The following is a 51631-nucleotide window of genomic DNA, read 5'->3' on the forward strand; positions in this document are numbered from 1 at the left end:
CGCTTGAGGCCATGCACCTCATAGCCTTTCTCAAGCAGGAACTCGGCCAAATAGGACCCGTCCTGTCCGGTGATCCCCGTGATGAGGGCTCGTTTTGTCACGCTTCGGACTCCTGGCGATAGGTCAACTGATCACGGCAGGCCGGGCGTCCGCCCGTCCATCGGCCGAATGGTTCGAAAGGGCGCGCCTGGACCGGCGCGCCGCATGGGGATGTCCGACCAGCGTCGTGCGGCCGCACCAAAGGGCCTGACATCGTCGAGACGATCGGACGGATCAATCTGCGTAGGATGGCGCCTCATCGCAGGAAGAAAACGATCTGTCCACCGATGAGTTGAGCAGATTAGGCGGTTACTCGCCAAAAGCGTGTGAAAGAGGACGCAGTACGGCGTCCTCTGGGGAGGTCAGATGCCTTTGCGGCCCAGGATCACCTGAAGCGTACGTCCGGCGATCCAGAGATCGAACAGGATCGAGGCGTGACGGACATAGTATAGGTCGGCCGCGACCTTGGCGTGCACCCCCTCGAGGCCATCCACATAGCCGACCTCGGTCTGCGCGAAGCCGCTGATTCCGGGGCGCACGGCGTGGCGCTCCCGGTAGCCGGGCACCTCGTTCACATACACCCGCGCATGGTCGATGAAGTCCGGACGCGGGCCGATGAGGCTCATGTCGCCCTTGAGGACATTGAGGACCTGCGGCAACTCGTCGAGCCGCGCCTTGCGGAGGATCGCGCCGAGCGGGGTGATCCGGTCGCTGTCCAGCGCGTCCCAGGCGCCCCGCTTGATGACGGGGGCGTCGGTCATCGACCGGAACTTGTAAGCGCGGAAGGGACGGCCGTTCTGCCCCATCCGTTCCTGGACGAAGAACAGGCTGCCATTGTTGAGGAAGGGGTTGAGGACCAGCAACCCCAGCGCGACCAGCAGCAGCGGCCACATCAGCACGAGTGACACGGCCACGTCGAAAGCGCGCTTGGCGGCCTGGTAGGCCAGCGACGCGGTCTTGGTCCGGGGCGCCCAAGCCGGGGCAAAAACCGGTCCGGTGGCGACAACTTCGCCAGCAGTCGTTACATTGGCAATAGAGCCGAGCATAACATTCCCTCGTTCGCTCCCTTATTGCGGGAGTTAATCGCTCCTTAACAAAGCGTCCGTGGGACGAAAAGATGGCGGGACAGGGACGAGTTCGCAAAGATGACCGGTGGCTTTCCGCGACAGGCAACATGGAAGCCGACATGCCTGTTTCTGCAGCAGAAGGAGAACCGCGGGAGGTGACCTCATCTGCCCTGCCTGCCCTCTAAATCTCTAGAAATGCTGGAAGAAACGACTGTTGGCCGCGACTCGCAGCTCGTTCGGGCCTGGTTCCGTCATCACGTACTTGTGATCGAAGGGGTGGGGTGAAGGGGGCTTTGGAGGGCTGGTCTCATGCCCAATTTCCTCATTTTGGACACAATTGAATGCAATATGGTGAAAATGGAAACAGTGGAATCGGCCGTCGTGAAGTTCGAACGGCCGGCTTTCTTCGGCTTTTCTAGAACATTCGACCAGTCCCCAAGCGGGAGCGGAAATGCGCTAGGACGGGCCTTTCAGGAGTAGAATGGCTTTGATCAGCAGGCGACGTGAAGGATCGCGAGTCTCCGGTGGCTTCGTGAGATGGGGTGCCTGGTCGCCCGATGACAATGCCCCTGCTCCCCAGCCGCTTCGGCCTGCTGGCACCTCGATCCGCAGCCCATCCGCAGGGGGACCGGAAAGCCGGCCGTGGCCCTTCGGCGACGGAGCGGGCAACTGTGCAACTTGACGGAGAAAGTCCTTGCAAATTTTCTACGATCCCGGATGAAGACCGCGACAGGCTCGCGCAACTTATAGTAGCGCGGGGTTGACGAACTCTCCCATTAAGCGAATAGTCGCCTAACCCACATCCTGCGGCTGTGCTTCAACCCTTATGCACAACCATGTCCTCGGCTATGTGGCCGGGACCCTGTTGGCCAGAGATCCCCGTCATGCAAAAGTCTTTGCAAGCTGTTCAATTCCAGCCGGCCGTCGTCGATGCGGAGGCCAATGATCAGGTTGACCTGCTCGAGATCGTTCGGACGCTCTGGCGCGGCAAGCACTGGATCGTGCTCTGCTCCGCCCTGGCCATGTCCTATGGCTGGTACCACGCCGCGGTCCAGTCCAGGCCGCTCTACATGTCCACCACGCAGATGGCCCTTCAGGTCGCCGACTCGCAGGTCATGAGCCTCCAGTCCCTCGTGACCGGCTTCTCGGGCGACAAGGCCAGCATCAACACCGAGATGGCGGTCCTGCGCTCGGGCGAGCTTCTGGGCCGGCTCGTGGACCGGCTGCACCTCGAGCAGGATCCCGAGTTCAACGACAGGATCTCCGACCCCCTGAACCAGCCCGGCCTGCTGTCCCGCGCCAAGTCGGCGGTCCGCAGCGCTCTCGGCATCAGCCACCCGGAACCGGCGGCTTCGCCGGAGGAGGTCCGGCAGGGAGTCGTCGACTCGGTCCGCGAGGCGATCGACGTGAACAGCAGCTTCGACACCTATGTCTTCAGCATCTCGGTCACCAGCCGTGACGCGGCGAAGTCGGCTCTGATGGCCGATACTCTGGCCGAGCTTTACCGCGACGACCAGATCCGCGCGAAGGTCGAGGCGACGGAGCGGGCGGCGACCTGGTTCTCAAACCGGGTGGGCGAGCTTCGCGCCGATCTCGACTCGCGTCAGAACCAGATCTCGGACCTTCGGGCCCGCAGCGCCCTCGTGAGCGCGGAAAGCCTCGAGGCCCTGAACGCCCAGGCCATCGAGCTCCGTTCCAATCTCCAGGAGGTCCGCGGCCAGGCCGAGCGGGTGGCCGAGCGTCTCGCCGCCCTGGAGGCGGCGCAGGTTTCCGGCGACCTGCAGGCCAAGGTCGAGGCCGCTCAGGACGGCCAGCTCGACGCTGCCGCCGCCGACCTCGCATCCGGGATGGAAGGCGCCCAGGCGCGGTTCGATCGCCGCTTCGACCAGATCGTCCTCCAGGCCCGGGCCGAGCAGGAGCGCGGCCAGAAGGCGGCCGAGGATCTCCAGCGGTCGGTCGACGACCTCTCCAAGCAGTTCGAGAGCCAGTCTTCCGACTTCCAGGAACTCCAGCAGCTCGATCAGGATGCGCAGGCGACGCAGGTGCTCTATGACACCTTCCTCCAGCGCCTGAAGGAAACGACGGCGCAGGAAAGCCTGCACCAGCCCGACAGCCGGATCCTGACCAAGGCCGCGCTGGGCCTGCAGGTGGCGCCCCGGGTGGCGCTCTCGATGGCGGTCTGGCTGGTGCTGGGAACGATCCTCGGAGCCGCCGTCGTCCTCGGACGCGAGTTCGTGCAGAACACCTTCCGCACCGTCGATGATCTGGAGCAGCACACGGGCCGCACCGTCCTTGGCCAGATCCCCAGGATCCCCGCCCGGACGCGGCAGGACACCCTCAACTACCTCCGGCACAAGCCCACCTCGGCCGCCTCCGAGGCGGTGCGGAACCTGCGGACTTCGATCCTGCTCTCGAACGTCGACAACCCGCCTCAGGTGATCGTGACGACCTCCTCGGTCCCGAGCGAAGGCAAGACCACCCTCGCGATCGCGCTGGCGCACAGCATGGCCGGCCTGGGCAAGCGCGTCCTCGTGATCGACGGCGACATCCGGCGCCGCACCTTCGACGCCTACTTCACCCAGGACAAGTCCAAGGGCGGCCTGATGGCGGTGATCTCGGGCAAGGCCAGCCTCGGGGACGCGGTCATGCGGTCCGAAGGGTTCGGCGTGGACGTGCTGAGCAGCGGCCAAAGGCCGGCGGTGAACGCGGCGGACCTGTTCTCGTCGGAAAGCTTCCAGCGCGTGGTGAACCAGGCGCGCGACGCCTACGATTACGTGATCATCGACACGCCGCCGGTCCTGGTGGTGCCCGACGCCCGCGTCATCGCGCAACAGGCGGATGCCGTGGTCTATGTCGTCCGGTGGGACAAGACCGTCCGGGGCCAGGTCGAGGAAGGGCTGCGGCAACTCCGCTCGGTCAATATCGCGGTGTCGGGCCTGGTGTTGTCCCAGATCGATCCCAAGGGCATGCGCCGCTACGGTTACGGCGATCGCTACGGGGCCTACTCCCGTTACGGCCGAAGCTACTACAACACCTGAGGGCCGAGGGGTCCTGCTCCGCCCCGCCTTGCACGGGGCGTCGGAAACGGCAAAGGGCGGCCCGCTGGGGCCGCCCTTTCCTTAGTCGACCGCCGCTGCGGCGTTCTGGACCAGCGTCGGGAAGAACTGCTGGAAGGCCCGGTTCCAGCGCGTGATGGGCTGCTCCTCGATGAAGACGATGTCGTTGGGGCGCATCTCGAACTGCGTGGCCAGCGTCAGGTTGGCGGCGTTCCGGATGTCCAGGTGCCAGGCCGTCACGGGGTCGGTCTGCGCGGGATCCGACGACGCCCGCAGCACATAGATCTGGGACGGGTTGCCGGTCGTGGTGCTGAACCCGCCATCGTCGAAGAGGGCGTCCGCCAAGGTCGCCTGCTGGCCGAAGGGCAGGGGATAGCGCTGCTGCCGGATCACCTCGCCCGCGAGATACACGTAATCGCGCGGGACGGCGCCCAGGTCCGACCGGGCCTGAAAAACGTCGCGCTGTTCGTCCAGCTCGCCGCGGCGGACCGAGATCTCCGCCTCCAGCTCCTCGATCGCGGCGGTCCGTTCGGCGCGGCGGAGGCTCGCGGCGTTGATCTGCTGCTCGTAGTAGCCGAGGGCACGGTCGAGATCGTAGCTCGTGTCCACGAAGACGGAGTCGCCCGGCAGGAGCTGGATCGACCGCAGGTCGCCACGGTCCGTATAGTCCCGGAGCGGGATCTGATACAGCGTGCCCGCCCTGTAGATCCGAATGGAGGCATATTCCGGGGTGCTCACGTTGAGGCCGCCCGCTGCCGTCAGCGCCTCGTCCAGCGTCGGGACGTTCAGCGTGACGGGAACGATCGTCGGGGTCGTCACGGCGCCCCCTACCGTGATCCTCTGGGAGTTGAACCCCGTGATCTCGAGGCTGAAGTCCGGATCGGCCCCGGTGTCCAGGAACCGCTCGAAGAGCCGTTGTTCGGCATCCTCGATGGTCAGGCCGCCGATCTGGACGGCGCCCACCTGGGGCACGGCGATCGCGCCGTCGTCACGCACCGTGTACTCCTGCCGGATCTCGCCCGCTCCGGCCAGGCCGCCCGCCTGAGGGGAGACATCCGACGCAGGGGCCGAGCGGGTGGCGAGCTGGACCACGTCGCCCACCCCGATCCGGTACGGCTCGGGCGTTGCGGCGGGCGGCGTGCGCAGCTCGAGCTGGCCGGGCTGGAAATCCGGCACCACAGGTGGCGCGGGCAGGGCGCCCGCTCCGCGGGGCGTGCCACCGCCTGTGGTCTCGGCAAAGGCCGCGGGAAGGCTGCGCGGCACGTAGGGCGTGCTGTTGGCGGCGGCGATGCTGGCCCGCGTCATCTCCAGGACGGTCACGCCGTCATCGGCCTGGTCGCTGATCAGGGGGCTGACATAGGTAACCCCGCACCCGCCCAGGGCCGTGGCTGAAGCAAGGAGAAGCGAGCGGAGCGTTAAGAACTTCTTCATCGGTTTTTTCTATGCCTTGGATCGCCGACACCTCGATGGTCGACGTGAAGGCTGAATGTCCCCCGCGTCACCTGTCCGGTGCACTGATAATGCAACCCTACCTTGTTCGTCATTACCGGGCGGGATGTCGAGTTGCGCGTTCCGCTCACAAGAGCATGATCCTGCCGGTTGTGGCCAGTGATGCACGCCGCGACGGCACAACTGGCAGGGTGGCACTGTTGCAGCTTTGCGCCGTGTCGGGCCGAAGCTGCCGGCCCGCACGGGGGGTAGGGCGTCGGGTGTCGCCGCTGCCACACCGCGCCGGGTCACGCAGCACCGATTTTGGAGATGTCCCGCGGGGGTGCTTATGTGCTTAGCATGGTTCGCAGGTCTGTTCCGGCGGAACCGGACGGAGCGTCCCTGGCAGCCTGGCGACGATGGGCGAGTGAATCGAGTAGACATGGCCACGACACATCTTCCTTCCGCCTCCGCGGACCTCCCTGCCGGTCCGAGTTCCATGGCAGCGGGTCGTACGCGCCAGGAGCCGCGGACAGAACGACCGGACGCGACCCTCGACCGCCCGGCCCCGTGGGTTGGACGCCATGTCCCAGCCCCTCCGCCCGAAGACGACCGGGCCTTGGCGCGGATGCTGGCCCTGGCGTTCCTGGCCGGCCTGGGCATCTGGGTGGCCCTGGGGCTCTACGTCCTGCTCTGAGGCGATCGCGCGGGCGCGGACGCCGATGACACCGCGCCCGGATCGTCCTACCAACTTCGCGCACGCCGATCCGGCGGCACGGGGGAGGGATATGGGCGAGGACTTCAAGAACGTCGTGGTTCTGGTAACCGGGGCAGGGCGCGGCATCGGACGGGCCGTGGCCCTGGAGTTCGCACGGCAGGGGGCAGCCGTCGCGCTGGGGCTTCGCGACCCGGCCACCGGCGCGGGGCTGGCCGAGGAGATCGAGGCTCTGGGCGGCACGGCCCTGGCGCTGCGGATGGATGTCACGGACCTGTCGCAGGTCGATCGCGCCGTAGAGGAGGCCGAGGCCCGGCTGGGTCCGATCGGGGTGCTGGTGAACAACGTGGGCTTCAGCCGTCCCGCTCCGGCGCTCGAGGTCACGCCCGAGGATTTCGACGACATGGTGGCCGCCAACGTGAAGGGCGCGTTCTTCACGGCACAGGCCGTGGCGCGCCGCATGGCCATGCGCGGCGGCGGGCGGATCGTCAACATGGGCAGCCAGGCCGGCGCGGTCGCGCTCGAGAACGAGTCGGTCTACTGCATGACCAAGGCGGCCCTGGCGCACCTGACCAAGTGCTGGGCGGTCGAGTGGGGACGGCTCGGGATCAACGTGACCTGCGTGGCCCCGACCTTCACCGCGACCGAGGGCGCGGCGGTCTGGCTGGAGGACGAGGCCTTCCGGGACAGCGTGCTGGCCCGCATCCCCCTGGGACGGGTTGCGACCGTCGAGGATGTGGCCCGGACCGTCGCCTTCCTCGCCTCGCCGGGGGCAGGGATGATCACGGGGACGACGCTGATGGTGGACGGCGGCTGGACCGCGGTCTAGGCGCCTACCATCCGCCGGGTGGGGATCCGGGCGAGCGGCCGCCGCTGCCCGGGCGGGGGTCGCGCCGCGTGGCGGTGCGCCGCATGGTCCGCACCGCCAGCCGACGCAGGCGATCCGGCGCGCTCTCCTCCTCGTCCTCGCCGTCCTCGGGCATGTCGAGCGGGAGGACGAGGCAGTGGCTCTGCGCGGGCAGGACGCTCGACCAGTCCTGGATGAGCTGCTTGTAGCATTCGCCCACCGGCCGGATGTTGCGGTCGAGGTCATAGAGCCCCAGCGGGTTCACGTGCCCGTTGTCCTCGCGCAGCGCCGAGTCCCAGTCCACCTGATCGGTGATCGAGTACCAGGTGAAGCCCAGAACCGGGATGCCGACGTTCCGCACCCGCAGGACGTTGGCCCATTCCTTCCAAAGCCAGTCGACCGCCTCGCGCCCCGAGGGGCCCTGGTTCAGGTTGGTTTCCGTATGCATCACCGGCATCTGGTAGCGGTCGTGATACTGCCGCGTGATCTCGGCGTAGCCGAAGATCTCGCCCGAGGCGTCCATGTGGCCGTCGGCATAGACCCGATGCTCGTTCGTGACGTAGTAGTCGGTCCCCATGACGCAGAACCGCCGGAGGCGATTGGTCATGAAGAAATCGTACTCCTCGCGCGTCATCCCGTTGTCGAGCAGGAACTGGTACATCCCGCTGTCCACCCGGTACCCGTAGTTGAGGTCGAGCGACAGGAACCTCTGCTGGTTCAGCGACTCGGCCCGGCCGATCGCGGCGGGGGAGGAGGCATGGAAGTACTCCGACGACTCGCTTTGGATGAAGAGGGCGTCGGGCCGGACCTCCAGGATCGCATTCATCGCCAGCACATTCGCCTTCACGAGGTGCTTGAGCGCCGTGACGAAGCCCTGGTCGGTGGTCATCTGTTCGTTCCACCAGCCATAGCGGCCGGAGAACTGGGCGCAGATGAACATCTCGTTGACGGGGGTGTACAACTGCACCCAGGGGAAGCGGGCCGCGAAGTCGCGGGCGTAGCGGGTGAACAGGAGCGGGAAGTCGCCGTTCTGGAAGTTGCCGATCCAGTCCGGCACGCCGAAGTGGCACAGGTCCACGATCGGCATGATCCTGAGACGTTTCAGCTCGGCGAAGGTCTCGTCGGCGAACTCCCAGTCGTACTGGCCGTCGCCCAGCCAGGTGCGGTGGATCGGGGGGCCATAGCGGAGGAACCGGATGCCCAACTCGGTCACGCATTCGAAGTCGCGCTTCCAATGCGTGTAGTGCCCGCACTTCTCCATCTCGTCGACGCGATGGGTGCCGTTTCGGATCGTCGGGTAGCTGTTCTCGACCCCTGTGGCGAAGATGAAGCCTGCGGCCATGTCGTTCCCCTCTGTCCCCCGTCGCAACGTCGCGGGGGCCGGGGGGTTCCTGCGCGGCTGGCTAGCGGCCCCCCTCGATGCGGCGGTTCCGTTGCGCGATGCCCTTGGCCCCATAGGGGTAGTCCCCGGTGATCGGCGCGCTCACGGCGTCCAGCCGGGCCGCCTCCTCGGCCGAAAGCGTCAGGTCCGCCGCCTTCAGATTCTCGGCCAGCTGCTCCGGGGTGCGTGCGCCCAGAATCACCGAGGTCACGGCAGGCTTGCCCTTGAGCCAGGCGATGGCCACCTCGGCCATGCTGGCGCCCCGCGTCGTGGCGATGGCCTCGACGGCCCCCAGGATGTCCCAGGTGCGCTGGTCCGAGTTGCGCGGCCCGAAGGCCTCGACGCCCCGGTTCGGATCCTCGCCCAGCCGGGTCGTCCCGCTGGGCGTCACGTCCCGCCTGTACTTTCCCGTAAGCCAGCCGCCGCCCAGCGGCGACCAGGGCAGCAGGCCGATCCCGGCGTCGAGGCAGGCGGGGACGATCTCGTGCTCGATGTCGCGGGCCAGCAGGTTGTACTGCGGCTGGAGGGTCACCGGGGCGGCCCAATGCGCGGCGCGGGCCAGGTGCACCGCCTTGGTGACCTGCCAGCCCAGGTAGTTCGAGAAGCCATAATGGCCGATCTTGCCGGCGCGGACCGCGTCATCCAGGAAGCGGAGCGTTTCCTCCAGTGGCGTCAGGGCATCCCAGGCATGGACCTGATACAGGTCCACATGCTCCAGGCCCAGCCGCAGGAGGGAGGCCTCCAGCGCCCGCATCAGGTGGCGGCGCGACAGGCCGAGGTCGTTCGCACCCTCGCCCATGGGGAAACGGCCCTTGGTGGCGATCACCATCTGCGCGGCCTCGGTCGGGCGCGCCGCGAGCCAGCGGCCGATGATCGTCTCGGAGGCGCCGGCGGTGTACACGTCGGCCGTGTCGATGAAGTTGCCGCCGGCCGCGGCATAGTCATCCATCATCCGGAACGAAGCCGCTTCGTCGGACTCCGCGCCGAAGGTCATCGTCCCCAGGCACAGCGCCGTGACCGCCGTGCCGCTGTGCCCCATGCGTCTGAATTCCATCCCGTCCTCCCTGATGCGGCAGGTTGCCCCGGCCCGCCGGCCGGACAGTACCTAGCGCCCCGGCAGGCGAGACCAGCTTGCCAAGCCGGGCCGCGCGTCCAGCGGGCCACAGTCAAGCGCGTCCAAGCGGAGCCAGCAAACCTATGCTAAACTTAATGGAAATCCGCGCGGGATGACGCCGAAACTGGGAACCGGTCCCGGGCCGTGGGACGTTGAACCCGTGTCGTGTGGGGCTACAAACAGGACCACGAACACGACGGCCCCGGGTCGCCACAAGTAGCGGAGCATCATCACCCCGAGCCGAGTTCACCGGATCATCGATGAACCCGCGCGTCAGGCGACCCCCAGGACAAGAGGCCCATCCCCTTATCACCCAGTCAGCGATCCCGGAACGGAAATGAAACGAAACCTGTCCAGACACCGCGCGCCTGACGACTTGGGATTGGACTTCCCGGTCTCAACGCCCGACCTCCCCTTCGAGATCGGTCCCCGGCCGGCTTCGGCCGTTCCCCGCCTATCCTACATCACAGGATTTGAGGGAACGCAGATGTTCGGCCACGGGACCGACGTGCTCGACACCACCGAGCACACGGTCCGCTACAAGGAGGACTTGAAGCTCCTCGCGGCCGATGGGATCACCACCTTCCGCTGCTGCATCCCCTGGCACAAGATCGAGAGGGTGCGCGGAGTCTACGACTGGGCGTGGACTGACCGGTACCTGGGCTATGTGCGGCGGCTGGGGCTCCGGCCCATCGCGGACCCGCTTCACCACACGAGCTTTCCGCAATGGCTGGAGCATGGCTTTGCCAACCCGGAGTTCCCGGAGATCTACCGCGACTTCGTGCGCGCCTTTGCCCGGCGCTATCCCTGGATCTCGGACTACACGATCATCAACGAGCCGCTGGCCACCGCGGTCCTGAGCGGCTTCATGGGCGAATGGTACCCGCACTGGCGCGACCGCGCCGGGGTCGTGCCGATCATCCTGGGCAAGGCCAAGGCGATCAGCCTGATCACGCCCATGCTGGAACGCATGGTGCCGAACCTGCGCATCGTCCATGTCGACACCTGCGAGGAGCACCACGCGCTCGACCCGGAGTCGCAATACCATACCGACTTCGGCAACGACCTGCGCTTCGTGGTCCTCGACCTGATCCTGGGCCGGGTGGACGAGGCGCATCCGCTGTGGGCGACGCTGACCGAACATGGCCTCAGCCCCGAGGACGCCGCCTGGTTCCGCGACAATCCAAGCCGCATCGACGTCCTCGGGCTCGACTACTACGCGCACAGCGAGTTGGGCTGGACGGTCGAGGGGCAGAGCGACGACTTCCTGCCGCGCGGGTTCAAGGCCGTCGCGCTGTCCTACGTGGAACGTTATCCCTTTCCGATCATGCTGACGGAAACCAACGTCCGCGGCCGCATCGAGGACCGGATCAGCTGGCTCAAGTACATGGTGGGCGAGTGCGAGGCCCTGGTTCCCGAACTCGAGGCCAGGGGCGGGCGGTTCGAAGGCTTCTGCTGGTATCCCTACATCGATTCGACCGACTGGTGCTCGCTCGTGCGGCAGCCCAACCGGCTCATCGACCCGCAGGGCATCTATTACCTGTGCAGCCGCTTCAACCGGCAGCGGTCGGAACTGTCCCACCTGTACGCCGCCCTCGCGCGCGGGGAGATCGGCTCGGCCGAACTGCCGGCCTACCGTTTCGAGGAGCCGGTGCTCGTGGGGCGCAGGGTCGGCAAGTATCTGCCCCACATGGCGCATTGGAGCTGGAAGGACGGTGTTCCAAGCCTGACCTGACCCGGCGTCCGGGCAGGGTCGCGGCCCGGATGCGCTTGCACTTCGGGCGGCTCCGCTAGTTTGTTGCCCTGCGCAACACAGGAGCCGCCCATGACGCCGAACATGCCCATGCTGACCTTCAACGACGGTCGGACCATGCCGCAGATGGGCTTCGGCCTGTGGCAGGTGCCGTCCGGGGACACAGCCGAGATCGTGGGCGAGGCTGTCCGGGCGGGCTATCGCATGTTCGACGGGGCGGCGATCTACGGAAACGAGGAAGGGCTGGGCGAAGGGCTCCGCCGCTCCGGCCTGTCCCGGGACGAGTATTTCGTCACCACCAAGGTCTGGAACGATCGCCAGGGGTCCGACAGCGCGATCCGCGCGGCGGAGGAAAGCATGGACCGGCTCGGGCTCGACCGGCTGGACCTCCTCCTGATCCATTGGCCCGCCCCCCAGCGCGACCTGTACGTGGACACATGGAAGGCCTTGATCCGCCTGCGGGACGAAGGCCGCGTGACCTCGATCGGCGTGTCGAACTTCCTGCCCGATCATCTGGACCGCCTCGTGGGCGAGACGGGCGTGGTGCCCGTGCTCAATCAGATCGAGCTCCACCCCGAGCTGCCGCAGGCCGAACTGCGGCAGAAGCATGCGGAGCTGGGCATCGTCACCCAAAGCTGGACGCCCCTGGGTCAGTCGCGCACCTTCGACCACCCTGTCATCCGGCGCGTGGCAGAGCGGACCGGGGCCACCCCCGCGCAGGTCATCCTGGCCTGGCACGTCGCCCTGGGCTGCGCCGTGATCCCGCGCTCCACCAAGGCCGAGCGTCTGAGGGAAAACCTGGAGGCGCTGGCGATCCAGCTCGAGCCGCAGGAGGTCGCCGCGATCGAAGGACTGGAGAACGGCCATCGGACCGGTCCGAACCCGCTGACCTTCTCCTGAAAAGGGCAGGAACAATCGGGGGCTGCCTGCTGTTGACCGATCGTCATGACAGGAGGACGCCATGGCCAGTGACGAAACCCCCGAGGAAGTTCCGCCCGGCACCGTCGGCTCGGGCGAGAACACCTGCCGCAAGTGCGAAGGCACGGGCCAGGTGGACGGCAAGGATTGCCCGGACTGCGGCGGCACCGGGACGGTGACGACCCCCATCGGCGGGGCCTGAGCCCCGAAAAGGGGGCAGGGCGGGCGCTTGTGGCCCGCCGCGTCCGCCGTCATGAGATGGGCAGGCAAGACGGAGTGACCTGCATGGCCAAGGCGATCCATTCCATGATCCGCGTCCTTGAGGAGGCGCGGTCGGTCGAGTTCTACGAGCGGGCGTTCGGCCTGGCCGTGGACACGCGGCTCGACTTCGAGAGCTTCACGCTCCTGTACCTGCGCAACGCCGAGGCCGACTTCGAGCTGGAGCTCACCGTCAACAAGGGCCGGACCGCGCCCTATGATCTGGGCGACGGCTACGGGCACCTGGCCTTCGTGGTCGAGGACCTCGAGGCCGAGCACGCGCGCCTGACCGCGGCGGGCTACGCCCCTCGCAAGCTGGTGAGCTTCGCCCCCGACGGCGGCGAGCCCATCGCGCGCTTCTTCTTCATTGCCGACCCGGACGGCTACCAGATCGAGGTGCTGCAAAAGGCCGGACGATACCGCTGAGCCGGAATGTGGAAAGGGGGAGCGGTCGACCGCTCCCCCTTTGCCTGTGTCGTTCGTCGGCTTTGCGGGATCAGATCGCCTTGGCCCAGGCGTCGCGCGCCCGTTCGTTGGCCAGCCGCACGGCGTCGCCCGGATACTTGGGCAGGCCGTGGCCGTCGAGGATGCCGTTGATCTCGCCCATCGAGGTCTCGTCCTCCGGGTCGTTGCCCGCGTCGCGGGTCTGCGTCAGCACATAGCCACCGCGCAGGACCGGCATCTGGCCCATGATGTCGATCAGGTCCGACAGTTCGGCCGCCCATGTTTCCGGATCGCGGTGGATCTTGCCATACGCGAAGACCCCCTTCGACGGGCGGTTCAGCAGCGCGCGCCCCCCGACCTCGGACAGCACGAGCGGGGTCCGCCCGTCGTAGCTGTAGCCGTTCGGGTGGAAGACATGCCGGGGATTCTTTCCCCAGGCGCCAGGCTCGGGCCACTGCGGGATGCGGCCGTAGATCGCGCGGACCTTCTCGTTCTCGGCGTATTCATGGATGTTGAACATGAGCCGGTTCGGATCGAGGCGGTTCTGAAGATGGCCGTTCTTGCGCACGGTGACGCAGCGCCAGCCGTCATTGGCCGCGTAGGGCATCCCGGGAGGAGCGATCTCCTCGGTCAGTTCGCCCAGTTCGTACTGGAAGCCCTCGCGGTCCTCGTGAGTGGCGTCGACCTCGTGATGGTAATGCTCGAGCAGGCCCCAATCCTCGTTCCCGGGAACAAGGAAGAAGACGCACGGGTGATTCCAGGCGTAGGCCCGCACGATGCGGCGCCATTCGTCCAGCGCCTCGGCCCGGGCCCTGGGGTCGAGAAGGTTGCGGGCCGACGGCATCTCCACGGACAGCCAATAGCCCATCTTGTCGGCCAGCCACAGGTCGCGGTGGCGGGGGGTGGTCTGGTGCCGCCGCTCGCCGGTGAAGCCCTGCTCGAGCGTGCGCTCGTAGTCGGTCAGGGTGTGCCGGTCGGTGGGGGTGAAAAGCGTGTCCGGATAGATCGCCTGGTTCAGGAGGCCCTGCAGGTAGAACGCTTCGCCGTTCAGGCGGTAGTAGCCGTCCTGCATGACGAAGTCCCGGAACCCGGCATAGGTCTCGATCTGGTCGAGGACCCGGCCGCGCCGGTCGAGAAGGGTCAGCGAGCCGAAGTAAAGGTTCGGCGTCGCGGGCGACCAGGCCAGCACGTCCTCGACGCGGCCGGCCAGCATCGCGCGGCCATCCTCGACCGGGGCGCGCAGCTCAAGGCCGCCGCCATCCTCGTGGGAAAGCGTCAGGACGACCGAATGGGCGTAGCTGTCGCCCAGGACCTCGACCGTGGCGGCGAGATCGCCGGACGCCCTGGCCGTCAGGGACAGGTCGCCGAGCCGCGTCTCGCCGGCATGTTCGATCCAGACGGATTTCCAGATCCCGGACATGTTGGCGTAGAAGATGGCCCCTTCCTTGGGCTTCCGCTCCTGCTTGCCGGACAGGATCGACCGGTCCTGCGAGGAGTCCGTCACCACGACCTCCAGCCTGTGGAGCGTGGTGGCCTGAGCCTCGAGCCCGAGGCGCAGCACGGAGAGCGGCACGAAGACCGAGCAGGGATCCCAGGCGCCCGAGTGGCGGGTCAGGGCGACGCCGTTGACCGACACCTCGGCCTGGTGATCGATCCCCTCCAGGTGGAGGACGGCCCCCCGCCAGTCGAAGGGCAGCTCGAAGGTCGTTCCGTAGCGGAGGGTGACCTCGCCTTCCGGCACGGCGATGCCGTTGATCTTGGCCTGCGGCGGAAAGGGAACCACGACGGGCTGAGCGGGTTCACCATTCACCGACAGCGCCCAAACGCCGTCGAGCGGAAGGGTCTCGCGCCGCATGCGCGCGGGGTTCGGAGCCGTGTCCCGGGTCAGGATCGGCAGGGGATTGAGACCGAAGTCTAGGGCCTGGGTCTTCATTGCTCGCCTCGCTCATGTGAGGACCGCGTCCTCAACCGCTTCTGTCCCGGCGGTTCTGGGTCAGCTTAAGGTGGAATAGGGTTATTTCTTGGGCAGAGACCGGCCGCGTCCATTTTCCCGGACCGGTGTGGCCAGCCTGCATCGCGGCCGCTGGCCTGAGTGATTCTGCGTCCCCGCAATTTGTCCCGGGCCGGGATCTATCGCCGATTGGCTCTGCCCGGCGTGCGCTTAGCGCCTCGCATTGTTTCCGTCGAGAAGTTTCCGAGCGGACTGAGCCGAACCTTGCTCACGTGTTCGTGGCCCATTTTCGAACCCTCCGATACTCCTCTGGCGACCTCTGTGGCCCTCCTCGGACGCGCCCTCATCCAGGGGTGAAAGGCGGCCATCCGCTGCCCATCCAGATGGGGATTTCGCCCCGTGCCCGCAATCACGAGTCGCGGAGCGGAACCGCCGTGAGCGGCCCGTCAGAACCGCCCCCCGCTGTGCACGGCGGAGGCTTCTCCGGGCGGGAATCCCACACCCGACAGGGCTCTGCCCGGGACCGCTGGCGCCACCCCGACCAACCCGTCCCGAAGGGGGCAGGAACAAGGAAGGCGTGCCGCCGTTGGCTGGAGGCCCGCCCGGCGAAATGGCCGGGGCAGGGGGCAGGAACGACCGCGAGGTCCCGTTCTGGGTCAGGGTCATGTCCCCGGGACGGCCAAAGGGTGGAGCACAGGCATGCCGATCTGGGCACAGGCAGGGCTTTGGGGGTTGCTGGGCGGGTCGGCCCTCGTGGTCGGGGCCGCGCTGGCCTACCTGGTCACCCTGCCCAGGCGGGTCACGGCCAGCATCATGGCTTTCGGATGCGGGGTTCTGGTCTCGGCGGTGGCCTATGATCTGATCCTGGAGGGCTACGAACTGGCGAGCTTCCGCCCCATCGCGATCGGGGCGCTTGCAGGCTCTCTGGCCTATACGGCGGCGAACTGGCTGGTGTCCCAGGGGGCGCTCTCGCAGGCCGGACGGCACCGGAAGAGATCCGGCGGGCAGCAGGCCGATGCGAGCGAAGGGGGAGGGCTGGCCATCGCCGTGGGCTCCCTGCTCGACGGCATCCCCGAATCCGTGGTGCTGGGGGTCGGCCTCCTGAGCGGCGGAGGCATCAGCCTGGCCGTGCTGGCCGCGATCTTCCTGTCCAACCTTCCCGAAGGCCTGTCGAGCGCCGTGGGCATGCGGAAGGCCGGCCGCAGCAAAACCTATGTCTTCGGGCTGTGGAGCGGGATCGCGCTCGCCTCGGGCCTTGCCGCGGCTGGCGGGGCGGCCTTGATGGGAGACTCCTCTCCGGAGCTCCTGGCGCTGGTAAGCGCGGTGGCGGCGGGCGCGCTGCTCACGATGATTGCCGACACCATGATTCCGGAGGCGGTGGAGGGCGAGGGCGGGCTCGCCGGGCTGTTCGTGGTGCTGGGGCTGCTCGTGGCCTTCGGGCTGTCGCGGGGCCTGGGCGCGTAGGGGCGGGTTCAGTCCGTCCCTTCGTTGGGGATGTTGAGCAGGGTTCCGCAGGCCTTGCAGTGAACGGCATCCGGGTCGTGCCGCAGGAGGCCGCAGGTCGGGCAGGCGAAGCGGACCTTGTTCGGGCGGAACAGAACCTGGGCCAGGCGCAGGAACAGCGTCACCCCGAAGATCATGATGAGGACGGTGAGCATCCGGCCCAGGGTCCCCGGCAGGGTGATATCCCCGAAGCCCGTCGTCGTCAGCGCGGTGACCGTGAAGTAGAGGGCATCGGCGTAGTTGGAAATGTCCGGGTTGGTCCAGTGCTGCGTCTCGTAGACGATGGCCGTCATCACGAAGACGAACACCCCCAGGTTGGCGATGGCGAGGATGACCTCCTCGTTCCGGCTGATCGGGTGGCCGGGATCCTTGATGTCGTTCAGGACCGTGTAGGTGTGGAGGATGCGCAAGGTCCGCAGGACCCGCAGGAAGCCCGCCGCCTCTCCCGTCAGTGGCGCAAGGAAGGACACGATCGCGACCACGTCCGTCCATGTGCTGAGCCGGAGGAGCTCGCGCCCCCGATGCCGGCTTATGGCGAACCGGGCCAGGAGATCGAGCAGGATGAGGATCCCGAGAAGGACGTCAATCGCCTCGATGGCCGGGCCACGTTCCGTGAAGGACGTGCCCACGATGAAGACGAGCGTGAGAATGTCGAAGGCCAGGAGCCAGGCGCGGAACCGCTGCCCCCGTTCGGTCTGGCCTTCGTAGAGGTCCCGGAGCAGTTCGATCATGGTGGACGACATCCAGGGCGCCGGGCCGGAGGTTCAGGTCCCCGTCGCCGCGACCGCTTCGACCCTGGTGCGGAGCGCGCGTGCCAGCTCCCGCGCCCGGGCCCGCCCGGTGTGGCCGGACAGGACGCGGTTCCGGCCGGCCGCCCCGATCCCAAGGCGTCGCGGCTCGGGCAGGTCGAGGGCGCGAAGGACGTCGTCGGTCCCTTGGGCGATGATGATGGCGTCCCCGGCGGGCAGGAGGTCCGTCAGGCCGCGCCAGTCATCCGAGATGATCGGGGTCCCGCAGGCCGCGGCCTCGAACAGGCGGACCGAGGGCGACCAGCCCATCCGGCGCATCGCGGCCCGCGTCACGTTCAGCGTGAACCGCTGGGCGTTGTAGAAGGCCGCGTGGTCGGCGGGGGGCAGGTGCTCGATCCGCTCCACGTTCGCGGGCCAGTCGATATGGTCCGGGTACTGCGGGCCGGCGACGACGAAGCGCAGGTCGGGCCGACGCCGCGCCGGTTCGAGGAGCAGTTCCTCCAGCGTGGGCTGCCGGTCGTCGCTGTAGGTGCCCAGGTAGCCCAGGTCCCACTGCTTGGCGGCCTGGGGATCCGGGGGATAGGCTGTTGGGTCCACCGAGCAGTAGAGCGCCTCGGCCCGCCGCGCGCCCCGCACAAGCTCCAGATGGTCCAGGACCTCGCCGCCCGAGAAGGAGAAATACGTGTCGAACAGGAGCACCTGCCGGGTCGCGACATAATCCTCCCGCCCTTCGTCCAGGGCGGCCAGCGTGACCGGCGTGTCGATGTCGTAGAAGCAGAGCTGCTTGAGCCCTATGGCGGCCAGCTGGTCGATCAGCCGGACCCCTTCGGGAACGTAGGAGCCGACGATGACGGCATCCGCGGCCCGAAGCCGGTTCCCGTAACGGGCCAGCATGGCGTCCAGGTCGTCATAGAGCGCGAACTCGCAGAAGTCAGGCTGGGGCAGGTCGCGCTGCGAGGCATACCAGGGCATGTCGCGTTCCAGGAACAGGACGCGATGGCCTTCGGCGTCCAACCCCCGGATCAGCGCCCGGAACGTGGTGGCATGACCGTTCCCCCAGGACGAGGAAAGCGTCAGCCCCAGGATGACGATGTCGAGCGGGCGGGTCACTGGGCGGCCTCCATCCGTCCGGCGTGAAGCCGGAACAGCTCGTCCGCCTGCGCCGCCCGCTGGTCGTAGGTGTGGTGGGCGAGCACTCGGCGAAGGGCCGCCTGACCGACCCGCCGGGCCTGCTCGGGCGTGACCGTGCGGACAGCCTCGGCCACGTCGGCCCCGTCACGGGCGACCAGGACCTCCTCGCCCGGGGCGAGGAACAGCTCGATCCCCTCCCAGGCGTCGGTGACGAGGCAGGCGCCCGCGCCCGCCGCCTCGAAGACGCGCGTGGCGGGGGAAAAGCCGTTCACCGCCATGCTGTCGCGGGCGACATTGAGGACCATGCGCGGCGTGCAGTTCAGCGCGTTGTGGTCGGCGGTCGGAACATGGCCCAGCTTGCGGACATTGTCGGGCATCCAGACATCATGCCAGCCGTTGCCGCCCAGGATGAACCTCTGGTCGGGAAGGAGCCCCGCCGCCCGCGTGAAGAACTCGGCCACGCGCGCGTCCCGGTCGGGAAGGCGATTGCCCAGGAAGGCCAGGTCGCATTCGAACCGTGGCTCGGGCTGGACCGGGTGGTGCGTCTCGGGGTCGAGCGCGTTGTAGACCGGCACGCAGTCGCGCGCCCCGAAGCCCTTGTAGGCCGCGACCACCGGGTCGCCGCCGCCGTAGGTCAGCACCATGTCGAGGTCCGGAAGCCATCGGCGCAGCGCATGGTCGGGCGCGCCCCGCATCTCGGCCAGCGTCGCCGGGGCGTCCACGTCCCAGAAGATCCGCAGGGCGCCGGGCCGGGCCGCCGTCATCACCTCGGACAGGATCAGGTCATCCTCGAAGCCGACGCCCGAGGCCTTGACGACGATGTCGTAGTTGACGGCCTCGGCCGCCACCTTCCTGAGAGCCTCGACCGTGCCATCGTAGACCACGACGCGGGCCCAGTCGGGCGGGTCGATGTCGCGGTTCTTCTGCCGGTCGTAGACATCGGGCTCGTAGAAGGTCGTCTGGTAGCCCCGCTTGTGCAGCGCCCGGATGATGCCCCGGTAATAGGTCGCCGCCCCGTTCCAGTATGCGGAAAGGAGGCTCGATCCATAGAAGGCGATGGTCTTGGTCATGCGGTCTTCCTTGCAGGCGCGCGGAGCTGGTCGAGGACGGACAGCAGCTCGTCCACGCGGTGGCGGCAGGTGTGGCGGGCCTGGATGGTCTCAAGTCCGCGCCGCGCCTGCTCGGCCCGGGCGGCGGGGTCGTTGACGAGGGTGCGCAGATGCGCCCGCATCTCCTCGCCGTCCCGGGCCCAGAGGAAATCGCCGGGGCGGAACAGCCCTTCGGCGTCGTCCCAGGGCGCGCTGACAAGCGGGATGCCGCAGGCCAGCGCCTCGAAGGGGCGGATCGTCGGAATGCCGGGCAGCTGCTCGACGTAAGGCCGCCGGGGGACGTGGACGGTCACGCGGTGGCGGGCAAAAGCACGCGGCACCTCGGCATTGGGAATCCAGCCGCCATAGGCGATCCCGGCGTCGGAGAGCCGGTCCAGCGCCTCCTGCGGATAGCGGACGCCGCGCACGGTGGCACGCAGTCGCAGGTCGCGGGCGGGCTCGATCAGGAACTCGGACAGTTCGGCGCTGCGCTCGTCGTCGCCCCAGTTGCCGATCCAGATCAGGTCGCCCTCCTCGGGCTCCCCGGGCAGGGGGTGGAAGAGCGCGTCGTCAGCGGCCTCGTGCCAGGAAAAGACCTGACGGCCCCAGCCCGCCTTCAGATACCGCTCCCGCAGGGCCTGCCCAAAGGCGAGGACGCCGTCGTAGCCGGACAGGTCCATCGCTCCGATCTCGCCCTCCGCGCTGACGGCGCGGTGATGGGTGTCGTGGAACAGGAGCGTGAAGCGCCCGCCGCGCTTGCGGGCCGCGCCGATGCGGGCGACCAGCGTGGGCTCGCTCCATTCGTGGACGATCACCACGTCGGCGGCGTCCAGCGCGGCCTCGTGGTCGAAATCCGCGTCATAGATCGTGGTGGACAGGCCCGGAAAGTCGCGGTGGAAGGCCGCGACCGCTTCGGGACCGCCGTCCGCGAGGAGGTTCTCGCGGCTCCAGGCGCCCGCCGGCTCGAGCGCCAGCGTCTGGTGCCCCCGGCGGTTCAGGTCGCGCATCACGCCGCGCAGGAAATGCGCGTTGCCGTGGTTCCAGTCCGAGATCAGCGAATGTGTGTAGAAGAGAAAGCGCATCTCACCTCGCGGGGAGCGGTTGGCGGACGAGGTCCGTATAGAGCGACAGCATGGCCTGACCCTGGGCCTCGGGCGTGAAGTGCCGGGACCGGATCTGAGCGACCTCGCCCAGCCGGCGTCTCTCGCCGGGGTCGCAGGCCAGCTCGTCCAGGAGCGCGGTCAGGGCTTCGGCATCGCGCGGCGGAAAGAAGAGCGCGGCATCCGACCAAAGCTCGCGGAAGGTTGGAATGTCCGACAGGACCAGCGGAAGGCCCATGCGCGCCGCCTCGGCCACCGCCAGCCCGAACGGCTCGTAGACCGAGGGCGAGACGAAGATCCCGGCGTCCTGCATCAGGGCGACGGCCGCGGCGTGCGGCAGCTCGCCCTCGGCGGTGGCGTGGCTGGGCGTGAACGCGGCTCCGTTCGCCCCCCGGGTCGGGCCCAGCAGCCGCACGGGCCAGTTCGCGTTCTCGGCCGCCGCATCGAGCGTCGCGCCGTTCTTGCCTTCATCCCACCACCGGCCGGAGGCGATGACGAAGGGCTGGCCGATGGTGCGCCCGACCGGAGCCGAGGTCGCGTTGTGAACCACCCGCAGCGTCCGGACCGGCCCGTAGCAGGCGGTCAGCGCAGCGGCGTGCGACCGCGACGGCGCCACCACAACATCCGCCCGACCCAGCCCGCTGCCGTTGAGAGTGCCATGCCATTCCCAGCCGGCTGGCAGGCCGCTGCCCCGGACGGCGCGGAACCAGGTGGTGACGCAGGAATGCGAGACGGCAACCACGGGACGCTCGGTCTCCAGGCCGGCGGCCTGGCTGGGAAGGTTGAGGTGGATCAGGTCGGCTCCATGGCGCCGGGCCGCATCGTCGATCAGGCCGGGCACCGCCGCAAGGTCCGAGGGGGACGACACGAGCCAATCGAGGGGCGCGCCGGCCCAGTCCAGCGTCCCGATGGCCTGCGCCTCGGCGGCCTGCGCGGGGGATGGCGCGGGGCCGAAGCCCAGGAACACCGTCTCGACCCCGTGCGCGCGCAGCGTCGAGGCCAGGTCCATCGCGTAGCGCCAGACGCCGCCCACCGCGTCCAGGGTCATGAGCAGCGTGAGCCGCCCCGTCATGCCCGGATGCGCTCGGGCAGGGCAGGGATCTTGCGGTTCGCCCTGAGCCATGCTGCCAGGTCCGCCAGTCCGTCGCGCCAGCCCATCCGGGCCTGCCAGCCCGTCTCGGCGGACAGCCGCGTGGTATCGGCGACGAAGTAATGCTGATCGCCCTGCCGCCATTCGCCATGGCTGATCGGCAGTCGCCGATCGACCAGCCGCTCGATCTCCCGCAGGACCACGACCAGGCTCACCGCGTTCATCGGTCCGCCGCCGAGGTTGAACGCCCGTCCGGCGAGGCGGTCGATGTCCGCCAGCACCGCGCGGTAGGCCGCCACGGCATCCGAGACATGCAGGATGTCGCGCACCTGCTTGCCGTCGCCGTAGATCGAGATCGGCGTTCCCTCGAGGGCGCGGATCAGGAAATGCGCGACCCAGCCCTGGTCCTCGGTGCCGAACTGGCGCGGGCCGTAGATGCAGCTCATCCGCAGCACGGCGGCGGGAAGCCCATAGGATCGCGCGTAATCGAGCACGTACTGGTCCGCGACCCCCTTGGAGCAGCCATAGGGCGTATGGAAGTCGAGCGGCTGGCCCTCGCCGATGCCCTTGGCGCGGACATCCTCGTCCGCCGGAACGTAGCGGTCGGCGGCCTCGGCCATCTCGAGATCCTCGAGGCAGCCGTAGACCTTGTTGGTCGAGGCGAAGATGACCGGAATGCGCCGGCCGGTGGCTCGGACCGCCTCGAGCAGGTTGATCGTGCCGCGGGCGTTCACCTCGAAGTCGTCGATCGGGTCAACGAGGCTCGTGGTCACCGCCGTCTGCGCGGCCAGGTGCACCACCTCCGAGGCGTCCCGCACCGCCTCGCGCAGCGCCGTGGAGTCCCGGAGGTCGGCACGCATCGGCCGGACGCGCGCGCCATGCCGGGCCTGGAGCCATTGGAGGTTCTGCTCGACCCCCGGGCGGCTCAGGTTGTCGAAGACGATGACCTCCCGGCCATCCCTGAGGAAGCTGTCCGCGATGTTGGAGCCGATGAAGCCCGAGCCCCCGGTGATGAGGACAGGCCCGCTCAAGAGACCAGCCTCCGTGCCTCGAGCTGGGTGCGCATCTCGGCACCGCGGTCCACGACGACCTCGCCCCGGACCCATTCGACGAACTCGTCGAGCGAATCCTCAAGGCGGTGCTGCGGCTCGAAGCCCAGGAGCTCGCGCGCCTTGGTGATGTCCGAGAAGCAGTTGCGGATGTCGCCGGACCGGCTCTTGCCCAGGATCTCGGGCCCGAGGTGCGGCAGATCCATGGCGCCCGCCAGGAGCCGCGCCACGCCCGACACCGTGTAGGCTTGCCCGGAGCCGATGTTGAACAGCTCGCCTGCCGCGCGGTCGCTCTCATAGGCGAGACGGAAGGCGCGGGCGACGTCGCGGACATGGACGAAGTCGCGCTTCTGCTCCCCGTCCTCGAAAATGGTGGGCCGCTCGCCCGAGGCGAGCCGCGAGGCGAAGTTGGCCAGGACGCCCGTGTAGGGGTTGGACAGCGCCTGGCCCGCGCCGAAGACGTTGAACAGCCGCAGCGCCACCGCCGGCACGTCGTAGGCTTCGCCGAAGATGAGGACTTCCCGCTCCTGGGCGTACTTGGTCAGGGCGTAGATCGAGGCGAGGTCCACGCGCTTGCGTTCGTCCGTGGGTCGCGGCGTGAGCGCCTCGCCGCCCGGACCCGTCGGGTTCCACTGGCCGGCCCGGATGTCGGCGGGCTTGCGTCGGATCGTCTCCAGCAGGGTGCCGTCCGGCATGGCATAATAGCCTTCGCCATAGACGCTCATGGACGAGGCCACGACGATGCGCCCGACCGGATTGGCGAGCATCGCCTCCAGCAGGACCGCCGTGCCCAAGTCGTTCGCGCCGACGTAGCGCGCGATCTCGTACATCGATTGCCCGACGCCGACCTCGGCGGCGAGGTGGATCACCCCGTCGCAGCCCTTCAGCGCGGGACCAAGCCGGTCCGCGTCACGGACGTCGCCCCGGACCACCTCGGCCCCGTCGGGGATGGCGGCTTCGGCCACGCCGTGCACCTGATCGATCATGGCGTCGTAAAGGCGCACCTCGTAGCCATGCGCCAGCAGCTCCTCGGCGACGTGCCGCCCGATGAAGCCGCATCCGCCGGTGATCAGTACTTTCGTCATCAGTCCCCCTGCGCGTCCTGAATTGGCGCCAGCGGTCCGCCAACGTGCATGATCTACAAAGGTTCCCGAAGATGTGAGGAACGCGGCGGACAGGCGTGTTTCCGCCAATTCTCTCCTGTCTTTGGGTCATCCGGGGCGTCGCCCGCCCGCCTCTTGCGCCGCGTCCGTCGCGTCCTACGCTGGAACGCGGAGGGCCGGGCCGAGGTTATGTCCTATTGTGGCGCCCGCTGCCCGTCGCATGAAAGGATGACGTCATGTGTTGCAGCTTCCCCGCCATCCCGCCCGTCCTGCGGCGTGTGGGGGTCGTCGTATGACGGAGGGAACGGTCCTGCGCGCCGCTCGGGTCACCGGCCCGGGCCGGATCGAAGTGGTGTCGCTTCCGCTGCCCGAGCCTGGGCCGGGACAGGTTCGCGTGCGCCTTGAGGGGTGCGGTGTCTGCGCATCCAATCTCGAGCCCTGGGCAGGACCCGAGTGGATGCAGTTCCCGACCGAGCCTGGTGGCCTGGGGCACGAAGGCTGGGGTGTCGTCGACGCCTTGGGCGAAGGCGTCGAAGGTCTTGCGGTCGGGCAGCGGGTCGCCCTTCTGGGCCAGCACGGCTACGCCTCGCACGATGTCGTGGACGCCGGACAGGTGGTGCCGCTGCCACCCGAGCTCGATGGCAAGCCCTTCCCAGGCGAGGCCTTCGGCTGCGCCATCAACATCTTCCGTCGCTGCGGCATCGAGGCCGGCCAGAAGGTCGCCATCATCGGCATCGGCTTCATCGGCGCGGCGCTGGTCCGGTTGGCCTCGCAGGCCGGGGCCGAGGTCATCGCCATCTCCCGCCGGGAAAGCTCGCTTGCCCTGGCCCGGGAGATGGGGGCCGCCCATGCCGTCCCCATGAACGACCATTGGGCCATCATCGAGGACGTCCGCCGATTGACCGGAGGCCGGTTCTGCGACGTGGTGATCGAGGCCGTAGGCAAGCAATGGCCGCTCGACCTCGCGGGCGAGATCGTGGCCGAGGGCGGGCGGCTGGTGATCGCGGGGTATCACCAGGACGGACCGCGCCAGGTGAACATGCAGAACTGGAACTGGCGCGGCATCGACGTGATCAACGCCCACGAGCGCGATCCGGCCCGTTATGTGGCCGGGCTGCGCCAGGCCGTGGAGGCCGTCGCCTCGGGCCGGCTGGACCCCGGTCCCCTCGTGACGCATCGCTTCCCCCTCGAGCGGCTGAACGAGGCGCTCGATGCCACGCGCGACAAGCCGGATGGGTTCGTGAAGGCCTATATCGTCTGTTCCTGAAATCCGGGATCCGGACCAGTGCGGGCAGGCCGTTCGTTTTGCGGCCTGCCGGGATGCCGGGCCGTAAATTGCTCGAATGCCCGGATGGAAATGCCGTGCCGTTCGGCCATTCCGATCTGGAAGCCCCGACGAAATTGAGCCCGATCCCGATCGGCCCTGTGAACGTGGCCGGCGGCACGGACGCGCCGTGGCGCAGGTGATCCTGCAGGAGGCGTGGCTCTTTGGCCACATTGCCTTCGCACATCAAGAACTTGACGCGGAGCGCGTCGCGCTAGGTTTGTAGATGAACCTGCCGTGCAAGGCCCAATGAGCGCATGCGTTCGGATCCGCGGGTGAGATCAGAAGCCACGGCAACCATTCTAATTGCGCGTCCCGCGCCCAAATAGAGGTGCCGAATGCCCCCAAGAAATCAACCCGAGCGCGAAATATCGTCCCGTCGCATCCTTTTGGCGGGAGGTGCGGGTTTCGTGGGCTCGCATTTGGCCGAGCGTTTCGTCCGGGCCGGACATGAGGTGATCTGCCTCGACAATCTTCAGACCGGACGGCTGTCCAACATCGCGCACCTGATGCACGAGCCCAGGTTCTCGCTCCTGCGCCAGGACATCGTGCAACCTGTCAACGTCGACGGGCGCCTGGACGAGATCTGGAACCTGGCCTGCGCGGCGTCGCCCCCGCAGTACCAGCGCGATCCGGTGCATACCTTCCGCACCTGCATCCAGGGCAGCATCAACCTGCTGGAGCTGGCGCGCGAGAAGAACGCCCGGATCCTGCAAGCCTCGACCTCCGAGGTGTACGGCGATCCCGAGGTGGCCCTTCAGTCGGAAAGCTACCGCGGCGCGGTGAACACCTGGGGTCCGCGGGCCTGCTACGACGAAGGCAAGCGGGCGGCCGAGACGCTGTTCTTCGAATACGAGCGGCTGGGCGTCGAGGTGCGGATCGCCCGCATCTTCAACACATACGGCCCCCGCATGAGCCCCGAGGACGGCCGGGTGGTGTCCAATTTCGTGCGGCAGGCTCTCGAGGAGGAGCCGATCACGATCTACGGGGAGGGCCGGCAGACGCGGTCTTTCTGTTACGTGGATGACCTTGTCGAGGGGCTCGTCCGGCTGATGGCCTCGGATGCGAGGGGGCCGGTCAACCTCGGCAATCCGGGCGAGTTCACGGTCCGCGAGCTGGCCGACATCGTGCTGGCGATGACGGGGGCTTCGTCGCGTCTCGTGCAGGAGCCCATGCCGCAGGACGACCCCCGCCAGCGCCGTCCCGACATCACGCGGGCCCGAACCGAGCTGGGATGGGCTCCGACGGTGGACCTGCACGAAGGGCTCCGCAGGACCATCGCCCATTTCCGCGACGAGCTGGCCGAAGGTCGCCGGATCGCGCAGGCCGGCTGACCGCCTGGCCTAGTCCAGCGGATAGTAGGCCAGTTCGTCGTGGATGGCGCCCGACGGACGCAGCGTCGATCGCCAGAGGCCGAAGCCTTCCACCCGGAAGGCCGGGGACGGGAAGCTGTCCCACCTCGACAGGAACCGCGCGAGCTTCTCGTGCTCGGGCGGGCCCGAGCGATCGAAGCGGGCGAGGGTGACGTGCGGCCGGAGGCGCCTGCGTTCGAGGGACAGTCCGGCCCCGTGCAGCGCCGGCAGCACCTTGTCATGCAGCGCCTTGACCTGCGTCGGGTCCTTGACCCCGGCCCAAAGGACGGTGGGCTCCCGGTTGCCGAAGGTACCAAGACCCTGCAGTTGCAGGTCGAAGGCCGGGAACCGAATGCCCTCCAGCGCCTCATGGGCGGCCTGGATCATGTCGTCGGGCTGCTCGCCCAGAAAGGCGAGCGTCAGGTGCATCTGGTCCGGATCGGTGAGCTTCCCCAGGGGGATCCGCTCCTGCAGGTTTTCCAGGGCGGTCCGGACCGGGTCGGGCATGTCGATGGCAATGAAGGCGCGCATGGCGTCGGATCATGGCGCCCTGAACGGGCGAGGCAAGGGGGGCGGAGCCCGAGGAAACAAAGCGGGAGTCAGAGCCCGAAGGGGTAGGTGTCGGGCACGCCCTCTGCGCCGTGCTCGGGGTGATGCTCGGGCCCCAGCGGCGTGACGGCGGTCGTTTCGTCGAACCAGACCCAGGCGTCGAACTGGAGGGGCAGGGTGCAGCGGGCGTAATGGCTCGCGAGCTCGGACTCGGGCCGGTAGATCACGCCGATGAAGCGTTCCCGCCGGGGCTCGCCCAATGCGGCGGCCAGATCCGGGTCGCGCCGGAGGTCGAGGAGGAAGCGCGGCACGCCGGACTCGTGGCTCAGCCCCTCGTAGCTGTCGGCGCGCGAGGGGCGGACCCGCTTCACCTCCATGTCGCCGTCCCAGTCGGTCGCGGCGGCGACGGTGCCGGTGTGGGTGCCGAAGCCCACCAGCGCCGCCTGATCGCCCCACCATTCGCGGCAAAGCTGGCCGATGTTCAGCTCGCCCCGCCGCTGGCCCATGTCGGTATGGCGCGCGTCCCCGATATGGGAGTTGTGCGCCCAGACCACCGCCTTGGCGTCGGGCCCCTGCGCCTCGAGGATGCTTTGCAGCGTCTCGAACATGTGGGTGTCGCGGAGGTTCCAGGACTCCTCGTCGCCGTAGTACATGATCCGGTAGTAGCGCTCGGCGGACGCCACGAGGCGGGCGTTCCGCTCCGCGTCGAGGAACCCCATCCCGTCCTCGGCGGCATAGGACAGGCGCTTTTCCAGCAGGTCGCGCCATTGCTGCGTGACGGCCTTCTCGCAGCGCCGGTAGCCTTCGGTCAGCACGGCGCGGCCATAGCGGGCAGGCTCCTCCTGCCAGGGATGCAGGCAGCCGTAGCGTTCGCGCGCCACGCCCGCCGCCTCCGGGTCCACCTCGTCGAGGTAGGTGAGGACGGCGGAGATCGACCCGCCCATGTTGTACATGTCGAGCCCGAAGAACCCCGCCTGCCGCTCGGGCGGCTTGCCGGCGTTCCAGGCGCGCAGCCATTCGACGAAGGCCATGACATCGGTGTTGCGCCACATCCAGGTCGGGAATCGCTGGAACGGCGGCTCGGCCCCGTCGCGGCGCGGACGGTGGCGCACATAGGCGTCAAGGACGGCGGCGTCGGGCCAGTCGGCCTCCACCGCGACGGCGGTGACGCCGTGATGCTCGATCAGGTGGCGGGTGATGGCGGCGCGGGCGCGGTAGAACTCCGAGGTGCCATGGCTCGCCTCGCCCAGCAGCACCACCCTGCGGTCGCCGTAGCGGTCGAAGGCCGCGCCGAAGGCCGGGTCGGACGGATCGGGCAGGGGTTCGGCGGCGGCGGCGATCATCCGGGGCAGCTCCCGTGCGAGGACAGGATCCGGGGTCTGGGTCATGGCCGTGGTCCTTTCACCGATAGGATGGGGCAAAGCCGGTCGGTCAGGCCCCCTGGCCCCAGTTCATCTCCAGCCCGCCGTCGATCGTGAAGCTTTGCCCGGTGACGTAGTCGGCGTCCGGCGAGGCGAGGTAGAGCGCGAGCCGCGCCACCTCCCAGGGCTCGCCGGGGCGATTCCAGGGAATGCGGGGCAATTCGTCCTTCATGGCTTCGGGATCGCTCGTGCGCTCATGCGTCATCGGGGTCCGGATGAGGCCCGGCGCGATGGCGTTCACGTTGATCCGTAGGGGCGCCACCTCGAGGGACAAAGAGCGTGTGAAGGTCAGCAGGCCGCCCTTGGCCGCGCCATAGGCCGCCCCTCCGGGCGTGGGAATGGCTTCGTGGACCGAGGAGACGTTGATGATCTTGCCCCCGCCCGCCTCCACCCGTCGGCGGTGCTGGATGAAGGTCCGGCAGCAGAAGAAGGGGCCGTAAAGGTCCGTGCGGATCACGCGGTCCCAGGTTTCGGTGCTCATGCCCTGAACGTCCGAGTCGCCCCCCGTGCCCGCGTTGTTGACCAGGATGTCGGGCAGGCCCAACTCGCGCAGGGTGTTGTCGAAGAGGGTCGCCACCGCGGCTTCGTCCATGACGTCGAGCTGCTGCACCAGCGCCCGCCGCCCGGCCGCATGCACCTGGCGTGCCGTTTCCTCGGCACCCTGCGGGTCGCTGTGGAAGGTCACCGTCACGTCGGCGCCGGCCTTGGCGAACTCCACGGCGATGGCCTGGCCGATCCCGGAGTCCGATCCGGTCACGATGGCGATCTTGTCGGTCAGGTCGAACATGGGGGCCTCCGCGCTGCGGGAGCCAAACCGCCGGGGCAGGCCGTTGTTCCGGCCCCTCAGCCCTTGCTGAGCCCGATGCGCGAGGAGGCGACCGCCGCCAGGATGATCGCGCCCACGAGGAACTGGCGCAGGTAGCTGTCCACGGCAAGCTGCGTCAGCCCGTTGTCGAGCACCGCCAGCATCAGCACCCCCGCCAGCGTCGCCAGCGCCCGGGGCTCGGATTCCTCGCTCATGGTCATGCCGAGGAACACGGCGGCGATGGCGTTCAGCATCAGCCCGTCGCCCTGCGTCGGATTGGCCGAGGCGACGCGGCTCGCGTACATCAGCCCGGCCACGGCGGCCCCGAGGCCCGTGACGGCGAAGGCCGAGGCGCGAAGGCGGCGCACGGGAACGCCGGCCAGCCGCGCCGCCTCCATGTTGCCGCCGATGGCGTAAAGGCGGCGGCCGTAGCTGGTGTGTTCGAGCAGGACCCAGACGATCAGCAGCGCGGCCAGGGCCAGGAGGCTCAGCGAAGGCAGGACGAGGCCGCCGACTGGCAGGCCGCCACGGGCGAAGGCCCCGAACGCCTCGGGGATGTCGTCGCCGAAGATCGTGCGCCCGTCGCTGACCATGAAGGCCGCGCCGGAGAACATGGTCAGGGTGCCCAAGGTCGCCACGAAGGGCAGGATCCCCAGCCGCGCCACCAGAAGGCCATTGAACAGCCCGCCCAGGAGCCCCGTCCCGAGGCCCGCCAGCAGGCCCGCCGGCAAGGAAAAACCCGCCGCGAACAGGCTGGCCGCGACGACGCCCGCGAGGGAGGCCATCGCTCCGACCGACAGGTCGAAATCGCCCATGGCCATCACCACGGTCATCGCAAAGGCGACGACGGCCAGCATCGACACCTGCTGGGAGATGTTGATGAGGTTCTGCGCCGTCAGGAAGGTATCCGGCAGCGCGAGGGCAAAGGCGAGAAGGATCAGGCCGAAGCCGACCAGCGTGGCATAGCGTCTGAGATGGATCATTCGTGCGCGCCCCGCGCCTCCCCGTAGATCAGTGACAGGAGCCCCTCCGGATCGAGGCCCTGCGTCGCGACAAGTCCGACCTGCCGTCCGTCCCGCAGGATCAGGATGCGGTCCGAAAGGCCGATCAGCTCGGGCAGGTCGGTGGAGGCCAGCAGGATGCCGGTGCCCTGGGCCGCCAGCGACCGGATGGTGGCGTAGATGTCCTCGCGTGCGCCGACGTCGACGCCGCGCGTGGGCTCGTCGAGGAGCAGGAGCTTGGGGGCGTCCAGCGTCGCGCGCGCCAGGACCACCTTCTGCTGGTTGCCGCCGGACAGCTCCCGGACGGGCTGCGCCAGCGTGCGGTGCCGCAGGCGCAGGGCCTGCGCGAGCCGGCGCGACTCGTCCGTCTCCAGGCGTTTCCGGGCCAGACCCAGGACCGACAGCCGCCCGAGATGGGGCAGGACGGTGTTCGCGACGATGGACCGGCCCAACATCAGCCCCTCGCGCCGCCGTTCGCGGGGCACGAAGGCCACGCCACGTCCCCAGGCCTGCGACGGCGAGCGGGGCAGGGCGGCGTCCGCAACCTCGGCCCGGCCCGAGATCCGCCCCCCATCGCCCAGGAGGAGATGCAGGAGGTCCGACTGGCCGGCGTTCTCCAGCCCGGCCACGCCCAGGATCTCGCCCGTGCCAAGCTCGAAGGACAGGCCGGACAGGCGGCCCGCCGAGACGTCCTCCAGCCGGCATACCGTCCCGGCGCGGGCGGGCGCGGCACGGCGGGGGTGGGCCTCGGTCACGTCGCGGCCGGTCATGGCGCGGATGATGCCCGCGCGTCCGGTTTCGGCCATGGCGGCGGTCAGGACCCGGCGTCCGTCCCGCAGGACGGTGACCCGGTCCGCCAGGGCCATCACCTCGTCGAGCCGGTGGGACACGTACAGGATCGCCGCCCCGCGCGCGCGCAGGTCGCGGATGACGGCGAACAACCGTTCCGATTCCGCGTGGGTCAGCGCGGCGGTGGGCTCGTCCATGACGAAAAGGCGCGGCTCGGTGTCGCCGGAGACGAGCATCGAGGCGAGACGCATCAGCATCCGGTCCCCGGTCCCCAGCCGCCCGGCCTTCTGGCGCGGGTCGATGTGGGACAGCCCGAACCGGCCCAGCGCGTCGCCGGCCATCCGGTTCAACCGCCGCCAGTCCACCGCCGCCCCCAGGCGACGCGGCAGCGAACGCCCGAGGAAGATATTCTCGGCCACTGACAGGGTCGGAACGATGTTGAGTTCCTGATGCACGAAGCGGAACCCGGCGCGCGCCGCATCCGCAGGGGAGCCGAGCACGAGCGGGGCGCCGTCCAGGCGCGCGTCCATCCGGTCCGCGGGCGAGACGCCGGCCAGCACGCGGATCAGCGTGGACTTGCCGGCGCCGTTCTCGCCCATCAGCGCATGGACTTCCCCCGCCCGGAGATCGAGCGCGACGTCCGACAGCGCCGGGGTGCCGCCAAAGCTCTTGTCCAGTCCCCGGATCGAAAGGAGCATGATGGGAAAGGGGGCGGGAGTGCCCGCCCCGCGGCCTTCATTCGTTGACGTTCGACGCGGTGATCAGCCGGGTGGGGACATAGGTCACCGGCTCGCGGATCTCCTCGCCCGCGATGACGCGGGCCACGGCCTCGGCGGTCGCCTTGCCGATGCCGACGAAGTCCTGCGCGACCGACGCCTCGAACGAGCCGCCCTGCGCGATGGCTTCGCGGGCCTGCGGGTTCGCGTCGATTCCGGTGATCACGATGCCCTCGTCGCCGCGGCCCGCCGCTTCGATGGCCTGGAGCGCGCCAAGCGCGGGCTGGTCCCAGGCGGCCCAGACGGCAGCGATGGAGCCCGGATCGGGGTTGGCGGCGAGGATTGCCTCCATCTTGGCGCGGCTGTCGGCGATGCCGCCGTCCTGGACGTCGGGGGTGATGCGGTCGATGATTTCGATGTCGGGATAGTTGCCGAAGACCGCGTCGGCGATGACGCCCCGCACCTGCACGGGCGGGAACGGGTCGAAGGTGAACAGCACGACCCGTCCCTTGCCGCCGATGCGGTTGGCGACATAGGCGGCCGTTTCCGCGGCCATGGCGTAGCCGTTCGAGGTCACGTTGGTGGCGAGCAGCTCGTGGCTCCCTGCATCCATGCCGATGACCGGGATGCCGGCCGCCTGCGCCTGCACGAGGCCCGCCTCGACCTGCGCGGGATCGACGTTGATGACGATGGCGTCCACCTGCTGGGTCACCGCGTCCTCGATGCGCGAAATCACGGCGGCGATGTCGCCCGCCGTGTCCACGACATTGACGTCCCAGCCGCGCGCCTCGGCCTCGGCCTCGAAGCCGTCGAGGTAGAACTGCGTGCCGGGCTGCGCGAGGTAAGGCGTGATCACCGCCACCCGGTCCGCGTCCTGCGCCGCCGCCATCCCGGCGAGCACGCCCAGCGCGGCCACCGCGCCCAGCATCGTCCTCAAGCCCATCCCGTCACTCCCCTTCTTCCCATGCCCCGTTGCGGCCGGGGCCTTCCTGTCGCGGGCCAGACTAGCCGCGCCTGCGGCGAGCGCCAGAGGTCACGCGCGCCCCGCCAGGGCGCGGCTGAGCGGGCGCAACGCCTCGTAGGCCGGGCGGTAGAGCGCGAACAGATCGTCGTAGCGGGCCGCCTGCCGGGGATCGGGCTCGTAGGTCCTGTCATAGGCGACAAGATCCGCGAGCGCCGCCGGCAGGTCCGGCTGAAGCCCGGCGGCGACCGCGCCCAGCGCCGCCGCGCCCAGCACGCCGGCATCCGCCACCGCCGCGCGCCGGAGCGGCCGTCCGAGCACATCCGCGCGGATGCGGTTCCAGGTCTCCGACCGGAACCCGCCGCCGCCACACAGCAGGACCTCGGCCCGCCGGTCGGTGGAACGCTCCAGCGCCTCGGTCAGGAGGCGCGCCGACAGCGCCACCCCCTCGAACACGGCCCGGGCCATCGCCGGCCGGCCCATCGCGGCCTCCAGGCCCAGGAACGCCCCCCGCGCCGAAGCATCCCAGAGCGGCGCCCGCTCCCCCGCGAGGTGGGGCAGGAACAGGGGCGTGCGAAGATCCTGGCCCGCGGCGTCGACCTCGGCGCTCATGGCCTCGGGGCTTTGCCCGGTCGCGGCGCAGAACCATGCGACCGAGGCGCCGCCCGACTGGGTCGGTCCCGCATGGACCCGGAGCCCTTCATGGCGCGGAAAGACGAGGAGCCCAGGCTCGCCCGTCATCCTGTCCGAAGCCCCCGCGATCACCTCGCTCGTGCCTGACAGGTAGGCCGCGTCGCCATCGGCCCGCAGGCCCACGCCGTAGAACCCGGCCCAGGCGTCCATGATGCCGACGGCCACTGGGACCGGAGGAAGGCCCGGCGCCAGGACGGCCTCTCCGGCCACGGCGGCGGAGGGGCGAAGCGGGGCCAGCCGCTCGGCCGCGCCGGGCACGAGGGCGAGGAGCTCGGGGATGTAGGCGAGGTCGGGTCCCACGAGCCCGATGTTGGACATGGGGTCGCTGACGGTCTGGCCTGTCAGCGCCCGAAGAAGGAAGTCCTTGGGAAGAAGCACGGCCGAGGTGCGCTCCCAGATGTCGGGCCGGTGCCGTGCCATCCAGGACATCCGCGACAGGGCGTGGCTGGCGTCGATGGGCATGGGCGCGCCCCACCACCGGAGGCGGTCGCCCGCGCTGGGGCCCGCATCGAGCAGGGCAGCCTCCGTGGCGGCGCGGCCATCCTGCCAGGTGATCGCCGGGGCGAGCGGCCTGCCCTGGGCGTCCACGAAGACATGGGTGTTGACCTGCGACGTGAGGCCGAGCGCGCCCACCCCGGCCAGCAGCCCTTCGGACGCCACCCGGGCCAGCGCGGTCGCGACATGGTCGAGCCACACCCGCGGGTCCTGCTCCGCGACGCCGCCCGGGGCGCGGCGCATCGGGATCGGCGCGGCAAAGTCGAAGAGCCGTCGTCCCCTGGGGTCGAACACGGCGGCCTTGACCGCCGTCGTGCCCGCGTCGATTCCCAGGACCAGATCGCCCGCCAACTTCGCCTCCCTTGTGCTGGCGGCACCGAACCCGGTCGCCGGCCCGAGCGCAAGGCCCCGGGCGGCGGATCGGTCAGGCGAGCCCTTCGAGGAGATCAAGCACGAGGTCCATGCGCTCTTCCGCCGTGTCGCTGCTCCGGCGCAGGACCAGACGGCCATCGACCCACTCGAGGGCGCCATCGCCCCCGGCGGTCGCCTCGGCCAGCCGCTCGGCCGCATCGGCCTCGACATCGAGCGCGATGGCCGCTGGCCCGGCCGAGATGCGGGTCACGCCCAGGGTCCGCGCCAAGGCGCGGATCGAGGCGGCCCGGAGGAGGTCCTTCACAGCGGGCGGGGGCGGCCCGAAGCGGTCGGCGATCTCGTCGGCCAGGCGGTCCACGTCGCCCGCCGCCTGCGTCCGGGCCAGCCGGTGGTAAAGGTTGATGCGGACCTCGGGCTCGGGGATGTAGTCGGAGGGCAGGGCGCCCGTGGCTTCGGCCTGGAACTCGACCTCGCGGTGCTGGGCCGGCTCGCCCTTGGCGGCGCGGATCGCGTCGGCCAGCAACTCCTGATAAAGGCCGAGCCCGATCAGCCGGACATGCCCGGTCTGGCGGTCGCCGAAGAGCTCGCCCCCGCCCCGCTGGTCGAGATCCTGCGCGCTGAGCGCCATCCCGGCCCCGAGCCGATCCAGCGCCTGGAGCGTGCCGAGCCGCTTCATCGTCGCGGGTGGCAGCTCGGCGCCCTCCTCGGTCATCAGGTGGCAGAACGCCTGGGCTCCACCCCGGCCCACCCGGCCGCGAAGCTGGTGAAGCTGCGCCAGCCCGAACAGGTCGGGGCGCAGGACCAGCATCGTGTTCGCCCGCGGCACGTCGAGGCCGGATTCGATGATGCTGGTGGCCAGGAGCACGTCTCCGTCGCCCTCGGCAAAGCCGACCATCACCTCGTCGATCTCCTTGGCCGGGAGCTGGCCGTGGGCGACGCGCAGGCGGAACCGGGGCAGGAGCCGTTGCAGGTCTTCGGCCACCGGCCCGATGTCCTCGACCCGCGGGACGACGACGAAGCTCTGGCCGCCGCGCCGTCGCTCCCGCAGGAGGGCGTGCCGCAGCGTGGCGTCCGTGCGCTCGGTGAGCAGGGTCCGGATGGGGCGCCTCCGGGCCGGAGGCGTCGCGATCACCGACAGGTCCTGAAGCCCCACCAGCGCCGACTGGAGGGTCCGGGGGATGGGAGTCGCGGTCATGCTGAGCAGATGGCCATTCTCGACCAGCCTGCGCGCCTTGTCCTTGTCCGGCAGGCCCAGGCGCTGCTCCTCGTCGATGATCATCAGCCCCAGGTCCGCGAAGGCCACGCTCTTGGCCAGGATGGCCTGGGTGCCCACCACGAGCCGGATGCTCCCATCACCGAGCCCGGCCTTGACGCGCCTGGCCTCGGCGGGACTCACGAGGCGCGACAGTTGGGCGACCTCGATGCCGAGGCCGTCGAACCGCCGGCGCAGGTTCGAGACATGCTGCCGGGCGAGCACGGTCGTCGGCGCGAGCAGGGCCGCCTGCCGGCCCGCGAAGATGCAGGCCGCGACGGCGCGGATCGCCACCTCGGTCTTGCCGAAGCCCACGTCGCCGATGACGAGCCTGTTCATGGGCGTCCCCGACGTCATGTCCTCGAGGGTGACGCGGATCGCGCGGGCCTGGTCCGGCGTTTCCTCGAAGGCGAACCGCGCGGCGAGCCGTTCGTAGGGCGCGCGGTCGGGCGCGAGCTTGGGGGCTTCCCTGGCCTGCCGTTCGGCGGCGGCGGCGATGAGGGCGCGGGCGGTCTCGGCCAGGCCCTCGGCCACCTTGGCGCGCCGCTTCTCCCAGCCCGCGGTGTTGAGCCGGTCCAGAGCGACCTCGCCCTCGTCGGAGCCGTAGCGCCAGATCTTGCCGGCCTCGGTCGCCGGCACGAGGAGGTGCTGCCCCTCGGCATAGGCCAGGCGGATGGCCTCGCCCTCCAGGCCCTCCACATCGATGGCCTCCAGGCCGTCGAGCCGGGCCACGCCATGATCCATGTGGACCACCAGGTCGCCCTTGTGCAGCTCGGCCGCCTCGACGGTCCAGGGGGCTGCCACGGCGGCCGCGGCCGTTCCCCCGGCCCGGCTCCCCAGGACGTCGCGTGCGGTCATGACGGCCAAGCCCGCGCCGAGGTCCACGAAGCCCTCGTCCAAGGGGGCGTCCAGCGCCATCGGTGATCCGGGGTCGGCGGCCAGGGCCTGGTCCCAGTCCTCCGCGACCTCGGGCGCCTCGCCGGTGGCCTCGCGCAGGCGCCGGCCGAGCCGGGCCCGGTCGCGCCCCGCATATCCGGTCACGAGTACCCGGCGTCCAGCCTCGGTTTGACGGGCGAGGAAGTCGGCCACGGCCACCCGGGGGCGACGGGCCTCGGCGAAGGCGGGCACCGGCTCGAACGCCGTCCCATCCAGCATGACCGTCCCGGGCGCCGCCGCAAGGCGGTCCCACTCTTCGCCTGTCAGGTAAAGCCGCTCGGGGTCCGGCACGTGCCGGCCGCCCCCGCCATCCCGCGTCCGCTCCGCATAGGCGTCGACGATCTGCGACAGGCTCTGGTCCCGCAGCCGGAGCGCATCGGGCGTCAGCGTCAGCCGTGCCCCGGGCATATGGTCGAACAGGGTGGACAGGGCAGGGAAGGCGTCCGACAGGCCGCGCTCGGGCCGGGGCTCGTCCTCCTCCTCGGCCTCCGGATCGACGGGCCATTCCGACGCGGCGTCGACGGCCAGTTCCCGCACGTCCCCGATCGAGAGCTGCGTCGCAGGATCGTACCGGCGGATCGCGGTCACCTCGTCGCCAACCTCGATGCGGTAGGGCCATTCCGAAGCCGCCAGGTAGATGTCGATGACCTCGCCTCGGAACGCCACCTCGCCGGGCTCGTCGACCCGCTCGTCGATGCGGTAGCCCGCGGTCTCGCAGAAGCGGCGCAGCGCGGACTCGTCCAGGGGCCGGCCCACCTCCACCGCGAAGCCGCGCGCGCTCCCGACCGGCGGAACCCGCTGCAGGAGGGCGGCGGGCGTGGTCACGACGATCCGGGGGGCCTCGTGCGGGTCCGCCAGGCGGCGCAGCACGGCCATGCGGCGTCCCATCGCCTGAGCCGATGGCGCCGCCCAGTCATAGGGCAACACGTCCCAGGGCAGGAAGGCCGCGGCCCGCGTGCCGGGCGCGGCGCGGGCCAGGAATGCGGCGATCTCCTCGGCCCGGCTTTCCCCGGAGGTGACGTGAAGCAGGGCCCGGTGGCCCGATGCTTCCAGCAGAGCCAGGAGCCGCGCCGCCTCGAGGCCCGGAGGAAATTCAGTCGCCACGTCCCGTCCCCATTTGTTGGCCGCCCGTGCGTGGCGGCACCATCCACGTGGCCCTCTAACGACCCGAAATGGCCAGAGTTCCGGCGGAAGCCCGCCTGTCCCCGGGCCGCCCGGCCGAGGTTTTTCACCCAGAGCGGGAACCAGAACCGCACCGGATTGCGTTGAACACCCGCGCCGAGGTTCGGGCGCCAGGGGCGCGGCCACATGGGACAAGCCGATCCGCCTTACCCGAGTGCCGAGTCCACATCAGTCAAAAACAGATCCAGGAGAGACAATGCCGGACGCGACCCCTTTCCCCGTGAATGACAACTCCGGCCTCCTGATTTGCTTCTCTCATCTGCGCTGGGATTTCGTCATTCAGCGTCCCCAGCACCTGATGAGACGCTTTGCCAAGGGTCGCCGGGTGATCTTCTGGGAGGAGATGATCCCGACCGACCACGACAAGCCCTACTACGAGGTTCACGTCTTCACCGACGACAAGGTCCGGGCCATCCGGCCGCGGATCCCGCACGGCTGGTCGGCCGAACGGTCCGAGCGGGCCCAGGCGGAGATGCTGGACGACGTGCTCGCGCTTCAGGGCAGCCCGAAGCCGACGCTGTGGTTCTACACGCCCATGATGTGGCCGATCGCCTCGCACGTGGCGGCGGAAGCCGTCGTCTATGACTGCATGGACGAGCTGTCCCATTTCAAGTTCGCTCCGCCCGAACTGCGCGAGCGCGAGGCCCAGCTGCTCAAGGCCGCCGATGTGGTGTTCACGGGCGGCTACAGCATCTACGAGGCGAAGCGCCTCCAGCACGACAACATCCACCCCTTCCCGTCCTCGGTGGACGGGGCGCACTTCTCCCAGGCGCGCCGGGGCATGGCCGTTCCGGGCGACATGGCGTCCATTCCCGGGCCGCGGCTCGGCTTCTACGGGGTGATCGATGAACGGATCGACCTCGGGCTGATCGACCATGTCGCGGCCTCCCGTCCCGACTGGCACATCGTGATGGTGGGACCGGTCGTGAAGATCGGCGAGGCTGACCTGCCGCGTCGTCCGAACATCCATTACCTCGGCGGCAAGAACTATGCGGAGCTGCCGGCCTACCTGTCGGGCTGGGACGTGGCGCTGATGCCCTTCGCCATCAACGAGGCCACGCGCTTCATCTCGCCGACCAAGACGCCGGAATACCTGGCCGGCGGACGTCCCGTGGTCTCGACTCCGATCCGCGACGTCGTCCGTCATTATGGCACCCTTCAGGGCGTGAAGGTCGCGGATACGCCCGAGGCTTTCCTCCGTGCCTGCGACGAGGCCATGGACCTCTCGAAGACGCCGGATGTCTGGCGGCCCGAGGTGGACCGGATGCTCGCCGACCTGAGCTGGGACACCACCTTCAAGCGCATGGACCGCTTCGTGCAGGACGCCGTCCTGATGCGCCGGGCCCGCCGCTCGCCCGACCGCTTTGCCGCGCCGGGAATCCGCCGTGGAGGCTCGCGTCCCTATGACGTGGTCATCGCCGGCGCGGGCTTCGCGGGCGCCATCATGGCCGAGCGCCTGGCCGAGGGATCGGGCAAGCGGGTCCTCGTGGTGGACAAGCGCAGCCACGTCGCGGGCAACGCCTACGACCTCCATGACAAGGCCGGCGTGCTGATCCACCAGTACGGCCCGCACATCTTCCACACCAACAGCGACCAGGTGGTCAGCTACCTGAGCCGCTTCACGGCCTGGCGGCCCTACGAGCACCGCGTCCTGGCGCGGGTGGGCGACAAGCTCCTGCCCATGCCGATCAACCGCACGACGCTGAACGGCCTCTACAATCTCAACCTGCAGTCCGACGAGGACGCGGCGGCCTTCCTCGCCGCGCAGGCCGAGCCGGTGGAGGACATCCGGACCAGCCGCGACGTCGTCGTGAACGCCGTCGGCCGTCACCTCTACGAGACGTTCTTCCAAGGCTACACCCGCAAGCAGTGGGGCCTCGACCCGAGCGAGCTCGACAAGTCGGTGACGAGCCGGGTGCCGACGCGGACCTCGCTCGACGACCGGTACTTCACCGACACCTTCCAGGCGATGCCGCGCGACGGCTTCACCCGGATGTTCGAGCGGATGCTGGACCACCCCAACATCGACCTCGCGCTCGGGGCCGACTACCACGATCTCAAGGCGAACGATCTGGCACCGCTCACCATCTATACCGGGCCGATCGACGCCTTCTTCGACCACCGCTTCGGGCCGCTGCCCTATCGCAGCCTGCAGTTCCGGCACGAGACGCTGGACCAGCGGCGGTTCCAGGAGGTCGCGGTGGTCAACTATCCTGCCGAGGACGTGCCCTATACCCGGATCACCGAATACAAGTACCTCACCGGGCAGGTGCACGATAAGACCTCGATCACCTACGAGTATCCGAGCGCGGTGGGCGATCCGTACTACCCGATCCCGCGCCCCGAGAACCAGGTCCTTTACAAGAAGTACGAGGCCCTGGCCCTGCAGCGGGATGACGTGATCTTCCTCGGGCGGCTTGGCACCTACCGCTACTACAACATGGACCAGGTCGTCGGGCAGGCGCTTGCCACCTACCGGCGGTTGGCCGAGCGGATGGCGGTGCAGACCGGCGCGGCTTCCACCGCGGCGGAGTGATCGCGCCGCAAGCCTGTCCCTGAACGATGATCCGGCCGAGCCTTCGGGCTCGGCTTCGTCCTGCCGGGTGCCCGTTTCCCAGGCAGGCGCAGGCTGCGAATGGGGGGCCGTGTCGCTCCCTGCTTGCCCCGCGGGACCGTACCGGGTTCCCTGATCCCGTCTCCTCCCAGATCGTTGCAGGTGTGCTGGTGAGCCCAGAGCTTCATCCCGACGCGCGGAAGATCCGACTGCTTTTCGTGCCGGCCTTCCTCGATGCGGGTCCCGTGGCCCAAGAGATCCTCCACCTCGCACGACATCTGCCGCGCGTCGGCTATGCGATCACGGTGCTTCCAGCGTCGCGCGGGCCCGGCTCGCCGGGGCCGACCCTTGATCGCCTGCATGCGATGGGCGCCCGGGTCGACACCACGGCCTTCGACCTGTCCTTTGCGGATACGGTCACCTATCTCGCGCGCAGGTTGCCCCGGGCGGACCTCGTGGTGTCCTGGCAGGACGTGGCCGACATCTATCCGGCGCTCGAACGTCTGGCCCTGAGGCCGCCTTTGATCGAACGCGGCTTTTCCGTCCGCGAGGCGCTGTCCGGGCCCAAGCACTTCACGGCGCGCTATGTCGGCGTTTCCCCCGCGGTGCGCGAAGCGGCAGCGGGGCGCCTGCCCGAACGGCCGCACCATGCGATCGATCTCCCGGCGATGATCGACCTTCCGGCGCCCAGGGCGGGCGATAGGGCTCGTCTTCGGGCGGCCCTGGGCCTCGGGCGCCGCGACATCCTGATCGGCTGGGCGGGCGCCGCGAACGATCCGGCCCAGTCGGACCGGGTCCTCAAGGTCATGGCGCAGGTGGCGGCCCGCCTGCCGCAGGCGCGATTCCTGCGGCCCGACGGGCTGCCGCCGACGGCCCGGCCTGTCCCGGGCATCATGGAGCCACGTGGCCGACGCGATCTTGGTCCTGCCATGGACGTCCTCTGCTGGTGGCCAGACGACGGGGAGCCCTTGGGGGACGCCGCCCGGGTGGCTGCGACGGGGCCTGCCGTCGCCCTAGCCGGGGAGGGCGGGCCGTCTTGGCTGCGTCACGATCGGACCGCCCTGGTGACGCCGCACCATCCGGTCGCTCTGGCCCGGGCCGTCATCCGGCTGGCCGCGAACGCCGCCCTGAGATCCCGTCTCGGCGCGACGCTTCGCGCGGATGTCGCGGCCTGCCTTGCGTCTGGAATCGTCGTGCCGGAATGGGAGCGTCTCTTCGCCCAAGTTCTGGCCGACGTGCCCTCGGCGTCAGGGCCGACGGTGTTTCAGACGTTCCTGCAAGGCGGATGGGAGTGTTCGACGCATGTTCGCGCCGACGGGAGGCGCCTGGACGTGCTGGCGGCGACCCGGCACGACACCCATGCGGAGGCCGACTATCGCCAGCTTGGCGCCCTGGGTCTTTCGACGATGCGCGACGGCCTGCGCTGGCATCGGATCGAGTCGACCCCGGGCACCTTCGACTTCTCCAGTTGGACCCCGATGCTGGACGCCGCGAAACGGACCGGGACGCAGGTGATCTGGGACCTGCTGCACTATGGGTGGCCTGACGGGCTCGACATCTGGCGTCCCGACTTCGTGCAGCGCTTTGCCGCCTTCGCCCGCGCGGCCGCGATCCACCGCCGCACGATGTCCGACGAGGTCCCGTTCTGGTGCCCCGTCAACGAGATGTCGTTCCACTCATGGGGCGGAGGCGACGTGGCCTACCTCAACCCGCACGCCCGCGGCCGCGGCTTCGAGCTGAAATGCCAGCTTGCCTCCGCCTCCATCGCGGCCATGCGGGTGCTGCGCGAGGTCGATCCCCGCGCCCGGTTCGTCCATTGCGAGCCGATGATCGCCGTCCACCACGACCCCGCCACGGGCCGTCCCCGCTGGGAGGCCGAGGGCTACCACGACGCGCAGTTCCAGGCCTTCGACCTCGTGTCCGGGCGGCTCTGGCCGATGCTGGGCGGGCAGGAGGAGTTCCTGGATGTCGTGGGCGTGAATTACTACTTCAACAACCAATGGGTCCATGGCGCGCCGCCCATCGACTGGGACCACCCGCTTTATGCGCCGCTGTCGGACCTCCTGTTCGCCGTTCACGCCCGCTATGGCCGCCCCGTCCTGATCGCCGAGACCGGCGTCGAATGGGAGCGCCGCGCCCCCTGGTTCCGCTACGTGTCCACCGAAGTGGAGCGGGCGCGGGCGCGGGGCGTGCCGGTCGAGGGGATCTGCCTGTATCCCATCGCCAACCATCCCGGCTGGGACGACGACCGCGATTGCCCGAACGGCCTCCTGGGCGCGCATCCCGGCCCCCGCGGGCGCGACGTCCACGAGCCGCTGGCGGCCGAGATCCTCGCCTTCCAGGACGCCTTGGGGGCCCGGCGGCGCCGCGCGACGGGCTAGGGGCCGCCACCTCACGACCTCGTGTCCCGGCGCTCCGGTGCCCATCTCGGACCCGACACGGCTCGTTCCGCGTTGGAGGCCCGTTCCACGATCCGACCCCGGGCCGCGCCCGGCGACCGCTTGCGGCTTTGCCGGCGGTCCCCGGTCCCGCGCGCCTTTCATCCTGAGGAGCTTCCATGGACCGAACCCGATCCTCCCGGCTTTCCGAGCAGAAGCTGGTCGCGGCAGCGGCGACGCTGGGCCTTGGAGCCCTGGCCGGCCTTGCGGCCTATTCGTATCTCGGCCCCTCGGCCTCGCAGGCCCAGCGGCATGCCAAGACTCCGCGCCTGACCGACGACGCGCCCGGCCGCACGGCGAGGCAGGCGCGCTTCGGGGATTACGCGGTGACCGGCCGGAGCGTCACCATCAACCGTCCGCGCCAGGAGATCTATGCGTTCTGGCGCGACTTCTCGAATCTTTCGAAGTTCATGGAGAACATCGAGGACGCGGGCGAGTCCGAGCCCGGCTTCTCCTCCTGGACGATCCGGGCGCCCTTGGGTCAGACCGTCAAGGTGAAGTCCCGCATCGTCTCGGACCGGCCGGGCGAGCAGATCGCCTGGCGCTCGACCGAGGAATCGCAGATCGACACCGAAGGAAAGGTGATGTTCCGCGACGCCCCCGGCGGGCGCGGGACGATCGTCGAAACGATCATCTCCTACAAGCCGCCCCTGGGCGCCGTCGGGCAGGCGGTCGCCAAGCTCTTCTCGGCCGAGCCCTCGGTCCAGGCCCGCCGCGACCTGAAGCGGCTCAAGATGCTCCTCGAGACCGGGGAGATCGCCACGAACAGGAACCGCCGCGGAGAGGGCGGCAAGTACCAGCAACAGATGTCGCCGGTCTGAGGAGGCCCCCGAATGCGCGCACTCACCTATCATGGCAAGCATGACGTCCGCGTGGACACCCACCCCGACCCGCAGATCGTCAACCCCCGCGATGCCATCATCGAGATCACCTCGACCGCGATCTGCGGCTCGGACCTCCACCTCTACGACGGCGTGATCCCCGGCGTCCTCAAGGGCGACATCCTGGGCCACGAGTTCATGGGCCGCGTGGTCGAGGTCGGCCCGTCCTCCACGCTCCAGGTCGGGCAGCGGGTGATCGTCCCGTTCACCATCTCCTGCGGGCAGTGCTTCCATTGCCGCAACCAGGAGTTCTCGCATTGCGACAACTCCAACCCCGCCGAGAAGCAGGACGTGAGCGAGACGCTCTACGGTCACCCGATGTCCGGCCTGTTCGGCTATTCGCACATGACGGGCGGCTACCCGGGCGGGCAGGCCGAGTTCGTCCGTGTGCCCTTCTCGGACGTGGGGCCGCTGGTCATCCCCGACCATCTGGAGGACGAGAAGGTCCTGTTCCTGACCGACATCCTGGCCACCGGCTGGATGGCCGCCGACCAGGCCACCGTGGAGAACGGCGACACCATCGCCGTCTGGGGCGCCGGACCCGTGGGCCTGTTCGCCGCGCAGTCGGCGCGGGTCATGGGCGCCGAGCAGGTGATCGTCATCGACCACTACCCCCACCGCCTGGAGCTCGCGCGCAAGCTCGGCTGCAAGGTCATCGACTACCAGCAGACCAATGTCCTCGAGGCGCTGATGGAGATGACGGGCGGGCAGGGCCCCGACGCGGTCATCGATGCCGTCGGCATGGAGAGCCATGGCTTCGAGAACTTCAACCCGGTGGACACGCTCAAGCAGAAGATCGGCATCGGGGCCGACCGGATCGGAGCGCTGCGGCAGGCGATCCTATCCGTGCGCAAGGGCGGCCGCGTCTCGATCCCCGGCGTCTATGGCGGCATGTCTGACAAGTTCCCGACCGGCGCCATGATGGAGAAGGGCCTCACGCTGCGCATGGGCCAGACCCATGTCCAGCGTTACCATCGCGACCTGCTGCGCCGCATCGAGGAGGGCGAGATCGACACCACCTTCCTGATCTCGGACGTCATGTCCCTGGAGGACGCGGCCACCGGCTACAAGAACTTCGCCTACAACCAGAACGAATGGACCAAGGTGGTCCTCAAGCCCAAATGGGAGAAGGGCCGCCGCGAGGCGGGACGGGCCCGGACCGAAACCTCGCTCGGCACCGGGACCGAGGTCAGGACGGAGGCGCCCGTCCATGCCTGACCGGAAGCTTGCCATCGTCACCGGCGCCTCGACCGGCATCGGGCGGGAACTGGCCCGCTGCGCCGCCGAGGACGGCTGCGACCTCATCATCTGCGCCAACGAGCCCGAGATCGAGGACGCGGCCCGCGACCTGAGATCCCTCGGGGGCTCGGTCGAGGCGGTCCAGGCCGACCTGTCCACCGAGGAGGGCGTTCTCGCCCTCTGGCACCAGGTCGGCGCCCGCGAGGTCGATTACCTCATGGCCAACGCGGGTCTAACCCTGGGTCATGCCTTCGTCGACCAGGAGTGGCCCCGCATCCACGAACTGTTGGGCCTCAACATCCAGGGCACGACTTTGCTGCTCCATCGTGCGCTGCCGCGGATGCAGGCGAGGGGGCAGGGGCGGGTGCTCGTGACCGGCTCGATCGCAGGCTTCATGCCGGGCAGCTACCAGGCCGTCTACAACGCCTCCAAGGCGTATCTCGATTCGCTGTCCTATGCGCTCAATGACGAGATGAAGGAGCACGGGGTCACGGTCACCTGCCTCATGCCCGGGCCGGTCGACACGCCGATCTTCGACCGCGGCGACATGCGGGACAGCGTGATGGGGGAAACCTCGCTCAAGGACACGCCCGAGCACACCGCACGGGCGGGCTACGAGGCGATGAAGGCCGGCAAGGCCGGCATGACCCCGGGGCTGATGAACAAGCTCATCACCACCTTCGCGGGCGTGATCCCCGAGCCGGTGCTGGCCCGCATGAATCGCTGGATGTCCGAAACCGACCGCGACGAGCCCGAACGGACCTGACGTCGGTCCTGACGAAGTTGTGAGAGGGCGGAGGCCGGAACCCTGGCCTCCGCTTCATCATTGTTCGCTTGTATCCAATCGGACCCCGGAAGGACTTCCCCCATGCATGCCCTGTTGAAGACGACGACCGCGAGCGCGGCGCTCGCGGCCGCCCTGTCCATTTCGCCCCTGGCTGCGCTGGCCCAGAATGCGGCGAGCGAGCCCACGACGGCGGCGCCCGACACGGCCGCCACCGGCGAGGCGACTATGGCGCAGGACGGCGCCGCCGCCCAAGGCGAGACCGCCGAGGCTCCGGCCGCCGACATCGCCCAGGGCGAAGCTGCAGATGCCCCGGCCCCCGACGCCCAAGCCACCGACGCCCAAGCCACCGACGCCCCGGCCACCGACATGGCCCAGGACGATGCGTCGACTGGTCCGGCGGACGGCGCGGCCACTGACATGACGGCTGACGGCGCGGCGGCTCCGGACGCCGATGCGGCCCAGACGGCCCAGGCCGAGGCTGGCGCGACCGGCGACATGGAGATGACGGCCTCGGTCACCGCCGATGCGGGCCAGGTCGCGAACCCGCCCGAGCAGCCCAACGGTGACATGCAGGCCGTCCTCGACAAGCTGACCGAACTCGGCGCCCAGCCGCTCGGCACGCTGTCGGTCGAGGAAACCCGGGCCCAGCCCACGCCCGCCGACGCCGCCATGGCGGTCATGGAAGAGCGCGGCATCGAGATGCCCGCCGAACTGGCCGCCATCGCCACGCGCGAGGTGACCTACCCCGCCGGCGACGGTTCGGAGCAGCCGATCCGCATCTACACGCCCGAGGGCGAGGGTCCCTTCCCGCTGGTGGTCTACTTCCACGGCGGCGGCTGGGTCATCGCCGATCTCGACACCTACGACGCCTCGGCCCGGGCGCTCGCGGCGGGTGCGAACGCGGTCGTGGCCTCGGTCGAATACCGCCACGCCCCGGAGAACCGCTTCCCCGCTGCCCACGAGGACGCCGACGCGGCCTATGCCTGGATCGTGGAGAACTCGGGCAGCCTGAACGCCGATTCCGAACGTCTTGCGGTCGCGGGCGAAAGCGCCGGGGGCAACCTCGCGCTCAATGTCGCGATCAACGCCCGGGACGCGCAGCTGACGCAGCCCGACGGCCTCGTGCTCGTGTACCCGGTCGCGGGCAACGACATGGAGACGCCGTCCTACAACGCCTATGCCGACGCGCAGCCGCTTTCCAAGCAGGCGATGATGTGGTTCGTCGAGAACGTCTTCGAGGACCCGTCGCAGACCTCCGACCCGCGCCTGAACCTCGTGGGACGTGACGATTTGGCCGGCCTGCCGCCCACCACCATCATCAACGCCGAGATCGATCCCCTTCAGAGCGAGGGCGAGATGCTGGCCGAGCGGATGGCCGCGCAGGGCGTCGAGGTGCAGCAGATGACCTATCCGGGCGTCGCGCACGAGTTCTTCGGCATGGGCGCCGTGGTGCCCGAGGCCAAGCAGGCCGAGGACATGGCGACCGCCGCGCTCCGGACCGCGTTCGGCGAGGCGGGGGCCGCGACGGCCGACGCCGCGACGACGGGCGAGGTGACGAACGTGGAGCCCACCGCGGCCGACAGCGCAGCCCCGGCGGACGTGGCGGCCCCGGACGACGGCGCGGCCATGGAGATGGACCCGGCCGCCCCGGCGACGGACGATGCCGCCACCGGCCAGTAAACAGGCCGAGTCGTTTCAAAGGTGTGAACGCCCGGGAATGGTTACCCGGGCGTTTACCGTTTCTTAACCTTTCTCTTGCAGCGCGCCCCGGGCCGAATCACATTTGGGCCATGGCCCAACGGTTCCTGATCCTGGCTGCGGTCGCGGCTCTGTTCGGCATCTCGGTCGAGTCCAGCTCCGGCCCGCAGGGGACGGTCCGGGTGATCGATGCCGACACTTTCGACGTGGGCGGCACCCGGGTGCGGCTCCATGGCGTGGATGCGCCCGAACGCAACCAGATCTGCCTCGACGGAGACAACGAGCCCTGGGCCTGCGGCGCATGGTCGGTCGCCGAGGCGCGCTCCCTTTGGGACGGGCGCCGGGCCGACTGCGTCGAGCTCGACACCGACCGTTACGGGCGGGTCGTGTCCCGCTGCGAGATCGCGCGCAGGGACGTGGGCGCGACGCTCGTCAGCCGGGGCATCGCGCTGGCCTATACCGATTACTCCAACGACTACGTTCCTCAAGAGGCCGCCGCGCAGCAGGCGCGCCTGGGAATCTGGCAAGGGACGTTCCAGCGGCCCGAGGATTACCGCCGGAACCCCGATGCGGAGATCGGGAACGTCGTGGTGCTGAGCGCGCCGGAGGAGGACTGCCGGATCAAGGGCAACATCTCCCCGTCGGGCCGGATCTACTACGTCCCCGGCAGCTCGCGCTACGAGGCCACGAAGATCGACCCGTCCCGGGGCGAGCGCTGGTTCTGCTCGGAGCAGGAGGCCGAGGCCGCCGGCTGGCGTGCCCCGCGCTGAAGCAGGATCGGCGCGGCGTTCAGGCCCATCTGTGGAAGATGAAGAACGCGCCCAGCGCGATGAAGGCGAATCCCACCAGATAGTTCCAGGTCAGCGGCTCCTTGAGGTAGGTCACGGAGAAGACCGCGAAGACCGACAGGGTCAGGACCTCCTGGATGGTCTTGAGCTGCGCCGCCGAGAAGGCCGAGGAGCCGATGCGGTTGGCCGGAACCTGAAGGCAGTACTCGAAGAAGGCGATTCCCCAGGACACCAGGATGACCACCGCCAGCGACGTGCCCTTGAACCGCAGGTGTCCGTACCAGGCGAAGGTCATGAAGATGTTGGATGCGAGAAGCAGGCCGATCGTCGTGACGGAAACGGGCAGGGCTGACATGGGGCAACTCCGGAGGGACGGCTCGCTTTGCCGCAACTGGTCGGAAGCCGCAACAGGCGCGCCGGGGATTGGCAATGCGGCGGTTCTGGGGTTTCGTGCGGGAACGCCGCGGGGGCAGGCGGAAGGAGAGGGCGCCGTGGACGACATCCTGAACGAGCTGGAGGCCCGGCGGGCGGCGGCCCGTCTCGGCGGGGGCGAGGCGCGCATCCAGGCGCAGCACGCCCGCGGCAAGCTCACCGCCCGGGAGCGGATCGAGCTCCTGCTCGACGAGGGCTCCTTCGAGGAATTCGACATGTTCGTGACGCATCGCGCCACGGAGTTCGGGATGCAGAGGGACCGTCCCGCCGGCGACGGCGTGGTGACGGGCTGGGGCACGATCAACGGCCGTCTGGTTTACGTCTTCTCGCAGGACTTCACGGTGTTCGGGGGCTCGCTGTCGGAGACCCATGCCCAGAAGATCTGCAAGATCATGGATATGGCCATGCGGAACGGCGCGCCCGTGATCGGCATCAACGACTCCGGGGGCGCGCGCATCCAGGAAGGCGTGGCCTCGCTCGCGGGCTACGCCGAGGTGTTCCAGCGCAACGTGCTCGCCTCGGGCGTGATCCCACAGATCAGCCTCATCATGGGACCCTGCGCCGGAGGGGCGGTCTATTCACCGGCGATGACGGACTTCATCCTCATGGTGAAGGACACGTCCTACATGTTCGTCACCGGGCCCGAGGTCGTCCGGACCGTCACCAACGAGGTCGTCACCGCCGAGGAGCTGGGCGGCGCCTTGACCCACACCCGCAAGTCCTCGGTCGCCGACGCCGCCTTTGAGAACGACGTCGAGGCGATCTCGGAGGCACGGCGGCTGTTCGACTTCCTGCCGCTGTCCAACCGCTCGGGCGTCCCCACGCGGCCCTTCCACGACGACCCCGCGCGCGTGGAGCCCAGCCTCGACACCCTGATCCCCCAGAACGCGAACACGCCCTACGACATGAGGGAGTTGATCCAGAAGGTCGCCGACGAAGGCGACGTCTACGAGATCCAGGCCGAGTTCGCGAAGAACATCCTGACGGGCTTCATACGACTCGAAGGGGCGACCGTGGGGGTCGTCGCCAACCAGCCCATGCACCTCGCGGGGTGCCTCGATATCGACGCGTCCCGCAAGGCCGCCCGCTTCGTGCGCTTCTGCGACGCCTTCGAGATCCCGATCCTGACCCTGGTGGACGTGCCCGGCTTCCTTCCCGGCACCCAGCAGGAGTACAACGGCATCATCAAGCACGGGGCCAAGCTTCTGTTCGCCTATGCCGAGGCGACCGTGCCCAAGGTCACCGTCATCACCCGAAAGGCCTATGGCGGCGCCTATGACGTGATGGCCTCCAAGCATCTGCGCGGCGACGTCAACTACGCCTGGCCCACCGCCGAGATCGCGGTGATGGGGGCCAAGGGGGCCGTCGAGATCCTCTACCGCGCCGAGCGGGGCGACCCCGAGGCGATCGCCCGGCGGACCCGCGACTACGAATCCCGCTTCGCCAATCCCTTCGTCGCCGCCGAACGGGGCTTCATCGACGAGGTGATCCAGCCCCGCTCCACCCGCCGCCGCGTGGCCCGCGCCTTTGCCATGCTGCGCAACAAGAAGCTCGAGAATCCGTGGAAGAAACATGACAATATCCCGCTCTGACTGGCCCGTGCGGGCCGGGGCCCTGGCAATGGCGCTGGGCATCGGGGGGCCGCTCGCCGCCCAGGAGATCCAGCTTCCGTCCGGCCACACCGCGCGCCTTTACGACGTTGTGCTCGAGGGGGCGGAGGGCGTGATGGCGCCGGATGCCTACACCGATCCGGAATCGCTGCCCGAAGGGGAGATGACCGAGGACGAGCCGCTCGATCAGCCCCCGGCGGAGTCGTCCGCTCCGGCCGAGGCCGATGCAACGGCGGGCGGGCTTGCGCGGTTCCGGCTGCTCGTCCCGGGGCTCGGCGGGGAGGGGGCCTCCTACGACGACGTCGCCGGCGACTTTGCCTGGCTCTGCGAGTCGCTGGCCCTGCCCGCGCTCGACGCCAACGGCTGGCGGCCGGTCGAGGTGGTGATCGCCCTGTCAGACCGCGAGGTGGCCTTCGGGGCAACCGATCCCGAGGCCGTGCAGTTCTTCGAAGGGTTCCGCATCGATGATGGCACCTGCATCGGGCAGGCCTTCTGATGGAAAAGCATCGCGGCTTTCCGGGGCGGCTGCCCGGCTCCGATCTCCAGTTCACCATCCGCCACGCCAACCACAAGAAAGGGGCGACCCCGATCGTGGCCCGCGAACGGTTTCGCGACCGCAAGGCCATCGACCGCGCCGCCGACCGGGCGTTCATGGCGGCGCTATGGGAGCATTTCGGCGAGGAACCCTTCGTGCGCGGCAACCTCGACGCCGGCCGGCTGGGCTGGCTCTTCGGTCGTGAGGTCGTTCCCGCCGAGGAGCCGTTCGACCCCGAGAGCTACGATGCGCTGCTGCGGATCGACGTCGACAGGGCCCGTGCCGCCTTTCCGGAGATCTTCGGGGACGAGGATTGAGCGTGGCGGCCCTAACACGGTCCTGAAGCAAATCGCGAGGGACCGTGAGATGAAGGCCGGGGGCCCGGGCGACCGGATCGGCCTGCGCCGGATCGGGGGCCTGTGGCGATCTTGCCGCCGCAGGTCCAATGGCTTGGCCAAGGCGGTGGACATCGGAACAACCGTCTGATCGTTCCACTTGGCGCTACGGTAATTTCAAGCCTTTCGCCGGTCGGGGAAACCCTGTCTTGCAGCCCCACGTTGAGAATGGCATCCCTGAGCGCATCTGGGGCCACAACTTCTGGAGAACTGACATGGCACTCACCCTCCGCATGCTCGGCGTCCTCGGCCTGGCGGCGACCCTTGCCGCCTGCGGCGAGACCGACCTCGAGCGGACCGCCACCGGCGCGGCCATCGGCGCAGGCATCGCGACGGTCACCGGCGAATCCGCCGTCAACGGCGCGCTCATTGGCGCCGCCGCTGGCGCGGTGTCCTGCTCGGTCGCGCCCGGCGCCCCGAACTGCTACTGATCTCAGGGGCGCAAGGCCCCTGTACCACCAAGGCCGCCGGGACCCCGTGTTCCGGCGGCCTTGTCATGTTGGGCCCGCAAAGTCGGGCCCGTGCCCCCAGGATGGCGACCCGTGTGGATCATCCGGCCCGGCCCTGGCGTTCACCTGGGGGGAGTGGGGTGGCGGGGTTGGCGGAGTTCGTCCTGGCGCGAGGGGGTTCGGTCGATGGCGC

The 51631-nt window shown here is 69.2% G+C and carries 43 protein-coding genes; 21 read left to right on the top strand and 22 right to left on the bottom strand.

The annotated features are described in order from the left end of the window. The coding region (locus J3P31_RS20050) for a GDP-mannose 4,6-dehydratase (RefSeq protein WP_210530347.1) at positions 1 to 101 on the bottom strand (101 nt) is incomplete at its 3' end. A 300-nt stretch (positions 102 to 401) separates the two neighbouring features. Then, entirely contained in the window at positions 402 to 1085 is a 684-nt protein-coding gene (locus J3P31_RS20055; RefSeq protein WP_210530307.1) for a sugar transferase, read from the bottom strand. Positions 1086 to 1990: 905 nt separating this feature from the next. Here J3P31_RS20055 and J3P31_RS20060 point away from each other — a divergent pair. After that, on the top strand, positions 1991 to 4144 hold the full coding sequence (locus tag J3P31_RS20060) for a polysaccharide biosynthesis tyrosine autokinase (protein WP_210530308.1): 2154 nt from the start codon (positions 1991 to 1993) through the stop codon (positions 4142 to 4144). 81 nt (positions 4145 to 4225) lie between these two features. Here the strand turns inward: J3P31_RS20060 and J3P31_RS20065 are convergent, their stop codons facing one another. Next, positions 4226 to 5593: a polysaccharide biosynthesis/export family protein gene (locus J3P31_RS20065; protein WP_210530309.1), complete on the bottom strand. Its 1368-nt coding sequence runs from the start codon at positions 5591 to 5593 to the stop codon at positions 4226 to 4228. Positions 5594 to 6089: 496 nt separating this feature from the next. Between J3P31_RS20065 and J3P31_RS20070 the strand changes: the two genes are divergently transcribed. After that, entirely contained in the window at positions 6090 to 6287 is a 198-nt protein-coding gene (locus tag J3P31_RS20070) for a hypothetical protein (RefSeq protein ID WP_210530310.1), read from the top strand. Between the two features lie 91 nt (positions 6288 to 6378). Further along, the gene (locus J3P31_RS20075; protein ID WP_210530311.1) at positions 6379 to 7134 is read left to right on the top strand and encodes an SDR family NAD(P)-dependent oxidoreductase; all 756 of its coding nucleotides are present in this window, start codon (positions 6379 to 6381) and stop codon (positions 7132 to 7134) included. 4 nt (positions 7135 to 7138) lie between these two features. Here the strand turns inward: J3P31_RS20075 and J3P31_RS20080 are convergent, their stop codons facing one another. After that, entirely contained in the window at positions 7139 to 8494 is a 1356-nt protein-coding gene (locus J3P31_RS20080) for a family 1 glycosylhydrolase (RefSeq protein ID WP_210530312.1), read from the bottom strand. Between the two features lie 61 nt (positions 8495 to 8555). Continuing rightward, positions 8556 to 9587, bottom strand: coding sequence for an aldo/keto reductase (locus J3P31_RS20085; protein WP_210530313.1), 1032 nt, complete (start codon positions 9585 to 9587; stop codon positions 8556 to 8558). Between the two features lie 547 nt (positions 9588 to 10134). Between J3P31_RS20085 and J3P31_RS20090 the strand changes: the two genes are divergently transcribed. The 4 genes from J3P31_RS20090 to J3P31_RS20105 all read left to right on the top strand — a co-directional run bounded on the left by J3P31_RS20090 (position 10135) and on the right by J3P31_RS20105 (position 13002). Beyond that, positions 10135 to 11382: a glycoside hydrolase family 1 protein gene (locus J3P31_RS20090; protein ID WP_210530314.1), complete on the top strand. Its 1248-nt coding sequence runs from the start codon at positions 10135 to 10137 to the stop codon at positions 11380 to 11382. A 90-nt stretch (positions 11383 to 11472) separates the two neighbouring features. Beyond that, positions 11473 to 12300, top strand: a complete 828-nt coding sequence (locus J3P31_RS20095) for an aldo/keto reductase (RefSeq protein ID WP_210530315.1) — start codon at positions 11473 to 11475, stop codon at positions 12298 to 12300. A gap of 61 nt (positions 12301 to 12361) precedes the next feature. After that, positions 12362 to 12520 carry a hypothetical protein gene (locus J3P31_RS20100; RefSeq protein WP_210530316.1) on the top strand — a complete coding sequence of 53 codons (159 nt, stop codon included), beginning with the start codon at positions 12362 to 12364 and terminating at the stop codon, positions 12518 to 12520. 83 nt (positions 12521 to 12603) lie between these two features. Next, the gene (locus tag J3P31_RS20105; RefSeq protein WP_210530317.1) at positions 12604 to 13002 is read left to right on the top strand and encodes a VOC family protein; all 399 of its coding nucleotides are present in this window, start codon (positions 12604 to 12606) and stop codon (positions 13000 to 13002) included. A 70-nt stretch (positions 13003 to 13072) separates the two neighbouring features. Here the strand turns inward: J3P31_RS20105 and J3P31_RS20110 are convergent, their stop codons facing one another. Further along, positions 13073 to 14953: a glycoside hydrolase family 2 protein gene (locus tag J3P31_RS20110; protein WP_210530318.1), complete on the bottom strand. Its 1881-nt coding sequence runs from the start codon at positions 14951 to 14953 to the stop codon at positions 13073 to 13075. Between the two features lie 717 nt (positions 14954 to 15670). Between J3P31_RS20110 and J3P31_RS20115 the strand changes: the two genes are divergently transcribed. Then, the gene (locus tag J3P31_RS20115) at positions 15671 to 16435 is read left to right on the top strand and encodes a ZIP family metal transporter (protein WP_210530319.1); all 765 of its coding nucleotides are present in this window, start codon (positions 15671 to 15673) and stop codon (positions 16433 to 16435) included. A gap of 8 nt (positions 16436 to 16443) precedes the next feature. Here J3P31_RS20115 and J3P31_RS20120 read toward each other — a convergent pair whose 3' ends face one another. The 7 genes from J3P31_RS20120 to J3P31_RS20150 are packed head-to-tail and all read right to left on the bottom strand — an operon-like array spanning position 16444 to position 23766. Continuing rightward, positions 16444 to 17205 (bottom strand): potassium channel family protein, encoded by a 762-nt coding sequence (locus tag J3P31_RS20120; protein WP_210530320.1) that lies wholly within the window; start codon positions 17203 to 17205, stop codon positions 16444 to 16446. Positions 17206 to 17238: 33 nt separating this feature from the next. Then, a complete protein-coding gene (locus J3P31_RS20125) occupies positions 17239 to 18333 on the bottom strand; it encodes a CgeB family protein (protein ID WP_210530321.1) in 1095 nt (364 codons plus the stop codon). Then, positions 18330 to 19424: a CgeB family protein gene (locus J3P31_RS20130; protein WP_210530322.1), complete on the bottom strand. Its 1095-nt coding sequence runs from the start codon at positions 19422 to 19424 to the stop codon at positions 18330 to 18332. The genes J3P31_RS20125 and J3P31_RS20130 overlap by 4 nt, the downstream gene beginning before the upstream one ends. Beyond that, the gene (locus tag J3P31_RS20135) at positions 19421 to 20524 is read right to left on the bottom strand and encodes a CgeB family protein (RefSeq protein ID WP_210530323.1); all 1104 of its coding nucleotides are present in this window, start codon (positions 20522 to 20524) and stop codon (positions 19421 to 19423) included. Before J3P31_RS20135 ends, J3P31_RS20130 begins: the two co-directional genes overlap by 4 nt. A 1-nt stretch (position 20525) precedes the next feature. Further along, entirely contained in the window at positions 20526 to 21614 is a 1089-nt protein-coding gene (locus J3P31_RS20140; RefSeq protein WP_210530324.1) for a glycosyltransferase family 4 protein, read from the bottom strand. Further along, positions 21611 to 22663, bottom strand: a complete 1053-nt coding sequence (locus J3P31_RS20145; protein ID WP_246849713.1) for an SDR family NAD(P)-dependent oxidoreductase — start codon at positions 22661 to 22663, stop codon at positions 21611 to 21613. The genes J3P31_RS20140 and J3P31_RS20145 overlap by 4 nt, the downstream gene beginning before the upstream one ends. Continuing rightward, positions 22660 to 23766, bottom strand: a complete 1107-nt coding sequence (locus J3P31_RS20150; RefSeq protein WP_210530326.1) for an NAD-dependent epimerase/dehydratase family protein — start codon at positions 23764 to 23766, stop codon at positions 22660 to 22662. Before J3P31_RS20150 ends, J3P31_RS20145 begins: the two co-directional genes overlap by 4 nt. A gap of 259 nt (positions 23767 to 24025) precedes the next feature. Between J3P31_RS20150 and J3P31_RS20155 the strand changes: the two genes are divergently transcribed. Continuing rightward, positions 24026 to 25051: an MDR/zinc-dependent alcohol dehydrogenase-like family protein gene (locus J3P31_RS20155; RefSeq protein WP_438270314.1), complete on the top strand. Its 1026-nt coding sequence runs from the start codon at positions 24026 to 24028 to the stop codon at positions 25049 to 25051. 395 nt (positions 25052 to 25446) lie between these two features. Next, on the top strand, positions 25447 to 26442 hold the full coding sequence (locus tag J3P31_RS20160) for a UDP-glucuronic acid decarboxylase family protein (RefSeq protein WP_210530328.1): 996 nt from the start codon (positions 25447 to 25449) through the stop codon (positions 26440 to 26442). Positions 26443 to 26451: 9 nt separating this feature from the next. On the opposite strand, the gene thpR is transcribed toward J3P31_RS20160, so the two are convergent. The 8 genes from thpR to J3P31_RS20200 all read right to left on the bottom strand — a co-directional run bounded on the left by thpR (position 26452) and on the right by J3P31_RS20200 (position 37554). Next, positions 26452 to 26991, bottom strand: coding sequence for an RNA 2',3'-cyclic phosphodiesterase (thpR, locus tag J3P31_RS20165; protein WP_210530329.1), 540 nt, complete (start codon positions 26989 to 26991; stop codon positions 26452 to 26454). A 68-nt stretch (positions 26992 to 27059) separates the two neighbouring features. After that, the gene (locus J3P31_RS20170) at positions 27060 to 28397 is read right to left on the bottom strand and encodes an erythromycin esterase family protein (protein WP_210530330.1); all 1338 of its coding nucleotides are present in this window, start codon (positions 28395 to 28397) and stop codon (positions 27060 to 27062) included. Between the two features lie 43 nt (positions 28398 to 28440). Next, a complete protein-coding gene (locus tag J3P31_RS20175) occupies positions 28441 to 29217 on the bottom strand; it encodes an SDR family oxidoreductase (RefSeq protein ID WP_210530331.1) in 777 nt (258 codons plus the stop codon). Positions 29218 to 29273: 56 nt separating this feature from the next. Continuing rightward, positions 29274 to 30218 (bottom strand): ABC transporter permease, encoded by a 945-nt coding sequence (locus J3P31_RS20180; protein ID WP_210530332.1) that lies wholly within the window; start codon positions 30216 to 30218, stop codon positions 29274 to 29276. Then, positions 30215 to 31723: a sugar ABC transporter ATP-binding protein gene (locus tag J3P31_RS20185; RefSeq protein ID WP_246849712.1), complete on the bottom strand. Its 1509-nt coding sequence runs from the start codon at positions 31721 to 31723 to the stop codon at positions 30215 to 30217. Before J3P31_RS20185 ends, J3P31_RS20180 begins: the two co-directional genes overlap by 4 nt. 37 nt (positions 31724 to 31760) lie before the next feature. Then, the gene (locus tag J3P31_RS20190; RefSeq protein ID WP_210530333.1) at positions 31761 to 32684 is read right to left on the bottom strand and encodes a substrate-binding domain-containing protein; all 924 of its coding nucleotides are present in this window, start codon (positions 32682 to 32684) and stop codon (positions 31761 to 31763) included. Positions 32685 to 32774: 90 nt separating this feature from the next. Beyond that, entirely contained in the window at positions 32775 to 34241 is a 1467-nt protein-coding gene (locus tag J3P31_RS20195; RefSeq protein ID WP_246849711.1) for a xylulokinase, read from the bottom strand. Between the two features lie 73 nt (positions 34242 to 34314). Beyond that, positions 34315 to 37554 (bottom strand): TRCF domain-containing protein, encoded by a 3240-nt coding sequence (locus tag J3P31_RS20200; RefSeq protein ID WP_210530335.1) that lies wholly within the window; start codon positions 37552 to 37554, stop codon positions 34315 to 34317. 274 nt (positions 37555 to 37828) lie between these two features. On the opposite strand from J3P31_RS20200, the gene glf reads away from it, so the two are divergent. The 7 genes from glf (at position 37829) to J3P31_RS20235 (ending at position 47999) form a co-directional block, all read left to right on the top strand. Next, positions 37829 to 40168: a UDP-galactopyranose mutase gene (gene glf / locus J3P31_RS20205; RefSeq protein ID WP_210530336.1), complete on the top strand. Its 2340-nt coding sequence runs from the start codon at positions 37829 to 37831 to the stop codon at positions 40166 to 40168. A gap of 188 nt (positions 40169 to 40356) precedes the next feature. Further along, the gene (locus J3P31_RS20210; protein ID WP_210530337.1) at positions 40357 to 42567 is read left to right on the top strand and encodes a hypothetical protein; all 2211 of its coding nucleotides are present in this window, start codon (positions 40357 to 40359) and stop codon (positions 42565 to 42567) included. Between the two features lie 176 nt (positions 42568 to 42743). Then, positions 42744 to 43445: an SRPBCC family protein gene (locus tag J3P31_RS20215; protein ID WP_210530338.1), complete on the top strand. Its 702-nt coding sequence runs from the start codon at positions 42744 to 42746 to the stop codon at positions 43443 to 43445. Between the two features lie 12 nt (positions 43446 to 43457). Continuing rightward, a complete protein-coding gene (locus J3P31_RS20220; RefSeq protein WP_210530339.1) occupies positions 43458 to 44723 on the top strand; it encodes a zinc-dependent alcohol dehydrogenase in 1266 nt (421 codons plus the stop codon). Then, positions 44716 to 45510: an SDR family NAD(P)-dependent oxidoreductase gene (locus J3P31_RS20225; RefSeq protein WP_210530340.1), complete on the top strand. Its 795-nt coding sequence runs from the start codon at positions 44716 to 44718 to the stop codon at positions 45508 to 45510. The genes J3P31_RS20220 and J3P31_RS20225 overlap by 8 nt, the downstream gene beginning before the upstream one ends. 102 nt (positions 45511 to 45612) lie before the next feature. Further along, positions 45613 to 47211 carry an alpha/beta hydrolase gene (locus J3P31_RS20230; RefSeq protein WP_246849710.1) on the top strand — a complete coding sequence of 533 codons (1599 nt, stop codon included), beginning with the start codon at positions 45613 to 45615 and terminating at the stop codon, positions 47209 to 47211. 110 nt (positions 47212 to 47321) lie between these two features. Next, positions 47322 to 47999: a thermonuclease family protein gene (locus J3P31_RS20235; RefSeq protein WP_210530341.1), complete on the top strand. Its 678-nt coding sequence runs from the start codon at positions 47322 to 47324 to the stop codon at positions 47997 to 47999. A gap of 19 nt (positions 48000 to 48018) precedes the next feature. On the opposite strand, the gene J3P31_RS20240 is transcribed toward J3P31_RS20235, so the two are convergent. Further along, the gene (locus tag J3P31_RS20240; RefSeq protein ID WP_210530342.1) at positions 48019 to 48372 is read right to left on the bottom strand and encodes a DMT family protein; all 354 of its coding nucleotides are present in this window, start codon (positions 48370 to 48372) and stop codon (positions 48019 to 48021) included. Between the two features lie 136 nt (positions 48373 to 48508). Between J3P31_RS20240 and J3P31_RS20245 the strand changes: the two genes are divergently transcribed. From J3P31_RS20245 to J3P31_RS20260, 4 genes are all read left to right on the top strand, one after another. Beyond that, on the top strand, positions 48509 to 50041 hold the full coding sequence (locus tag J3P31_RS20245) for an acyl-CoA carboxylase subunit beta (RefSeq protein ID WP_210530343.1): 1533 nt from the start codon (positions 48509 to 48511) through the stop codon (positions 50039 to 50041). Beyond that, positions 50022 to 50555 (top strand): DUF6497 family protein, encoded by a 534-nt coding sequence (locus J3P31_RS20250; protein ID WP_210530344.1) that lies wholly within the window; start codon positions 50022 to 50024, stop codon positions 50553 to 50555. Before J3P31_RS20245 ends, J3P31_RS20250 begins: the two co-directional genes overlap by 20 nt. After that, complete coding sequence (locus J3P31_RS20255; protein WP_210530345.1) at positions 50555 to 50911, top strand: hypothetical protein; 357 nt, start codon at positions 50555 to 50557, stop codon at positions 50909 to 50911. Before J3P31_RS20250 ends, J3P31_RS20255 begins: the two co-directional genes overlap by 1 nt. A gap of 293 nt (positions 50912 to 51204) precedes the next feature. Next, positions 51205 to 51420 carry a YMGG-like glycine zipper-containing protein gene (locus J3P31_RS20260; RefSeq protein ID WP_210530346.1) on the top strand — a complete coding sequence of 72 codons (216 nt, stop codon included), beginning with the start codon at positions 51205 to 51207 and terminating at the stop codon, positions 51418 to 51420. Positions 51421 to 51631 lie beyond the last annotated feature (211 nt).

The organism is Rubellimicrobium arenae, from assembly GCF_017916275.1.
GTDB lineage: Bacteria > Pseudomonadota > Alphaproteobacteria > Rhodobacterales > Rhodobacteraceae > Rubellimicrobium > Rubellimicrobium arenae.

Bases quoted from the DNA above. Each gene is read 5' to 3' on its own strand.
- J3P31_RS20085 (WP_210530313.1), bottom strand. From the start codon at position 9,587: ATGGAATTCAGACGCATGGGGCACAGCGGCACGGCGGTCACGGCGCTG.
- J3P31_RS20060 (WP_210530308.1), top strand. From the start codon at position 1,991: ATGCAAAAGTCTTTGCAAGCTGTTCAATTCCAGCCGGCCGTCGTCGAT.
- J3P31_RS20120 (WP_210530320.1), bottom strand. From the start codon at position 17,205: ATGATCGAACTGCTCCGGGACCTCTACGAAGGCCAGACCGAACGGGGG.
- J3P31_RS20140 (WP_210530324.1), bottom strand. From the start codon at position 21,614: ATGACGGGGCGGCTCACGCTGCTCATGACCCTGGACGCGGTGGGCGGC.
- J3P31_RS20235 (WP_210530341.1), top strand. From the start codon at position 47,322: ATGGCCCAACGGTTCCTGATCCTGGCTGCGGTCGCGGCTCTGTTCGGC.
- J3P31_RS20255 (WP_210530345.1), top strand. From the start codon at position 50,555: ATGGAAAAGCATCGCGGCTTTCCGGGGCGGCTGCCCGGCTCCGATCTC.
- J3P31_RS20075 (WP_210530311.1), top strand. From the start codon at position 6,379: ATGGGCGAGGACTTCAAGAACGTCGTGGTTCTGGTAACCGGGGCAGGG.
- J3P31_RS20215 (WP_210530338.1), top strand. From the start codon at position 42,744: ATGGACCGAACCCGATCCTCCCGGCTTTCCGAGCAGAAGCTGGTCGCG.
- glf (WP_210530336.1), top strand. From the start codon at position 37,829: ATGCCGGACGCGACCCCTTTCCCCGTGAATGACAACTCCGGCCTCCTG.
- J3P31_RS20055 (WP_210530307.1), bottom strand. From the start codon at position 1,085: ATGCTCGGCTCTATTGCCAATGTAACGACTGCTGGCGAAGTTGTCGCC.
- J3P31_RS20130 (WP_210530322.1), bottom strand. From the start codon at position 19,424: ATGACCAAGACCATCGCCTTCTATGGATCGAGCCTCCTTTCCGCATAC.
- J3P31_RS20065 (WP_210530309.1), bottom strand. From the start codon at position 5,593: ATGAAGAAGTTCTTAACGCTCCGCTCGCTTCTCCTTGCTTCAGCCACG.
- J3P31_RS20110 (WP_210530318.1), bottom strand. From the start codon at position 14,953: ATGAAGACCCAGGCCCTAGACTTCGGTCTCAATCCCCTGCCGATCCTG.
- J3P31_RS20170 (WP_210530330.1), bottom strand. From the start codon at position 28,397: ATGACCCAGACCCCGGATCCTGTCCTCGCACGGGAGCTGCCCCGGATG.
- J3P31_RS20190 (WP_210530333.1), bottom strand. From the start codon at position 32,684: ATGGGCTTGAGGACGATGCTGGGCGCGGTGGCCGCGCTGGGCGTGCTC.
- J3P31_RS20115 (WP_210530319.1), top strand. From the start codon at position 15,671: ATGCCGATCTGGGCACAGGCAGGGCTTTGGGGGTTGCTGGGCGGGTCG.
- J3P31_RS20220 (WP_210530339.1), top strand. From the start codon at position 43,458: ATGCGCGCACTCACCTATCATGGCAAGCATGACGTCCGCGTGGACACC.
- J3P31_RS20250 (WP_210530344.1), top strand. From the start codon at position 50,022: ATGACAATATCCCGCTCTGACTGGCCCGTGCGGGCCGGGGCCCTGGCA.
- J3P31_RS20180 (WP_210530332.1), bottom strand. From the start codon at position 30,218: ATGATCCATCTCAGACGCTATGCCACGCTGGTCGGCTTCGGCCTGATC.
- J3P31_RS20105 (WP_210530317.1), top strand. From the start codon at position 12,604: ATGGCCAAGGCGATCCATTCCATGATCCGCGTCCTTGAGGAGGCGCGG.
- J3P31_RS20080 (WP_210530312.1), bottom strand. From the start codon at position 8,494: ATGGCCGCAGGCTTCATCTTCGCCACAGGGGTCGAGAACAGCTACCCG.
- J3P31_RS20070 (WP_210530310.1), top strand. From the start codon at position 6,090: ATGGCAGCGGGTCGTACGCGCCAGGAGCCGCGGACAGAACGACCGGAC.
- J3P31_RS20100 (WP_210530316.1), top strand. From the start codon at position 12,362: ATGGCCAGTGACGAAACCCCCGAGGAAGTTCCGCCCGGCACCGTCGGC.
- J3P31_RS20090 (WP_210530314.1), top strand. From the start codon at position 10,135: ATGTTCGGCCACGGGACCGACGTGCTCGACACCACCGAGCACACGGTC.
- J3P31_RS20150 (WP_210530326.1), bottom strand. From the start codon at position 23,766: ATGACGAAAGTACTGATCACCGGCGGATGCGGCTTCATCGGGCGGCAC.
- J3P31_RS20230 (WP_246849710.1), top strand. From the start codon at position 45,613: ATGCATGCCCTGTTGAAGACGACGACCGCGAGCGCGGCGCTCGCGGCC.
- J3P31_RS20260 (WP_210530346.1), top strand. From the start codon at position 51,205: ATGGCACTCACCCTCCGCATGCTCGGCGTCCTCGGCCTGGCGGCGACC.
- J3P31_RS20095 (WP_210530315.1), top strand. From the start codon at position 11,473: ATGACGCCGAACATGCCCATGCTGACCTTCAACGACGGTCGGACCATG.
- thpR (WP_210530329.1), bottom strand. From the start codon at position 26,991: ATGCGCGCCTTCATTGCCATCGACATGCCCGACCCGGTCCGGACCGCC.
- J3P31_RS20175 (WP_210530331.1), bottom strand. From the start codon at position 29,217: ATGTTCGACCTGACCGACAAGATCGCCATCGTGACCGGATCGGACTCC.
- J3P31_RS20240 (WP_210530342.1), bottom strand. From the start codon at position 48,372: ATGTCAGCCCTGCCCGTTTCCGTCACGACGATCGGCCTGCTTCTCGCA.
- J3P31_RS20160 (WP_210530328.1), top strand. From the start codon at position 25,447: ATGCCCCCAAGAAATCAACCCGAGCGCGAAATATCGTCCCGTCGCATC.
- J3P31_RS20185 (WP_246849712.1), bottom strand. From the start codon at position 31,723: ATGCTCCTTTCGATCCGGGGACTGGACAAGAGCTTTGGCGGCACCCCG.
- J3P31_RS20135 (WP_210530323.1), bottom strand. From the start codon at position 20,524: ATGCGCTTTCTCTTCTACACACATTCGCTGATCTCGGACTGGAACCAC.
- J3P31_RS20225 (WP_210530340.1), top strand. From the start codon at position 44,716: ATGCCTGACCGGAAGCTTGCCATCGTCACCGGCGCCTCGACCGGCATC.